59 protein-coding genes (1 of these 59 cut by a window edge) are annotated in these 55734 nt (G+C 72.0%); 29 read left to right on the forward strand and 30 right to left on the reverse strand.

The window, feature by feature from the left end; translation table 11 throughout:
- On the forward strand, positions 1 to 540 hold the 3' end of the coding sequence (locus F4559_RS14350; protein ID WP_184669110.1) for a M14 family zinc carboxypeptidase. Its footprint begins 1902 nt before the window's first position; only the last 540 of its 2442 coding nucleotides appear in the window; the start codon falls outside the window, past its left edge; its stop codon occupies positions 538 to 540.
- A 286-nt stretch (positions 541 to 826) separates the two neighbouring features.
- On the opposite strand, the gene F4559_RS14355 is transcribed toward F4559_RS14350, so the two are convergent.
- From F4559_RS14355 to F4559_RS14370, 4 genes are all read right to left on the reverse strand, one after another.
- Complete coding sequence (locus F4559_RS14355) at positions 827 to 2164, reverse strand: cysteine desulfurase (RefSeq protein WP_246445201.1); 1338 nt, start codon at positions 2162 to 2164, stop codon at positions 827 to 829.
- Between the two features lie 4 nt (positions 2165 to 2168).
- On the reverse strand, positions 2169 to 3080 hold the full coding sequence (locus tag F4559_RS14360) for a family 2A encapsulin nanocompartment shell protein (RefSeq protein ID WP_221447232.1): 912 nt from the start codon (positions 3078 to 3080) through the stop codon (positions 2169 to 2171).
- A gap of 36 nt (positions 3081 to 3116) precedes the next feature.
- Positions 3117 to 4244 (reverse strand): hypothetical protein, encoded by a 1128-nt coding sequence (locus F4559_RS14365; RefSeq protein WP_184669116.1) that lies wholly within the window; start codon positions 4242 to 4244, stop codon positions 3117 to 3119.
- A 284-nt stretch (positions 4245 to 4528) separates the two neighbouring features.
- On the reverse strand, positions 4529 to 4948 hold the full coding sequence (locus tag F4559_RS14370; RefSeq protein WP_184669118.1) for a hypothetical protein: 420 nt from the start codon (positions 4946 to 4948) through the stop codon (positions 4529 to 4531).
- A 279-nt stretch (positions 4949 to 5227) separates the two neighbouring features.
- On the opposite strand from F4559_RS14370, the gene F4559_RS14375 reads away from it, so the two are divergent.
- The gene (locus F4559_RS14375) at positions 5228 to 5368 is read left to right on the forward strand and encodes a hypothetical protein (protein ID WP_184669120.1); all 141 of its coding nucleotides are present in this window, start codon (positions 5228 to 5230) and stop codon (positions 5366 to 5368) included.
- 8 nt (positions 5369 to 5376) lie between these two features.
- Here the strand turns inward: F4559_RS14375 and F4559_RS14380 are convergent, their stop codons facing one another.
- Entirely contained in the window at positions 5377 to 6345 is a 969-nt protein-coding gene (locus F4559_RS14380) for a hypothetical protein (protein WP_184669122.1), read from the reverse strand.
- Between the two features lie 55 nt (positions 6346 to 6400).
- Positions 6401 to 8374 carry an NIDO-like domain-containing protein gene (locus tag F4559_RS14385; protein WP_184669124.1) on the reverse strand — a complete coding sequence of 658 codons (1974 nt, stop codon included), beginning with the start codon at positions 8372 to 8374 and terminating at the stop codon, positions 6401 to 6403.
- A gap of 810 nt (positions 8375 to 9184) precedes the next feature.
- Here F4559_RS14385 and F4559_RS14390 point away from each other — a divergent pair.
- From F4559_RS14390 to F4559_RS14400, 3 genes are all read left to right on the forward strand, one after another.
- Positions 9185 to 11602, forward strand: coding sequence for a hypothetical protein (locus tag F4559_RS14390; protein WP_184669126.1), 2418 nt, complete (start codon positions 9185 to 9187; stop codon positions 11600 to 11602).
- A gap of 104 nt (positions 11603 to 11706) precedes the next feature.
- Positions 11707 to 12558 (forward strand): hypothetical protein, encoded by an 852-nt coding sequence (locus F4559_RS14395; protein ID WP_184669128.1) that lies wholly within the window; start codon positions 11707 to 11709, stop codon positions 12556 to 12558.
- Between the two features lie 412 nt (positions 12559 to 12970).
- Complete coding sequence (locus F4559_RS14400) at positions 12971 to 13951, forward strand: glycosyltransferase family 4 protein (RefSeq protein ID WP_184669130.1); 981 nt, start codon at positions 12971 to 12973, stop codon at positions 13949 to 13951.
- 152 nt (positions 13952 to 14103) lie between these two features.
- Here F4559_RS14400 and F4559_RS35905 read toward each other — a convergent pair whose 3' ends face one another.
- The 5 genes from F4559_RS35905 to F4559_RS14425 form a co-directional block, all read right to left on the reverse strand.
- Entirely contained in the window at positions 14104 to 15585 is a 1482-nt protein-coding gene (locus F4559_RS35905) for a glycoside hydrolase family 130 protein (protein WP_221447233.1), read from the reverse strand.
- Positions 15582 to 16592, reverse strand: a complete 1011-nt coding sequence (locus tag F4559_RS14410) for a glycosyltransferase (RefSeq protein ID WP_184669132.1) — start codon at positions 16590 to 16592, stop codon at positions 15582 to 15584. The genes F4559_RS35905 and F4559_RS14410 overlap by 4 nt, the downstream gene beginning before the upstream one ends.
- The gene (locus tag F4559_RS14415; RefSeq protein ID WP_184669134.1) at positions 16589 to 17722 is read right to left on the reverse strand and encodes a glycosyltransferase; all 1134 of its coding nucleotides are present in this window, start codon (positions 17720 to 17722) and stop codon (positions 16589 to 16591) included. The genes F4559_RS14410 and F4559_RS14415 overlap by 4 nt, the downstream gene beginning before the upstream one ends.
- 156 nt (positions 17723 to 17878) lie before the next feature.
- Positions 17879 to 18034 carry a DUF6307 family protein gene (locus F4559_RS14420; protein ID WP_184669136.1) on the reverse strand — a complete coding sequence of 52 codons (156 nt, stop codon included), beginning with the start codon at positions 18032 to 18034 and terminating at the stop codon, positions 17879 to 17881.
- The gene (locus tag F4559_RS14425; RefSeq protein WP_184669138.1) at positions 18031 to 18594 is read right to left on the reverse strand and encodes a DUF5994 family protein; all 564 of its coding nucleotides are present in this window, start codon (positions 18592 to 18594) and stop codon (positions 18031 to 18033) included. Before F4559_RS14425 ends, F4559_RS14420 begins: the two co-directional genes overlap by 4 nt.
- Before the next feature lie 560 nt (positions 18595 to 19154).
- On the opposite strand from F4559_RS14425, the gene F4559_RS14430 reads away from it, so the two are divergent.
- The 8 genes from F4559_RS14430 to F4559_RS14465 all read left to right on the forward strand — a co-directional run bounded on the left by F4559_RS14430 (position 19155) and on the right by F4559_RS14465 (position 24726).
- Entirely contained in the window at positions 19155 to 20027 is an 873-nt protein-coding gene (locus F4559_RS14430) for an acyl-CoA desaturase (RefSeq protein WP_184675780.1), read from the forward strand.
- Between the two features lie 928 nt (positions 20028 to 20955).
- Positions 20956 to 21429: an Asp23/Gls24 family envelope stress response protein gene (locus F4559_RS14435; RefSeq protein WP_246445203.1), complete on the forward strand. Its 474-nt coding sequence runs from the start codon at positions 20956 to 20958 to the stop codon at positions 21427 to 21429.
- On the forward strand, positions 21426 to 21809 hold the full coding sequence (locus tag F4559_RS14440) for a hypothetical protein (protein WP_184669140.1): 384 nt from the start codon (positions 21426 to 21428) through the stop codon (positions 21807 to 21809). The genes F4559_RS14435 and F4559_RS14440 overlap by 4 nt, the downstream gene beginning before the upstream one ends.
- Positions 21806 to 21982 (forward strand): hypothetical protein, encoded by a 177-nt coding sequence (locus tag F4559_RS14445; protein ID WP_184669142.1) that lies wholly within the window; start codon positions 21806 to 21808, stop codon positions 21980 to 21982. The genes F4559_RS14440 and F4559_RS14445 overlap by 4 nt, the downstream gene beginning before the upstream one ends.
- A gap of 5 nt (positions 21983 to 21987) precedes the next feature.
- Positions 21988 to 22383: an Asp23/Gls24 family envelope stress response protein gene (locus F4559_RS14450; protein ID WP_376774640.1), complete on the forward strand. Its 396-nt coding sequence runs from the start codon at positions 21988 to 21990 to the stop codon at positions 22381 to 22383.
- The gene (locus F4559_RS14455; protein ID WP_184669144.1) at positions 22380 to 22925 is read left to right on the forward strand and encodes a DUF6286 domain-containing protein; all 546 of its coding nucleotides are present in this window, start codon (positions 22380 to 22382) and stop codon (positions 22923 to 22925) included. Before F4559_RS14450 ends, F4559_RS14455 begins: the two co-directional genes overlap by 4 nt.
- Positions 22922 to 23515, forward strand: coding sequence for an alkaline shock response membrane anchor protein AmaP (locus F4559_RS14460; RefSeq protein WP_184669146.1), 594 nt, complete (start codon positions 22922 to 22924; stop codon positions 23513 to 23515). Before F4559_RS14455 ends, F4559_RS14460 begins: the two co-directional genes overlap by 4 nt.
- Positions 23516 to 24249: 734 nt before the next feature.
- Positions 24250 to 24726 (forward strand): STAS domain-containing protein, encoded by a 477-nt coding sequence (locus F4559_RS14465; protein WP_221448066.1) that lies wholly within the window; start codon positions 24250 to 24252, stop codon positions 24724 to 24726.
- A 505-nt stretch (positions 24727 to 25231) separates the two neighbouring features.
- Here F4559_RS14465 and F4559_RS14470 read toward each other — a convergent pair.
- Both F4559_RS14470 and F4559_RS35910 read right to left on the reverse strand, forming a co-directional pair.
- Positions 25232 to 25900: a dihydrodipicolinate synthase family protein gene (locus F4559_RS14470; protein WP_312865993.1), complete on the reverse strand. Its 669-nt coding sequence runs from the start codon at positions 25898 to 25900 to the stop codon at positions 25232 to 25234.
- Complete coding sequence (locus F4559_RS35910; protein WP_312865642.1) at positions 25876 to 26142, reverse strand: dihydrodipicolinate synthase family protein; 267 nt, start codon at positions 26140 to 26142, stop codon at positions 25876 to 25878. Before F4559_RS35910 ends, F4559_RS14470 begins: the two co-directional genes overlap by 25 nt.
- Positions 26143 to 26171: 29 nt before the next feature.
- Between F4559_RS35910 and F4559_RS14475 the strand changes: the two genes are divergently transcribed.
- Positions 26172 to 27056 carry a LysR family transcriptional regulator gene (locus F4559_RS14475; protein ID WP_184669150.1) on the forward strand — a complete coding sequence of 295 codons (885 nt, stop codon included), beginning with the start codon at positions 26172 to 26174 and terminating at the stop codon, positions 27054 to 27056.
- Positions 27057 to 27095: 39 nt separating this feature from the next.
- Here the strand turns inward: F4559_RS14475 and F4559_RS14480 are convergent, their stop codons facing one another.
- The 4 genes from F4559_RS14480 to F4559_RS14495 all read right to left on the reverse strand — a co-directional run bounded on the left by F4559_RS14480 (position 27096) and on the right by F4559_RS14495 (position 31526).
- Positions 27096 to 28130, reverse strand: a complete 1035-nt coding sequence (locus F4559_RS14480) for a 3-deoxy-7-phosphoheptulonate synthase (protein ID WP_184669152.1) — start codon at positions 28128 to 28130, stop codon at positions 27096 to 27098.
- Entirely contained in the window at positions 28127 to 29005 is an 879-nt protein-coding gene (locus tag F4559_RS14485) for a DMT family transporter (RefSeq protein WP_345019105.1), read from the reverse strand. The genes F4559_RS14480 and F4559_RS14485 overlap by 4 nt, the downstream gene beginning before the upstream one ends.
- An 80-nt stretch (positions 29006 to 29085) precedes the next feature.
- Entirely contained in the window at positions 29086 to 30546 is a 1461-nt protein-coding gene (locus tag F4559_RS14490) for an AMP-binding protein (RefSeq protein WP_184669154.1), read from the reverse strand.
- Positions 30543 to 31526, reverse strand: coding sequence for an FkbO/Hyg5 family chorismatase (locus tag F4559_RS14495; protein ID WP_184669156.1), 984 nt, complete (start codon positions 31524 to 31526; stop codon positions 30543 to 30545). The genes F4559_RS14490 and F4559_RS14495 overlap by 4 nt, the downstream gene beginning before the upstream one ends.
- A gap of 738 nt (positions 31527 to 32264) precedes the next feature.
- Here F4559_RS14495 and F4559_RS14500 point away from each other — a divergent pair.
- The 3 genes from F4559_RS14500 to F4559_RS14510 all read left to right on the forward strand — a co-directional run bounded on the left by F4559_RS14500 (position 32265) and on the right by F4559_RS14510 (position 34159).
- A complete protein-coding gene (locus F4559_RS14500) occupies positions 32265 to 32789 on the forward strand; it encodes an RICIN domain-containing protein (protein ID WP_184669157.1) in 525 nt (174 codons plus the stop codon).
- A gap of 95 nt (positions 32790 to 32884) precedes the next feature.
- On the forward strand, positions 32885 to 33451 hold the full coding sequence (locus F4559_RS14505; protein ID WP_221447234.1) for a hypothetical protein: 567 nt from the start codon (positions 32885 to 32887) through the stop codon (positions 33449 to 33451).
- Positions 33452 to 33475: 24 nt separating this feature from the next.
- Entirely contained in the window at positions 33476 to 34159 is a 684-nt protein-coding gene (locus F4559_RS14510; protein ID WP_184669158.1) for a GNAT family N-acetyltransferase, read from the forward strand.
- Positions 34160 to 34190: 31 nt separating this feature from the next.
- On the opposite strand, the gene F4559_RS14515 is transcribed toward F4559_RS14510, so the two are convergent.
- Positions 34191 to 34538 (reverse strand): hypothetical protein, encoded by a 348-nt coding sequence (locus F4559_RS14515; RefSeq protein WP_184669159.1) that lies wholly within the window; start codon positions 34536 to 34538, stop codon positions 34191 to 34193.
- 259 nt (positions 34539 to 34797) lie between these two features.
- Here F4559_RS14515 and F4559_RS36340 point away from each other — a divergent pair, with 259 nt between their 5' ends.
- Both F4559_RS36340 and F4559_RS14525 read left to right on the forward strand, forming a co-directional pair.
- The gene (locus F4559_RS36340) at positions 34798 to 35865 is read left to right on the forward strand and encodes a sensor histidine kinase (protein WP_184669160.1); all 1068 of its coding nucleotides are present in this window, start codon (positions 34798 to 34800) and stop codon (positions 35863 to 35865) included.
- Complete coding sequence (locus F4559_RS14525) at positions 35862 to 36503, forward strand: response regulator transcription factor (RefSeq protein WP_184669161.1); 642 nt, start codon at positions 35862 to 35864, stop codon at positions 36501 to 36503. The genes F4559_RS36340 and F4559_RS14525 overlap by 4 nt, the downstream gene beginning before the upstream one ends.
- Before the next feature lie 4 nt (positions 36504 to 36507).
- Here the strand turns inward: F4559_RS14525 and F4559_RS14530 are convergent, their stop codons facing one another.
- Positions 36508 to 37107 (reverse strand): restriction endonuclease, encoded by a 600-nt coding sequence (locus F4559_RS14530; RefSeq protein ID WP_184669162.1) that lies wholly within the window; start codon positions 37105 to 37107, stop codon positions 36508 to 36510.
- 71 nt (positions 37108 to 37178) lie between these two features.
- Entirely contained in the window at positions 37179 to 37601 is a 423-nt protein-coding gene (locus F4559_RS14535) for a MarR family winged helix-turn-helix transcriptional regulator (protein ID WP_184669163.1), read from the reverse strand.
- Positions 37602 to 37656: 55 nt separating this feature from the next.
- Between F4559_RS14535 and F4559_RS14540 the strand changes: the two genes are divergently transcribed.
- From F4559_RS14540 to F4559_RS14560, 5 genes are all read left to right on the forward strand, one after another.
- Positions 37657 to 38577 carry a quinone oxidoreductase family protein gene (locus F4559_RS14540; protein WP_184669165.1) on the forward strand — a complete coding sequence of 307 codons (921 nt, stop codon included), beginning with the start codon at positions 37657 to 37659 and terminating at the stop codon, positions 38575 to 38577.
- Positions 38578 to 38946: 369 nt separating this feature from the next.
- A complete protein-coding gene (locus tag F4559_RS14545) occupies positions 38947 to 40386 on the forward strand; it encodes an APC family permease (protein WP_184669166.1) in 1440 nt (479 codons plus the stop codon).
- A gap of 336 nt (positions 40387 to 40722) precedes the next feature.
- On the forward strand, positions 40723 to 41943 hold the full coding sequence (locus tag F4559_RS14550) for a hypothetical protein (RefSeq protein WP_184669167.1): 1221 nt from the start codon (positions 40723 to 40725) through the stop codon (positions 41941 to 41943).
- Positions 41944 to 41960: 17 nt separating this feature from the next.
- On the forward strand, positions 41961 to 42281 hold the full coding sequence (locus F4559_RS14555) for a hypothetical protein (protein ID WP_184669168.1): 321 nt from the start codon (positions 41961 to 41963) through the stop codon (positions 42279 to 42281).
- Complete coding sequence (locus F4559_RS14560) at positions 42278 to 43036, forward strand: ESX secretion-associated protein EspG (RefSeq protein WP_184669169.1); 759 nt, start codon at positions 42278 to 42280, stop codon at positions 43034 to 43036. The genes F4559_RS14555 and F4559_RS14560 overlap by 4 nt, the downstream gene beginning before the upstream one ends.
- Before the next feature lie 31 nt (positions 43037 to 43067).
- Here the strand turns inward: F4559_RS14560 and F4559_RS14565 are convergent, their stop codons facing one another.
- Positions 43068 to 43496 (reverse strand): hypothetical protein, encoded by a 429-nt coding sequence (locus tag F4559_RS14565; RefSeq protein ID WP_184669170.1) that lies wholly within the window; start codon positions 43494 to 43496, stop codon positions 43068 to 43070.
- 512 nt (positions 43497 to 44008) lie between these two features.
- On the opposite strand from F4559_RS14565, the gene F4559_RS14570 reads away from it, so the two are divergent.
- The 3 genes from F4559_RS14570 to F4559_RS14580 all read left to right on the forward strand — a co-directional run bounded on the left by F4559_RS14570 (position 44009) and on the right by F4559_RS14580 (position 45617).
- Entirely contained in the window at positions 44009 to 44293 is a 285-nt protein-coding gene (locus F4559_RS14570; protein ID WP_184669171.1) for a hypothetical protein, read from the forward strand.
- A gap of 117 nt (positions 44294 to 44410) precedes the next feature.
- On the forward strand, positions 44411 to 44623 hold the full coding sequence (locus F4559_RS14575) for a cold-shock protein (RefSeq protein ID WP_184669173.1): 213 nt from the start codon (positions 44411 to 44413) through the stop codon (positions 44621 to 44623).
- A 145-nt stretch (positions 44624 to 44768) separates the two neighbouring features.
- A complete protein-coding gene (locus F4559_RS14580) occupies positions 44769 to 45617 on the forward strand; it encodes a hypothetical protein (RefSeq protein ID WP_184669175.1) in 849 nt (282 codons plus the stop codon).
- Positions 45618 to 45622: 5 nt separating this feature from the next.
- On the opposite strand, the gene F4559_RS14585 is transcribed toward F4559_RS14580, so the two are convergent.
- Complete coding sequence (locus F4559_RS14585) at positions 45623 to 46987, reverse strand: oxygenase MpaB family protein (protein WP_184669177.1); 1365 nt, start codon at positions 46985 to 46987, stop codon at positions 45623 to 45625.
- Between the two features lie 198 nt (positions 46988 to 47185).
- Between F4559_RS14585 and F4559_RS14590 the strand changes: the two genes are divergently transcribed.
- Positions 47186 to 47677, forward strand: coding sequence for a hypothetical protein (locus F4559_RS14590; RefSeq protein WP_184669178.1), 492 nt, complete (start codon positions 47186 to 47188; stop codon positions 47675 to 47677).
- Positions 47678 to 47680: 3 nt separating this feature from the next.
- Here the strand turns inward: F4559_RS14590 and F4559_RS14595 are convergent, their stop codons facing one another.
- The 8 genes from F4559_RS14595 to F4559_RS14630 all read right to left on the reverse strand — a co-directional run bounded on the left by F4559_RS14595 (position 47681) and on the right by F4559_RS14630 (position 55060).
- The gene (locus F4559_RS14595) at positions 47681 to 47989 is read right to left on the reverse strand and encodes a hypothetical protein (RefSeq protein ID WP_184669180.1); all 309 of its coding nucleotides are present in this window, start codon (positions 47987 to 47989) and stop codon (positions 47681 to 47683) included.
- 2 nt (positions 47990 to 47991) lie between these two features.
- On the reverse strand, positions 47992 to 48615 hold the full coding sequence (locus F4559_RS14600) for a LysE family translocator (RefSeq protein ID WP_221447235.1): 624 nt from the start codon (positions 48613 to 48615) through the stop codon (positions 47992 to 47994).
- An 81-nt stretch (positions 48616 to 48696) separates the two neighbouring features.
- A complete protein-coding gene (locus F4559_RS14605; RefSeq protein ID WP_184669182.1) occupies positions 48697 to 49701 on the reverse strand; it encodes a pyridoxal-phosphate dependent enzyme in 1005 nt (334 codons plus the stop codon).
- Positions 49702 to 49794: 93 nt separating this feature from the next.
- Complete coding sequence (locus tag F4559_RS14610; RefSeq protein ID WP_184669184.1) at positions 49795 to 50034, reverse strand: CDGSH iron-sulfur domain-containing protein; 240 nt, start codon at positions 50032 to 50034, stop codon at positions 49795 to 49797.
- The gene (locus tag F4559_RS36345; protein ID WP_184669185.1) at positions 50034 to 51047 is read right to left on the reverse strand and encodes an iron-containing redox enzyme family protein; all 1014 of its coding nucleotides are present in this window, start codon (positions 51045 to 51047) and stop codon (positions 50034 to 50036) included. The genes F4559_RS14610 and F4559_RS36345 overlap by 1 nt, the downstream gene beginning before the upstream one ends.
- A 215-nt stretch (positions 51048 to 51262) precedes the next feature.
- Positions 51263 to 52834, reverse strand: coding sequence for a tyrosine 2,3-aminomutase (cmdF, locus tag F4559_RS14620; protein WP_184669186.1), 1572 nt, complete (start codon positions 52832 to 52834; stop codon positions 51263 to 51265).
- On the reverse strand, positions 52831 to 54315 hold the full coding sequence (locus F4559_RS14625; protein ID WP_246445205.1) for an MFS transporter: 1485 nt from the start codon (positions 54313 to 54315) through the stop codon (positions 52831 to 52833). The genes cmdF and F4559_RS14625 overlap by 4 nt, the downstream gene beginning before the upstream one ends.
- Positions 54316 to 54334: 19 nt before the next feature.
- Complete coding sequence (locus F4559_RS14630; RefSeq protein ID WP_184669187.1) at positions 54335 to 55060, reverse strand: SDR family NAD(P)-dependent oxidoreductase; 726 nt, start codon at positions 55058 to 55060, stop codon at positions 54335 to 54337.
- Positions 55061 to 55142: 82 nt separating this feature from the next.
- Between F4559_RS14630 and F4559_RS14635 the strand changes: the two genes are divergently transcribed.
- Positions 55143 to 55733 carry a MarR family winged helix-turn-helix transcriptional regulator gene (locus tag F4559_RS14635; RefSeq protein WP_184669188.1) on the forward strand — a complete coding sequence of 197 codons (591 nt, stop codon included), beginning with the start codon at positions 55143 to 55145 and terminating at the stop codon, positions 55731 to 55733.
- Position 55734 lies beyond the last annotated feature (1 nt).

Consider the following 55734-nt stretch of genomic DNA (forward strand, 5'->3'; position numbering starts at 1 on the left):
CGCAAGCCGCAGGGACCGCCGCAGGCGGCGATCGCGCTCGCCAACCCGCCCGGCGTCCCGGCCGAGAACAAGCAGTACCCGACCAACGCGGTGGCCGAGCGCATCCCGTTCACGGTCGGGGGCCAGGGCGTGGACAACGGCCGGTTCGACGTGTCGGTGTCGTGGACGTCCACCGCGACCGACTGGGACCTCTACGTGCTTGACGCGGCCGGAGCGGTCGTCACGCAGTCGGCGAGCGGCGGCTCGAACTCCGAGCGCGCCACGCTGCTCGACCCGCCGCCCGGCGAGTACACGGCGGTCCTGGTGAACTACGACCAGGTCGACCCGGCGTCGCCGGACGACTGGGCCGCCGGCAAGGTCGAGTTCTTCTCCCCGCTGCCCCCGACCTACGGCGTGTCCGAGGCTTACGTCCTCACCTGTACCGACCGGCACGGTCGGCTGGTGGGGCTGACGGACGTGTTCGTCGACCGTGGTCAGACCGTGGACGTGGGTGCGGTCTGCTCGGACTCGGCCCGCAACGGCAAGCAGCGCCGACGCTGACGCATCGGGCTCGGCGGCCCTCCGGAGCCGCCGAGCCCGTTCGTGGTGTCTACGTCTCCGACGGTGTCCTTGGATCGCGCGAAGCGGAGTCCTTCCCTTGCGTGACAAGGCCGTTTCGGACAAGGGGCCGACTGTCCGGATCGAGGTCATGACACCCTTGGTGCCCTCGACGTGCCTTCCGCGTGCGGTGATTCTGTCCATAAAGGACAGCGATCATCCTTTGCGGACAGAAGGATGGCGGTGACGCCGGGTGGCCGCGCCTGCCCGGCAGGTGCGGCCACCCGGGTCAGTGGAAGCCCGCCAGCTTGTGGAGTTCGGCGGTCAGTGCGTCGACTTCCTCGTAGGTGTTGTACAGGGACAGGGACGCGCGCACGCTGGCTTCCAGCCCGAACCGGCGCAGTGCGGGTTGGGCGCAGTGGTGGCCCGCCCGGACGGCGATCCCGCCCTGGTCGAGACTCCGGGCGAGGTCGACGGGGTCGTGGCCGTCGACGGTGAAGGACAGGACGGCCGCCTTCTCCGGGGCCGTGCCGATCAGGCGCAGGCCCGGCACGGTGCCCAACTGTCGCGTGGCGTGGTCGAGCAGGCCGTGTTCGTAGCGCTCGACGCTGCCCAGGTCGAGGCCGCGCAGGTAGTCCAAGGCGGTGCCCAGGGCGATGGCGTCGGCGATCGTGCCCGTTCCGGCTTCGAAGCGGTTGGGCGGGGGACGGTAGGTCGTGCGTTCGAACGTGACGTCGTCGATCATGTTGCCGCCGCCCTGCCACGGCGGCATCGCCGCGAGCAGTTCCGGTTTCCCGTACAGCACGCCCACCCCGGTCGGCGCGAACACCTTGTGCCCGGAGAACGCGTAGAAGTCCGCGTCGAGCGCCCGCAGGTCCACCGGGAGGTGGGCCACGGCCTGGGCGCCGTCGACCAGGACCACGGCGCCGACGCGGTGGGCCGCGGCGATCACCTCGGCGACCGGGACGACGGTGCCCAGCGCGTTGGACACGTGGGCGATCGCGACCAGGCGCGTGCGGTGGTTGAGCAGGTCCTCGTACGCGTCGAGCCGCAACTGCCCGTCGTCGTCGATCGGGGCGACCTTGAGCACCGCGCCGGTGCTCTCGGCGAGCCGTTGCCAGGGCACGATGTTCGAGTGGTGTTCCAGGTGCGACACGACGATCTCGTCGCCCGCGCGCACGTTGTGCCGGCCCCAGGTCTCGGCGACGAGGTTGATCGCCTCGGTGGCGCCCCGGGTGAACACGATCGTGCGGCTGTCCCCGGCGCCGAGCACCTCGGCGACCGTCTCCCGGGCGTGTTCGTACGCCTCGGTCGACCGGGCGGCCAGGGTGTGCGCCGCACGGTGGATGTTGGAGTTCTCGTGGGTGTAGTAGTGGGCCAGCCGGTCGATGACGACCTGGGGCTTCTGCGTCGTCGCGGCGTTGTCCAGCCAGATCAGCGGACGGCCGTTGACCTTGTCGCGCAGGATGGGGAAATCCCGGCGGATCGCGGCCACGTCGAACGCGTCGGCGACGCCGGGCGGGGACTCGTCCACGAAGTAGAACCGCCGGTCGGCGGTCGTGGGTTCCTGGGTCAGCCGGCCGAAGAACTCGTTGACCCACCGGGCCAGTCGCGCTTCGTCGGGCAACCCGCTACCGGTAGGTGTCGGCGTAGTCATGGAACCTGCCGGTCTCGACGTTGTCCAGCACCGCGAGCGCGTCGGTGGTGAGCACCGCGAGCGAGCAGTAGAGGGAGATCAGGTACGACGCGATCGCGTTGCGGTTGATGCCCATGAAGCGCACGGACAGGCCGAGGTCGCGCTCACCGGTGAGACCGGGCTGGTACAGGCCGACGACACCCTGACGTCGTTGGCCGACGCGCAGCAGCAGCACGCTGGTCTTGCCGTCGACCAGCGGCACCTTGTCCGACGGCACGATCGGCAGACCCCGCCACGTGATGAACTGCGAACCGAACAGGCTGACCGTGGCCGGCGGCACCCCGCGCCGGGTGCACTCGCGGCCGAACGCGGCCACGCCCGCCGGGTGGGTGACGAAGAACGCGGGTTCCTTCCACACCTTCGTGATCAGCTGGTCGAGGTCGTCGGGCGTCGGCGGGCCGGTGAACGTCGACAGGCGTTGCCCGGCCGCGACGTTGGTCAGCAACCCGTACTCCGGGTTGTTGATCAGCTCGCTCTCCTGGCGCTCCTTGATGATCTCGACCGTCAGCCGGATCTGCTCCTCGATCTGGCTGTACGGGCTGCTGTAGAGGTCCGACACCCTGGTGTGCACGTCGACGACCGTCGAGACCGGGTTGAGGAAGTACTCCCGCGGCGTCGGCTCGTAGTCGACGAAGGTCTGCGGCAGTTCGGACTCGTCGCGCGGCGGGCACGCGACCTCCACCGCCTCGGGCTGCCGGACCCGGTTGTGCCGGTAGATGCCGGCCTCGACCGGCAACCACGTCAGCAGCCGGACCAGCCACCGCGGGGTGATCGTGTCGAGGTGTGCGGCGGTCTTGGTGGCGTTGGCCAGTTGTCGGGCCGCGCCGTCCGCGAGTGCGGCGTTCACGAGTTCTTCTGTTGACACCGAGTTCCCTTCTTGGGTTCAGAACTGCCACTTGACCGCGCGCCAGGCACCTCCCCGGAGTGGGGAGCTGCCGACCGCGGTGCCCCGGTCGTCCACGTCGGACGCGATTCCCTTGCCGCCGCCGAGAGTCGGAAGATCGACGGAGGGGTTCTCGTCGAGCGTCCAGAGCATCGGGCGGGACCCGCGTGGACCGCTCTTGGTCCCGCCGACCGCGATGCCCGACCGGTTCACGGCGGCGATCCTGTAGGTGTGGCTGAGGAACTCCGCTTCGGTCGAGCCCGCCCGCCACCGCGCGCCGTACAGCCGGCCGAGGTCCGAACGGGAGCCGAGGACCGTGCCGTCCTCGCCGATCGCGCTCGCCTCCACGTCGGTACCCAGGTGGCTGCCCCGGCCGTCGGGGGCGAAGCGCACGACGTTGAGGTGGTTGTCCCGGTCGACGATCGTGGCGGCGACGGTGCCCGCGTTGTTGACGCCCACGGCGATGCCGTGGTCGGCGCCTTCGTGGGACAGGCGCGTCACCCGGCCGTCGGGCGCCCAGACGAGCGGGTGCTGGTCGTTGATCGCGGTGTAGGGGCCGGAGTGGCCGACGATCACCCCGGCGTCGTTGACGGAGATCGCTGCCGAGGCCGGGTCGCCGGGCAGCGCGGGCAGGGCGATCGTGCGACCGGACCGGTCCCACGCGACGGCGTGCTGGTCGGTGTAGTCCGTGCCGACGGACACGCCGACCACGGTGCCCCGGGCGTTGATCGCGTTGGCGACGGTCTTGACGTGGCCGGGCAGGGGACGGAGTTCCTCGATGACACCGCCGACCCAGCGCACGGCGTGGGTGGGCCCGTCGTCGGTGTAGGAGTGGCCGAACACGATCCCGGTGTCGCTGATGCCGTCCGCGGTGCTCGACGTGTCGCCGGGCAACGTGCCCAGGTCGGCGATGCGGCCGTCGGCGGCCCACGACGCGGCGTGGACGGCGCCCCCGGTCGTGGTCGAGTGGCCGACGACGGTGCCGGCGGGGTCGATGGCGTTGGCGCGGCTGGCGTCGCCGCCGGGCAGGACACCCAGGTCGACGACGGTGGCGGAAGCGGACGCGGGGACGGGGAAGGCCGTCAGGACGAGTACGACGGCGGCGGCGAGAGTCGGCGGTCGGCGCATGTCCTCACACGCTAACGCCGCCCATTCGTGACCGGAAGTGACCACATGTCGGTACCGCGTCAGGGCCGATCGGCGCAGGAACGCTTGCCGCACAAGAGATTCCGCGTCGCGTGGGCGATTCGCCACCGGATCACCCGATCGACGCCTGCCGGTGTGGACCGGTCGGCGGTGACGCGACCACCTGGTTCCCGAATGGACGGTCGAGGGGGCGGGTGCGAGTCGACCCCGCTCGGGTTCGCGAGATGATCACGTGGAATCATTGGGGGACAACGACAATTGCGTCCTTACGCGGTGCGGCGGTGCGGCAGGTGGCGGAACACCGCCTCGTACCGTGCGAGGTCGAACGTGATCGTCGGCGCCGCGAAGCGCTCCGGGTCACCGTCGGCTTCCCAGGCGAAGTCGGTCCAGGTCACGGTGGCCTGGACCGCGTTCTCGTCACGGGTCACGCGGACCGCGAGTACGCCGCAGTCGGGATCCCCGCACCGCGCACAGCGGTACAACGGCACCCGGCCCGACGGCGCGGGTCGTCCCAGCAGGGCGCGGAGGTCGTCGGGGTGGCGCGTGGCGAAGACCCCGTGCGCCCGGGGCGCCGGGACCTCGTGGCCGAACCTCGACAGCCACCGGGCCAGGGGCGAGTTGTCGACGTACCAGTCAGCCAGACCCGGATCGGCCGGCGACCATCCCACGGACAACACGTTCACCATGATTCCGAACGTAGCGGAAGGGTGTCCGCGACGCGGTGGTGGCGACCTTCCGCCGACGGGATGACCGGACGCCGGCCATCCGGCCCGGCTTCGGAACGCGCACTCGACCTGACCACCCAAGGGCCGCTGATCCTGCCGACCGGTTTCCGGACCGCCGCCGCGCCTGGGGGGACCGGCACCGAGACCCTGACCACCTGGCCGCGCGACCGCGAGGTCCGCGGTGCCGCGTCCTGGCCGTCCTTGCGGTGGCCTGGCTCGCCAAGGGCGTGATCACCCTCGATGAGCGGCTCCAAGGACGTCGACCGGCTCATCGAGGACCGGTTTCGCCGCCATCCCCAGGCCGAGGTGATCATCAAATGGGCGCTGCCGCGTAATGGACGACCCTGCCGACCCGCGCGTCCTCTCGCCGCCGTCGCGTGACGAACCGATCAAGAGTCGACGGTGATGTCCACGGCGACCGGCGCCCCGGTCGCGTCCAGATCGAGGTCGACGGGGAAGTGGCCGTCGCCGATGGAGGTCATCGCCATCATGATATCGGCGCCGCCGATCGTGATCGTGGCGGCTTCGTGGTCCGCGGCGCGGACGGCGGCCATCACCTGCCAGTGGTGCGAGTGCGGGCGGAAGTCGAACGCGAACCCGCGTTCGGGCTCCGCGCTCCGGAGCTCCTGCAACGCCACCGCCCGCCGGTACGCCTCGCGGATCGGGATGTCGAGCCACGCGTACACGTCGTCGCCCGGCGTGCCGGTGCGTCGTGCGCCGAACTCGGCGGCGATCTCCTCCTCGTCCCGGCCCCAGAACATCACGTCGGCGAGGCCGTCGAGGGAAGCTTCGTGGACCCAGGAACCGAGCGCGTCGGCGTCGGCGAAGGCGAACCGGGCGTGGTCGACCCCGAGCCGCGTGAGCGGGCGCCGTTCCACCGCGGTTCCGTCGCCGACCTCGATCCGGATGCGGGCCCATCCCCAGTGGCCGCGGGTGGCCACGACGCGCAGCGGCCGGTCGGTGGGCACGCCGCCGATCGGGACGACCCGTACTCCGCTGATCAGGAAGTGCGTGTCGCCGGTTTCGACCGCGTGTCGCACCCGCTCGCGGTGCGGGACCCGGCGGGGGAAGCGGTGCGACGACGCGTCGAGTCCGTGCGCACGACAGTGCTCGTCGAACTTGGCGGCGAACCCGCCCGCCGTACGCTCGGGGATGTCGTAGAGCCTGCGGCCGGTCTGGCGGTCGAAGGACCGCGCGGCGGCATCGGCGTCGGGTCCGACGACCTCGAAGTCGACCGCGGCGGGCTCGCCGGTCTCGTCGGGGGAGCGTTCCCCGGACCAGAGTCCGAGGTAGCCGCCGTCGACCAGCACGAGGTGCCCGGACGGACAGGTCACCGAACCGAGCACCACGTCGTCCACGGCGGCCAGTCTACGAACCGTGGGCGGCACCGGAGTCCGGGTGCCGCCCACGCGGTCACGTCACGGTGACGCGGATCGGCACACCGACGATCGGCGTGCCGGGACCGGTGGTGGTCAGGGCCAGGGCGACGTTGTGCACGCCCGGCCGCAGGTTCGTGGCGTCGACGGCGACGAGCACCTGTCCGGTCGACCCCGGCGGGATGGAGGCGGGTGACGCGAGGGTCGTGAGCCACGGCAGGTCGGAGTACGCCGGGTACCGCGTCTGGAACAGGCCGATGTTCGCCGGTCCCTTCGACGGGAACGGGCCGGCGTAGGGCGGGTAGGTGAACACCCAGACGTTGCCCGCCGCGTCCGCCTCGATGCCGGCCGCGTTGTAGGCACCCTCGATCGGGGACCAGGTGAGGATCGTCCCGGCCTGGCAGTCGGTCGGGTCGATCAGTTCGATCCGGCCACTGCGCTGGTAGTGACCGGTCTCCTCGTAGATCCAGACGTCGCCGTCGGGTCCGAGCGCGGCGCCCTGCGGGTAGTAGGACGGGTCCCACCGGCTGAACTTGATGGTGCACGACGAGACCAGCGCGCCCGCGTCGGCGTGCGACGGACCCTTGACCGTGTCGAGTCTCGTGCCGTCGACCAGGTGGAAGACGTCGGTGCGCGGGTTGTGCGCCAGGCCGCTTTGCCCGCCGACGATCCCCGGTGCGGTGGTGAGGTACGGGGTGACCTCGGCGGTCGCGGGGCGTACGCAGTGGAGCACCGCGCCGCCGGCGAACGACGAGTCGTTGACGTAGCAGAGCTTGTCGCCGACGACCGCGAGGTCTCGGGGGCTCTCGGTGTCGGGCAGCGTCGTGCGGCCGAGCACGACGCCTTCCGGGGTGAGCCGGACGAGTTGGTGTGCCGACGGCACGGAGACCCATACGTCGCCGTCGAGGTCGGCGACGCCGTAGCCGTTCTCGACGCCGACGGCCCGCGGGTCCCAGGAGCGGATGGCGCCGGACGCGCCGGGGCGGGGTGGGACCGCACCGCCTTCGACCTCCCGGATCGCCGACCAGGACCCGGGGGCGGTGCCGGTGTTGCGTACCGGCACCGACGCCGTGGTCCTCCCGCCGGCGGGCACGGTGATCTCCGGCGTGCCCGGCGCTTCCAGGATCGGCGACTTGATCGCGACGTCCGCCGTGACGGCACCGTGCTCCGCGGTGGAACCCGGCGTCAGGACTTCGGCCGGGTACCCGGGCGCGCTCGCCGTGATGCGGGGGTCGGTCGCGGGCACTTCCAGTTGGTAGCGGCCGTAGTAGTCGGACGTCGTCGTCACGGTCCGCCCGCCGGTGGTCGCGCTCAGGGCGATGCCGCTCCGCGGTTTGCCGGTGTTGGCGTCGGTGACCAGGCCGCGGGCGATCGCGGTGCCGGGGACGTGCAGCCGCACGGCGGTGCCGTCCGACAGCCTGGACTGGTTGTCCGACCACACGACGGCACTGGTGCCCCGGGCGTCCTCGATCCCGACGACGGCGGTCGCGCCCCGTTCGGCCGGCTGGTCGAGTCCCCGGTACTGGAGCAGGATCACGCCGTTCTCGCCGAACACCAGCTCCGCGCTCAGTCGGCTGCCGGGCACCGACTTGAGCCGCACGTCGCGCCACTCGACGATGTAGCGGCGGTTGGGCGCGACGCCGTCGGTCGCGGTCCACACGCCGGCCTGACCGTCGACGACGAGGTCGTCCCAGAACGCGTACACGGCGGCGTTGGGCCGGTTGGGCGACGGGACCTGCCTGCCCGGATTCGAGTCGCCCCAGATGGTGAAATCGATGTAGCCGTCGACGTGGTGGTAAGCGGAATCGTAGGTGGTGCCGTAGAACGTCACCGGGAAGGGAAGTCCGAGCCACCGGTAGTCGTTGTCGCCGGAGATGTCGACCCGCTTCGTGCCCTCCACATAGGACGGTTCGGCGGCGGTCGCGGTGTAGCCGTAGGTCTCGGCCGCGGCGATCGCGGGTGTGGCGAAGGCGAGCAGTGTCAGGGCGAGGACGGCGGGCAAGAAGCGCATCACGCACTCCTGTCGAGGGGTGGGTGGCCGACCCCACCTACCATGCCGAGTACGCGTCCCGGCCCACAAGGCACCTGACGGTGGCCGCGTCGCCGCCGAAAGCGCGGCGGGGGTGTGCCGACCGCGATCCGAGACGGGAGTACCGCTTCGCGCGAAGTCCGAGCGTACTTCGACGTGGTTGTCGCGCAGCAGTTCCACGATGGTGGTCGACTCTTCGCCGAGGCGTTCGCGGGGCACGGCGAAGTCGTGCCATTCCGCGAGGCGCGGCGGGGCGGCAGGTTTCCCGATGCGTACCACCGACGCGGGGCGGCCGGGTGACGACCCGTTCCGGCGAACTCCTCGAAACCGGGGCGCCCGATCTGCCGCACTGCGCTGTGTGAATTCTTCCTAATCGCTTTCGAGGGCGGGCCGGCGGTCGGCCTTGCCGTACGGGAGTCTCGCGAGCACCGGAATTCTGTTGACGGGCGATACGCAGGTGTGCCGCGGTGCACGGGTGACGGCCTGCTCGGCTGCCGGTGTTCCCGTTTGCCGGTGGGGCCCGCGGGGTCGGTAGTGGACTGGAGGGGGCGCGGTGCGGCCTGTTCGGACATGCCGAATGGTCGTCGCCGACGAGTCGGGAAATGTTTGTTTCGTGGTGGGTTGTCATATCCGGCTTTTGACGTCGAATATTCGTCCGAGGGTTGACACCCCTGTCGTGATCGGCACTAGACTGCCGAAATACCGCCATGTTCGTAATGAAGTTTCGTCTCGTACATTTCACGAGGGAATGCATTGACGATGATGGGCGACTTGCGCAGCAGAAAAACCATCATGCGACAGGGGTTGGTCCTCGCCGCCGCGGTCGTGCTGGGGTTGTCCGGCACCACTGTCACCGAGGCCGCCGCGACGCCGGGTCCGCGACACCGGGAACCGGCGACCCACCAGGCGCCCCGGTGCGGCCTGACACCGTCCACGGACTCGCGTGGTCCGGACCGGGTGGCGAGTTGTCTTCAGGCCGGTGTCACCGTCGCCGGCGCGGTGGCGGTGGGGCAGACGACGGACGTCGCCTTCACCGTCAAGGCGCAAGGGGACCAGCAGGACGTCGCGATCACCGCGGAACTGCCCGCCGGCTTGGCGTGGGCGCGTGTGCCCGCCGGGTTCACCGTCACCGGCAGTGCCGACGCGGCACCGGCGAGTGGCGGCACGTGGAACCGCATCACCGCACGGCGTGACATCGCGGACGGCCGGACACTGGACTTCTCGGCCCAGGTCAAAGGCGTGCGGGCCGGTCCCGCTTCGATCAACGTACGCGCCCGGGGCACCGGCTCCGGCACTCCGGGCGGTGACGCGGACACGTGGCTGACCGTGGGCGGCGAGGGATTCGACGCGTCGCTCACGGTCGCCGCCGCCCGGGAGTCGGGCACGGCCGCGCTGCCCGAGGGGGTCACGCCCCAGCCGCTGTACCCGCACCTGCGGCATCAGTCCGTCGGCACCAGGGGTCTGCCGCAACCGCACAGTGACGACCCCGACGGCACGCCGGGCGTGCGGGCCACGTCCTGTGTGCGCGGCACGTGGAACTACGCGGACCACAACGGCAACTTCCGGCAGTCGGCCAACTTCCAGGTACAGGTCTGGGACAGCGATCCGATCGGCGACGACCTGCTCGGCACCGTGATGACCGGCGCGAGCGGCGACTACAACGTCTGCTTCGACAACGACGACGGCATCGGAGGTGGCGGCAACGACGTGTTCGTGCGGTTCGTCGCCGAGAGTCCGCTGTGGAACGTCCAGCGGGATGACGAGGAACCGTACCTCTTCCGCACCGAGACCCGTGACGACGTCGCGGACGGCAGCACCACGGACTTCGGCGCCCAGCGGCCGGTGACGCAGAACCTGATGCCGGTGGTCGAACTCTACGACCAGGTGAACGCCGCGTCCGACTGGACTCCCGGCGACTGCTGGGACCGGCTCGACCGCGAGTGCCGGCGGATTCCGGTCAACTGGACGCCGACCTCGAACCTGGGCGACCACTACTGCTCCGAGGAAGGCGGCCCGGACTGCCCGCGGGAGAACGAGATCTACCTGCGCGGGAACGCCAACACCTCCACCACGACCGCGATCCACGAGGTGGGTCACGGGGTCATGGACGACGTCTACGACGACCAGTACCCGCGGACCAACTGCCCCAACCCACACGCCATCCAGGGGCAGTCCGAGCCGGGCTGCGCATGGAGCGAGGGCTTCGCGGAGTGGTACCCCGCGCAGGTCACCGGCGCCCCGACGTACGTGTTCCCGGGCGGTGGCGCCGACGCCGGTCGGACGCTGAACCTGGAAGACCCGACCTGGGGCACGACGGGGTGGGACACCGGCGACGACACCGAAGGCCGGGTCGCGGGCGCGATGATCGACCTGGTGGACGGCGGCGCGCGCGACGAGCGGTACTGGGACCGCCACGGCGAGCCCGCCACCGCCATCTGGAACACGTTCCTCCGGCACCGCTCCGCGAACTTCCGGGACTTCTTCGTGGTGCACCGCGCGGCCGACGGCGGGGACGTGTCCGACGCGCGTGGCAAAGCATCGCTCTTCCAGAACACCATCGACTTCGACTTCCGGGATCCGCTGGGCGACTACGCCGAGTTGGAGCGTCCACGGGCGATCGTGCCGCACAACTTCGGCTTCACCACCACCGTGGCCTTCTGGCAGGTCGTGGCGGTACGGCCGGATGGCGGCGAGCAGAACCTGGAGCTGTTCGACGACCGGAACCAGACGCGGAGTCTGGGCACCGGCAACCAGCCCGGAGCGGACACCGAGTTCATCGCCGTCGACTCCAACCGTCGCGCGTTGGGCGACTACTACCCGCGCGTCACCCAGGCCGGCGGCGCGGGCGGGTACCGGATCGAACTCGCCCAGGGCACGACACAGCTCATCGACCGCGAGACGTTCCGCATGGCGGCGGGCGATGTCGTGGTGGTTCGCGACGTGCTGCTGCACCAGGGCCGGGAGGTCACCATCGCGGTGGACCCGGCGACCACCGGGCAGAACCCGGAGTTGTACCTCGTGGGCTCCGTGCCCGGCCAGCCGGACACCTACGTCCGCAACCGCGCCCAGGCGGTGGCGCAGTCGACGGGTGGCGGTGCCGGAGCCACCGAGACGATCACGTTCACCGCGCCGAGCACGGGGTTCTACGGCGTCGTCGTGATCAACCGATCCGGTGGCGGTTCCTACGAGTTGAGCCGCCAAGGCGGGTGAGAAACCCTTGTCACGCCCCGGCATCGCCGGTCCCGTCGCCCAGGCGGCGGGACCGGCGATGCCAGGCGTGCAACCACCCGACCGTCGCCGTCCGTCCCAGCGGCATGCGTATTCCGCAGTTGATCGCCGTACTGGTCGTCGGCCTGGTGGCCGCGGCCTGCGGACCCGACCGGGACGACGCTGTCACGAACGGCGAAACCGCGGCGGACACCGAAGCCCTGCCGACCGGCGCGCACGAACTCGTGCTGCGCATGGACTACAGCCCCGGCTTCGCGCGGGTACCCGAGACCGCGCCGTTCCCGGCGTTCTCGCTCTACGGTGACGGCCGCATCGTCACCGCCGACATCGACGTCAACGCTCCGGCCGCGCCGGGAGGCTGGCAACGCGCCCGGGAACTGCGGACCGACTCGGCCGGAATCCGGCGACTGGTGCGGGCCGCGCACGCCACCGGCCTCCAGGACACCACCGAGCCCTCCGGAACCGCATCGACCGGGACGCCCGCCGACGCGACGTCCGCGCGGTTTGTCCTGCTGGACGGGAAGAACGGGCGGCACTCCCGCACGGTCGCCGCACCCGAGGCGCACGGCGACGCACGCGGCGAACTGTTCCGAGCGCTGAGCGACCCTGCGGCCTGGCTCGGCGGCACCGTCCAGACCGCCCCGTACCGTGCGGACGCACTCGCGGTCCTCCGTCGGGACGAACCCGCGTCCGATCCCGCCGCACGACCCTGGCCGGTCGGCGCGCTGGACTTCCCCGGCACCCGACTGGGCAGTGGCCAACGCGTCATGACGTGTGTGGTGCTGCACGGCGAGTCCGCCGCCGCCGTCACCGCCCGAGCCGCCGACGTCCCGCAGTACAGCCCGTGGACGGACGGATCGCACACCGCCACCCTGGAACTGCGCCCACTCCTCCCGGACGAGAACGACTGCCCCGACCTTCCCGGCCCGCCGCGATGACAGCGGCGCCTGCCTTCCCGGTCCACTTCTCGGGCCGAAGGAAGCCGGGTGACGTCACGTGTTCGCGCTTCCGACGTCGTCCTGCGGCGGAAAGCGATGTCACCACGCGGTGTCGGCTGTCCGAGCCGGACGTCGGGTGTGCGGACGGATTTCCGGCGGCGCCGGAACCGGCGCGGTGCGAAGCCCTCACGCCTCGGCAGGGCTCGGTGTGGACGATCCTTTCCGCGCCGGCGCCGACCATCGGGCCCTCGGCGTCGGCGGTGAGTGGCGATCTCGGTGCGCGCAGTGCGGAACCGGCATGGTGTCACTACGCTTGCAAGAGCGTCGGCGGAACCACATGCCGAGCGGTTTTGTCCCAACGAGATCGTCCGCCCGGCCCCCGCGGAGGTCGTGGAGCCCTTTGGGGGTTCGGATGATCGACGGTTTCGAGGGTCTGGACGTCGCGGTGGTCGCCCTCGGCGACGTGGACTCGGGCTACGCGGAGAGGGTCGCCGGGGAGTTGCGGCGGTTCGGGCACCGGGTGGTGCTGAGCACCACCGGAAGCGGGACACCCGGTTCGGCGGGCCGTCGCGGGACGGCCGGTGGCGTGGATGTCGTGCACACGTTGTCGGAGAAGTCCTTGCGCGCGGTGGCGGCTCTGCGGTCGGCGGGCACGCCCGTCGTCCACAGCCGTCGTCCCGGTGACCCGGTCGAGTCGTGCGCCGTGGTCGACCACGTCGTGGTGGGCAGCCGGGCCGACCTCGACGTGCTGATCCGCTCCGGGGTGCCGAGGTCCGCGACCAGCGTCGTGGTCGAGGCGGTCGACAACGCGCGGTGGAGCGTCGAGGGTCCGGTGCGCTCGCGCACGAAAGGGTTCCGGGTGGTGTGCCGGGACAGCCTGTGGCGGGGTGGCGGGGCGGACACCGCGATCGCGGCGCTGCCGTGGGTTCCGAACACCGAACTGGTGCTCGCCGGCAGGGGAGGCCCGCGCGGGTCGTCGACCCCCGCGGAGGTCGAGCGGCTGTCGCAGGGTGCCCGCGCCCTCCGGGTCGCCGACCGGGTGCGGATCGTCGGACGGGCCGATCCGGCGCTGGTCCGCTCGGCGGACGTGGTGGTGCAGGTCCCGTGGACCGCCGGGTCGACGCGGCCGGTGATCGAGGCGATGGCGTGCGGGGTCCCGGTGGTCGTCAGCACGGTGGGTGGGCTGCCCGAGACCGTGCTGACCGAGGTGACCGGCCTGGTGGTGCCCCCGCGCGATCCCAAGCTGCTCGGTTTGGTGCTGCGGAGGCTGCTGACCGACAAGGTCCGGCTCGCCGCGTTCTCCATCGCCGCCGCCGATCGGGTCGAGCAACGGCACACCTGGGCGCGGTTCGCGTCCGGGATCACCCGCGCGTACCGCGAAGTGGTGCGCTGAAGCAGGGTCTCCCGCCGCCCGCGCGGGTCGGGCCTGTCCCCGGTCGGCAACGGCGCGGTCGCGGGTGGGGAAACGCCGCCTGTTCCCGCGCGTGCGTCGGGCGGCGGGATCTCGCGTACGACGTCCTGCCGGTGCGGTGCGCCGACCCGCCGTCAGGCGGACCTGGTCCGGCGGTCGGTCAGGGCGGCCACCAGACCACGCAGCGACGTGGTCGCGAGCCCGATGGTCGAGTCGCTCGCGCCGTAGGGGATCACCAGCGTGTCGCCGTGCCGTAGACCGCCGCAGGAGTAGATGACGTTGGGCACGTAACCGTCGCGTTCGTCCGGGTCGGGCAGCAGCAGCGGTTCGGGCAGGGTCGCCAGCACCCGTTCGGGGTGGTCCAGGTCCAGCAGCATCGCGCCCATCGAGTAGACCCGCATCGGGCCGACTCCATGGGTCAGCACGAGCCAGCCCTCCGGGGTCTCGATCGGCGAGCCGCAGTTGCCGACCTGCACGAGGTCCCAGTCCCCGCCGGGCGCCGCCACGGGGCGGGAATCGCTCCAGTTCCCGATGTCGTCGGAGGTCGTCACGGCCGTGCTCTCCCCGTCGCCGCGCGACAGCGCCGCGAACCGGCCCCCGATCCTGCGGGGGAACAACGCCATGCCCTTGTTGCGCGCGGCCGGGCCGGTGGTCTGGGTGACCTGGAAGGTGCGGAAGTCGTCGGTCCGCAGCAGTTGCGGTGCGACGTCGACACCGTCGAACGCCGTGTAGGTGGCGTAGTACGTCCGATCGCCGTCGTCATCGGTGAAACGCACGAACCTGGCGTCCTCCATTCCCTGGCGCTCCGACGGGCCGGTCGGCCAGAGCACCCGACCGCTGACGTCGGTGTCGACCGGGAACTCCGAGGTGTAGTTGCACTCCGCGATCCACCGGATCAGCTCCACGGTCCGGTGCGCCTCCCGGCGGGCGGCCAGCCCCGGGTGCAGGTCCGCCAGCACCAGGTCCAGTTCGGCGCCGGTGAACCGCGCGGGCAGCCACCGGTTCAGCACGGCCGAGACCTCGTCGTCCTGCCCGAGTTCGGCCAGCTTGCCCAGGAACAGGGGCTTGTCGTACACCGGGTCCCCGCGCAGTCCCGTGGTGACGACGTCCGAGGGCGGCTCGACGGTGAGCGTGCCCCGGGGCCCGATCACGCCGGTCCGGAAGCCGATCGACGACAGGTGGCCCTCGCCGATCCCGCGGACGCTCAGCACGAACCTCAAGTGCCCCGGGGTCAGTCCGCTCTGATCCGGGTGCGCGACCATGGACGGGTTGCACAGCGCGGCACCCTCGACGGCGTACTCGTGCGTGAAGTACGCGCCGAGCAGCAGTCGGCGGGCCTCGGACAGCACCACGCCCGCGGGCAGGCGGTGGCTGACGCTCGCGAAGTGGTCGGCGAAGGTCGCCCGGACGTCGCGGTGCCGATCCGCGAACAGCCGGACCGTGCGGGCCAGCGCCGCGCACACGGTCTCCTCGTCCAGCGCCATCACCCTGCGGATCACGGCCGCGGACCGCGACTCGTGCTCGGGTCGCTCCTCTCCCGGCACGAACAGCTTGGTGATGACCCGGCGCGGGTCCGGTCGCAGCAGCGGGGAAATCCGGGTGACGACGGCGCTCACCCCGCGCTCCCCGCCAGGGCACGGCCGTGTTGCAGCGTGGAGATCAGCGCCAGGGTCGACTCGGCACCCTGGTTGAGGTTGGGGCCGTCGCGGGTGAGTCCGTCGTAGCCGCCCCCGGTCTCCGCGTCGCGCATCGGCACGCCGAGGTCGTTGTCGCCGCCGAACCACGCGACCGCGCGGTGGACACCGGTCAGCCACCTCGGCTCATCGGTCACCTCGTGGGCGCGGGCGCAGGCGTCGGCCAGCGCCGCCACCTCGATGGGTTGCTGGTCGAACGCCGGACGGGGCGCACCCGGGTGCCGACCGCCGGTCGGGGTCGGCGAGAGGTGGTCCCCGGCGGACTCGACGGTGAGCAGCCAACCCAGCAGCCGGAGCCCGTCGTCGCGGATCCCGGGGTCCCCGAGGAGGTGGCCCGCGGCGATCAGCGCCTCGGGCAGCACCGCGTTGGCGTAGAAGAGCCGCCGCTCCGGCCACGGCCAGCCCGGCACGTCGCCGGGTCCGCCGACGTACGAGGAGACGTCGCCGAGCAGTTCGGCCGCGAGGCGGTGGCCGGGGTCGCCGGCGAGCACCTCGGCGGCACCGAGGGCGGCGAACGCCATCGAGCGCACCGAGGGCGGCCGGTGGTGGGCACCGCGTTCGAAGCGGGCCAGGGCGGCGGTGCGAATCCAGGGCACCGGGCACCGGGCGGCCGCGGTGCCCAGCCCCCACAGGGCACGCCCCCACCAGTCACCCGACCCCGGTTCGTCCCGCCACGCGCGGTCGGTGCCGAGCCGGTTGTGGAAGCGACCGTCGTCGGCCTGCGCGTGAGCGGTGAACGCGAGGTAGCGCTCCACCAGGACGACCAGGTCGGCGGACGGTTCCGGCTCGCGGCACAGCACGACCAGGCCACGCGCGACGTCGTCCAGGCAGTAGCCGTGCTCCCTGCGGGGCAGCGGTCCGTCGGCGTGCTCGTACAGGCCCGTGTCGTCGCCGAGCCGCAGCAGGTGGGCGAAACCCGGGCCGGTCACGTGGTCACGGCGACGCGGGCGGTGAGCAGGTCCTCCGCCAGGTCCCGGTACCGGCGCGCGACCGCGGACCAGCCCAGTGCCGAGGCGAGACGCGCCGAACGGTCGCTCATCCCGGCCGCGAGACCCGGTTCGGTCAGCACGCGTCGCAGCGCCGCGGTCATGGCGGCCTGGTCGCGGTGGGGCACCAGCAACCCCGCGCCGTCCGCCAGCAGTTCGACGGCGTGCGGGAATTCGGTCGCGACGACCGGTTTGCGGGCGGCCAGCGCTTCGACGAGGACGCCGGAGGTGACCTGCTCGGACGAGTCGTAGGGGAGCAGGACGACATCGGCGCGGTCGACCAGTTCCGCGAGCGCGTCGACCTCGTGGTAGCCCGGGTCGAACTCGACCAGGTCCGCGACCCCGAGCGCGGTGGCGTGGTCGCGCAGCTTCTCCCGGTAGACCTCGCCCTCGTGCGCCAGCACCTTGGGGTGTGTCCGGCCGGCCACCAGGTACCGCGGCTCCAGGTCGCGCAGCGCGCCCAGCGCCGAGATGGCCCACTCGATGCCCTTGCCGGGCCCCAGCAGACCCCAGGTGAGGATCGTCGGCCGGTCGGTGGGAGATCGGCGGGCGGGTCGCGCCGCGGGGAGCGCGCCGTGCGGGATCACGACTATCCCGTCGGGCCGCGCGACGGCGTAGCCGGCCACGAGCCGCTGCCGCGCGGCCTCGGACATGGTCACCACCGCGTCGGCGTTGCCGACGACCTCGTCGAGCACCTGCCGCTGGCCGGGCGTGGGCGCGGTGAGCACCGTGTGCAGCACGACGATCACCGGCACCCTCAGCCGGGCGAGCACGCCGAGCACGTCATCGCCGTCGCGGCCCGCGTAGATCCCGTACTCGTGCTGGACCACGACCACGTCGCAGTCGTTGAGCGACGAGGCCGCGTCCTCGATCGCGCCGGGAGCCATCCGGCACACCACCGGTGTTCCGCCCGCGACGTCGGGATCGGGGTCCGGTTCCGCGAGTACGCGGACCACCCGGCCCTCGCTCCCGGGTGCCGCCGCGATCAGGTGCCGCAGCAGGGCGGCGGTGAACGTGGCCAATCCGCATTGCGTGGGCGGGTACGTGCTCAGGAAACCGTACGTTCGGAACATGGAGGCCCTTCGGGGTATCGCGCGGGTTCCACACCGCCGGTGCGGATCGCGCGGCGTGATTCGGGTGGGTACTCCGGCGTTGCCCGCCGGACAGGCCGCGCCGAACGCCGGGCGCGGCCTGTCGGCGGGGACCGTCCAAGCGGCACCCGTCTGTGGTCAGCGCACCTTTTCCGGGATGCGGTCCAACGCGTCCAGCACCCGCACGGCCAAAACCCGCGCGTTCTTCCTGGTGAGTTCGGAATTCGCCGACAGCGTTTCCTGGACCAACGCGACCCTGCGCTCGTACGCGGACAGGTGGATCGGTGTCTTCATGAGGTGCACCTGTTCGTCTGCTCGGGAATTCGGCCGCCGTCCGCTTCCCAGCGCGCGATGGCGGTGTAGGTCAGGTCCGACACGTGTCGGTTCGACACGGTCTGGACGATGCCCGCGGCGAGCAGGTCGTCGACGGTCTGGACGTTGTCGCGGTCGGCCGCGAGCGCCATCGTCCGGTGCGCGGAAGTGGGATCGGTGTTCGAAGGCACGACGAGCAGGGTGAGGCGGTGCCCGTCCGCGGCGACCAGGTCCAGGGTGTGTGCGGGCCGCGAATGGAACCCTTCGAGTCGGACCGGGCGGGTGTCGGTGGCGAGTCGGCGGGGCGCGGCGTTCCACTCCGAGAGCGCGTAGCTCACCCGCAGGACGTCGCCCAGCCGCACGGCCACCACCGCGAGCAACGCGGGAAGCTCGGTGACGAGGTCGCGGGAGCACGGCCACCAGGCGCCGTCGACGTGCCCTGTGGCGGGCGCCTTCGGCCGCAACCGCAGTCGTCGGAGGTGCCGCCGCTCGATGGCCGCCGCGGCAGGGGGGAGGATGGGGGTCTGGGGTGCCGACGTCATGTCGGAACTCCCGTCTCCGGCCGGAGAATACGGCCGGTTCCAGGTTTCACCGAGTACGACACGGGCTCTACCACCCGTGTGCGGGAAATTCCCGGCAACCCCGACCGTACACCGCCGCGGTCCTGATCGACGGAACAGCGCGGAAATCGACCGCGGGTGCGAGCGGTGCGTGTAGCGTCGGAGTGGAGGCGACGTCCCCACCGTGAAATCGCCGATCCGGAAAGGGCCGTGAGTTCCCCGCCGGACGATCGGCGAGACCACCGGGTGCTTCGCCGGCGAACCACGGGTGTCCGGTCTCCGCGTGGCCGACTTCGACCCGGCCGCACCGCCCGCCACACGCGGCACGCGTGTTTGGCCACGACCGGTCGCGGGTACTCCAGCGCCGAGGCGCCTGGCCCATCGTGCGGCGCCACCGACTCCCGCACTGATCGCCCCGGACCCCGGCGACGCGAAGCGAATGCCATTCCGGAGGTACGAACGTGCGCACCGAGGTCCCACCGACCGTCCGAGCCGATACCGCACCGCAGCCCCTGCTGGCGGGGGAGAAGTCGGCCACCGAGATGTTCCTGGTCAAGCTGTTCGCCGTGATCCCGGCGCTGGCGCTGGCCGCGGCCGTTCCACTGGCGTGGGGCTGGGGACTCGGGTGGGTCGACATCGGACTCGCCGTCTTCTTCTACACCCTCACCTGTCTCGGGGTGACGGTCGGGTTCCACCGGCATTTCACCCACGGCGCCTTCAAGGCCACCCGCGCGCTGAGGATCGCGCTCGCGGTGACCGGCAGCATGGCCATGCAGGGCCCGGTCATCGGCTGGGTCGCCGACCACCGCCGCCACCACGCCTACGCGGACCGCGAAGGCGACCCGCACTCGCCGTGGCTGTTCGGCACCTCGGCCCGCTCGCTGGCCAAGGGTTTCTGGCACGCCCACATGGGCTGGATGTTCCAGCGGGACATGACGAACCCCGCGCGCTTCGCTCCCGACCTGGTCGCCGACACCGACATCCGACGCGTCGACCGCTGGTTCCCCGCGCTGACCGCGGTCACGCTGCTCGCACCCGCACTCGCCGGGGGTCTGCTCACGTGGAGCTGGTGGGGTGCGCTGACCGGGTTCTTCTGGGCCGGTCTGGTACGCGTCGCCGTGCTGCACCACGTCACCTGGTCGGTGAACTCGATCTGCCACATGATCGGCGACCGGCCTTTCACGGCACGTGACAGGTCGGCGAACTTCTGGCCCTTGGCGATCCTGTCGATGGGCGAGTCCTGGCACAACTCCCACCACGCCGACCCCACCTGTGCCCGCCACGGCGTGCGACGCGGTCAGATCGACGTTTCCGCGCGGCTGATCTGGTTGTTCGGCAAGCTCGGCTGGGCCACCGGGATCCACTGGCCGCAGCCGGAGCGACTGGCGCGCAGGCTCAAGGCCACCACCCGCTGAAGGGCGTGTGCCGGGTCTCCGATCCGCCCGACCACGACCGGTGGTCCCCACGGATCTTCGGGAAAAGCGGGACGATCCACAAAGGACGGCAAGCGATGCGCGCGGCGCCGGTCACCCGGCGACTCTGCCTCGCGACCGGATTCCCGGTGGCGGAACACGATCTGCCCGGGGCGTTGGGCGAGGTCCGCGACGAGGCGGCCCGGCAGGTCGAGGAGGTCGGACCCGCGGTGTCAGGGACCGCGAGCAATCGTCGGACGGGGATCCTGCGGAACCTGCCCGCCGGTCGTGGGACGCAGCGCGACATCACCGCCGCCCCGTTACCCGATGGGTGCCGAACGATCCGCTGAAGCCCGGGACGCCTTCCCGTCACCTGACGCGCGAAGTCTCGAAGAGACCGGCGGCTCGGCCCAGCCGGCACCGAGCCCGCAGCCGCTTGACAGCCGGATGGGGACACCCCCGCGGACCCACCCGGATCGCCGCCGCGCTCGTCCGCACCCACCGCGAACCCCTGGCCGCGGATCCGAACCCGTCGAGATCACGCCACGTGCGCGACGTCGACGGTTCGTCCGCCGTTCTCGCGGTGCGCCCACCGCGGTCGACGACCGCTCTCCTGGTGGTCCGGGCTTCCTCGGCGGGGGTCCGCCGTCCCCGTCCGGTCGCCGCCTGCCCACCGCATCGTGTTTGGGCGCCGCCAGAGCGGGCATACCTGTTTGTACAGCAGCCGCCCCGGACCTCGGCGACACCGGATGCCGGGAGGCTTGCCGGCCTTCACCCTTTGGGATCTTCTTCCGAGGGTCGGGGCGAAGGCCGATCTCACACCGGTCGAGCGAGTCCTCCCGGCGTGACAGTTCCACGGCGTCGAGCCGTCTCCGGCCGACGTGCCCGTCGTCGCCGACACCCCACCGGACGCGAGTTCGAGGAGACCACCATGACCAGTCCCACCATGTCGAAACCACCCACCCGGAACGAGAACACGGAGATCCCACCCCGGGAGGCGGGCACTACGTCGCCGCCGCAGGGGACGACCACCGTCGCCGACACGGTGGTCCAGAAGATCGCCGGGCTCGCGACGCGCGAGATCTCCGGCGTGTACGCGCTGGGCGGCGGTGCGGCGCGGGCCTTCAACTCGCTGCGCGAACGCATCCCGGGTGCGACGGCCTCGGCCGGCCAGGGCGTCTCGGTGGAGGTCGGTGAACGGCAGGCCGCGGTGGACGTGCACATCCTCGTTGAGTACGGCGTGTCCATCACGGACCTGGCCCATTCGGTCCGCCGCAACGTCATCGGCGCGGTGGAGCAGATGACCGGCTTGGAGGTCGTCGAGGTCAACATCGTGGTGACCGACGTCCACATCCCCGGCGACGACGAGGGCGACAAGGCGCCGGACACCGGTCGCGTGCGGTGATTCCCGAGATCGAGGCGACGGTGATCGCCACCGTCGTGCGTGCCCTGCCGCAGGTGGCAGGGCCGCACAGCGGGCGGTACGGCGAGATCGCCACCCACCTGCCGGGGCGCCGGGTGGCCGGCGTCCGCGTCGGACCGGCCGGGATCACGGTCGGGGTCGTCGTGCGGTACCCGGCCACCACCGCCGAGGTCGCCGCCGCCGTCCGTGCCGCCGTCGGCCGGCCGGCGTCGCCGCTGCACGTGTGGATCGGCGACATCGCGTTCCCCGACACCCACCTGCCGGTCGTACCCCCATCGGACGCCGCCGCCCGGCACGCCCCGGCACGACCCGGGGCCCTTCCACGACGTGCACCGGCCACCACGACAAGGACGACACCATGAACTCGACCACCACCTGCCTGCTCGCCGGCCTCGCGCTCGGTTTCGCGGCGGCATTCGGCGGTTTCGCCGCCTTCGTCGTCGTGCTGTTCCTCGGCGCGACCGGGTTCGTCGTCGGCAGGGTCCTCGACGGCGAGCCGGTCCTCTCCGTGCCGGCCCGACGCGGCCGGAGGTGACCGTCGTGACGGTGAGCGGCGCGGACACGAAGACCCGGTCCACCCCGGAGGGGCCGGACCCGGGGGACCGGGGCCGCCTCACCATCGGCGACACAGCGGTGGCGCGGATCGCGGCGCACGCGGCCGTCGAGGTCGGCGGTGTCGGCGGCTCGGCGCACCGCCTGCTCGGCGTCACCCTGGGCGCGCAGCGGGCGGACGGTGGCGTGCGGGTCATCGCGCGCGTCACCGGCGCGGTCGTCGCACTCGACGTGCGGTTGTCGGTCGGCTACCCGATGCCGGTGCGCCGCACCGCCGAGGAGGTGCGCGCGCACCTGGTCCGCCGGGTCCGGCAGCTGACCGGTCTGACCGCGTCCCGGGTCGACATCACCGTCACCGCGCTGCGCCGGGGGAGGGGCCGGTGAAGCGGTTCTCCCGCCGGAGCGTCCCGGCCGTGCTCGTGGCCCTGGTCGTCCTCGCCGCCTGCGTGGTCGTCACCGTCGTGGCGGTGCGGCAGATCCTCGGGCTCACCCCGTGGATCGACACGCACGCCGTGTTCCGCGCGCTGCACGGCACGCGCTGGACCGACCCCGTCGTCGTGTTCGCCGCCGCGGCCTGCGTGGTGCTCGGCGTCGTCCTGCTGCTGTGCGCGCTGCTCCCGGGGGAACCCACCGTCCTGCCACTGCGCGACGACGACCCGGACACGGACCGGGCGGTGGACTCCGGTGTGACGCGCCGCAGCCTGCGCCGCGTCCTGCGCACCGCGGCGTCCTCGGTCGACGGTGTGACCGCCGCCCGGCTCGTGCTCACCCGCCGGGCGATCATCGCGACCGTCACCACCGACCGCACGAGCACCACCGGGCTCGCCGACGCCGTGCGCGTGGCCGTCGGAAAGCGGCTCGACGGCCTCGGCCCGATGACCCGGCCGCCGTTGGACGTCCGGGTCAGGGACAGGAGGGTGCGATGAGCGGGTCGGGGCTCAACCGCGCCGTCCTGGCGGTGACCGGCGTCCTGCTGCTCGCCGCCGGCGGGTTCGGGCTCGCCGTCCGGTTCGCCGTGCTGGACGTCCTCGTTCCCGACGCGCCCCTCGTCCCCGGTGTCGCCCCGCCGCCGTCGTGGGTCTGGTGGGCGATCGCCGTCGGCGGAACCGGCTTCGGCCTGCTCGCCGGGTGCCTGCTCACCGCGCAGGTGTGCGGCGGACCGAAGAGCCGCACCTGGCGCTTCGACGCCGACGCGGGCCGGACCGAACTCGCCGCGAGCACCGCCCTCGCCCCGCTGCTCGCCGAGACCGGGGCCTACCCCGGGGTGCACGCGGTGCGCGGCACCCTCGCGGGGACCCGGGACACCCCGAGGGTGACATTGGTGATCAGCACCGGACGGGACGGGGAGCCGGGGGTGATCCGGCACGCGCTCGTCACCGGGGGGCTGCCCCGACTGCGCCGGGCCCTCGACGTCGACGAGCTGCCCGCGGCCGTCGAGTTCCGCTTGACCGACGAACCCGGCGCCCGGACCGGGCAGGTGACCGCCGCACATGTCGTCACTGATCCTCCTGGGTGAAAAGTGGCGCCGGACGGCCGATTCACCGACCTGGCGGCGGCCCTCGGGGAAACTGCCGGGAACACGGTTTCCGGCGTAGTTCCGGACATATCCCGGTGAATGTGGCGCCGACATTCCGGTCGGCGCCGAACAGGCCGAACAGGACGCATCACGAAAATCCGGCCGAGCGGCCGGGGACGGGAACGTCGAGATGGATTCGCACCAGTCCGCACCCGCCACCGATCCGGCCTCGCCGGCGGAACGCCGTCGCGCGGTGCCACCGCGCACAGCAGCGCGTGGCTCCGTGGACGACACGCGGCCCACGGCGGGCCGCGCCGACGTCGTGACCCCTCCCGACCGGCCGGACCCGCCCGTCGAACCCCGACCTCCGGGCGTGTCCGGTGCGCCGGCCGACGTGCCCCCGGTTCACAGCCCCCTGTGGCGCAGGCGCGTCCGGACCAACGTGGGCCGCCGCCGGCCGCGTGCCACCGGACGCTGACCCGCACCTCGTTCCCGGCGGGAGCCGCGTCGGTGCTCGGCATGTCGGTGTCGCACCGCGAGGCCCGGGGAAACCCCGCCGACGAATTCGCGACCGCGGATCTTTCCCGCGGGCGGTTCTCCGGAAAATTCGAGGCTGTTTTCGGGGCGTCTTGCGCGGAGAGTCCGGCCAAACGTAGAATCGGGCTGTGAACAATTCTTTGTCCGCTCGTTCCGCTCGGCCGCCGCCCAGACGAGGAGAAACTTTCGTGAGTGTCATGGCCCGAAATCCCCTTCGACCGCGGTCGCCCGGACTCGTCCGTCCGCCGCCCCCTCGTCCTCCCGATCCGCTGCTCAGCGTCGCGACACGGCCGCTGTCGTCCCGCGCTGTGGTGTGCGAGGTGGCCGGTGAGGTGGATGCGCACACCGCCTCCCGCCTGCGTGACCACCTCGTGGAGCGCATCCGCCCCGGCGGCCCTGATCTGGTCGTCGACCTCGGCGGTGTGCGGTTCCTCGCCGCGGCAGGTCTCGGCGTCCTCGCGGAAGTCGCGGCTTCGGCCGACGCGGCCGGGGTGCGGATCCACGTCGTCGCCCGCACCCGTCCGGTCCTGCTTCCGCTGAGTCTCACCGGACTCGACGTCGTGCTCGATGTGCACCGGTACCTCGGTGACGTCCCGCTGCGGGGCGGGATGTCCGATCGGATGCCCCGACGGTCACCGGTCATGTCGGTGAGGTCAGGGTCTTCAGCCACATGATCGCTCCTCGTGGATGCGGTCCGGCCTCGTGGCTTCGTGGTGTCTTGTCGTAGCGGGTGACCAGGCCACACCATGTCCTGATCCGCTGGAAGCACCGTTCGGCGGTGTTGCGCCGCTCGTCGCGCACGGATCGAACGAGGCCGCCCGCCCCCCCGCGGAGCCCTTCCTCCTCCGGTCGGCCCGCTGGTCGGCCTTCTCCGGCTTGGACCGCGCCTTCCGGCGACGTCGGAGGGCGGCCCGGTCCCGATCGGCAGACGTGGCCGCATCGACCTTGGCCGGTGGTACGGACCGCGCTCGATCACCCGCAGCGCCCGCCGCCGTATGGGCACATCACAACGCGCCACACCCGTGTCCGGTCAGCCCCGACACCACACCGCCGGGCCCAACCTGGATCCGAACCCACACGGCTCCTGGTCGACCGGTCGGGACCCTCCCGTCGGCGCGGGGGTGCGACAGTCCCGTCGGTGCGCTCACTCGGATGAGCCGTCCCGACAGCGGGAGGACGTCAGGAGAGGGTGGCGAGCGCGGCCTTGGTCGCGGACTCGGTCGCGGGCATCAGCGGGAGGCGGACGCGGGCACTCGGGATGCGGCCCCGGGCGTGCAGGACGCCCTTGATCACGGCCGGATTGGGCTCGGCGAACAGCGCGCGGGACACCGGGGCCAGGCGGCGGCCGAGCTGTCGGCCCCGGGTGACCTGTCCGTCGCGCCAGGCGTCGATCAGCTCGCCGAACGCGGCGGTCTCGACGTGGGCCGAGGCCAGGATCCCGCCGACCGCGCCGAGCGCCATCATCGGTCCGAGGAACAGGTCGTCGCCCACGAGCACCGAGAAGTCCTCGGGCAGACCGTCGAACATGCCGATCGTGGTCTCGTCGATCCCGCCCACCGCGTGCTTGAACCCGACGACGCCGGGCAGCGCGGCCACCCGCAGCAGGGCTTGGGCGGACAGTTCGCGTCCGGTCCGGTAAGGCACGTTGTAGACGATCAACGGAACGGGCGCGGCTTCCGCCAGGGCACGGAAGTGCGCGACGACGCCGTCCTCGGACGGGCGGGTGTAGTACGGCACGACGGTCATCGCATACGCGGCGTCGGGGACCAGCCTCGTGACGGCGTCGAGCGAATCGGCGGTGGAGTTGGTGCCCGTCCCGACGATCAGGGGTGCGCCGCGTTCCGGCAGACCGCGCCCGTCACCGCCAGGACGCGGGCCCGCTCGTCGGCGGTGAGGGTGGCGGGTTCACCGGTGGTGCCGAGCGCGACGATCCCGGCCGCGCCGGCGTCGAGCACCGAGTGGGCGAGCCCTTCGAGCGCGTCGGCGGCCAGTGCGCCGGCGGCGGTGAACGGGGTGACCAGGGGGACGTGGAGGCCGTCGAGTCGCATGAGGCCGGCCTGCCGACGAGCGATCGTCCAGGTCCAGTTCACGTTCCTACCGACGAGCGTAAGGTCGACTTATGCTCGATGTCCGCAGGCTGCGGCTGCTCCGTGAGCTGTCCCGGCTCGGCACGATCGCGGCGGTCGCCGAACTCCTCGCCTACACGCCTTCGGCGGTCTCCCAACAACTCGCGGCGTTGGAACGGGAGGCCGGCGTCGCACTGCTGGAACGCACCGGCCGCCGGGTCACGCTGACCCCCGCCGCCCACGGCCTGGTGGTTCGCACCGAGGCGATCCTCGCGGAACTCGAACGGGCCGCCGCCGACCTCGCCGTCGCCCGCACGACCCTGACCGGCACCCTGCGGATCGGCGCCTTCCCGACGGCGGTCCGCACCATCCTGCCGCCCGCGCTGGTCGCACTCAGCCGCGATCACCCGGGACTGGAGTTGCGGATCGGCGAACTGGACCCGGCCGACGTCCCCGACGCCCTGCGCAGCGGGGTCCTGGACATCGGGCTGCTCCAGGACTACGGCCACGCACCCGTGGCGCCCCCGGATCTGGACAGCGAGCCGCTGCTCACGGAGACCGTCCTCCTCGCCTCGACGGACGGTGGCGACCTGGCCGACCACCGCGACTCGCCGTGGATCGTCGCGCTGCCCGGCACGCTCTGCCACGACATGACGATGCGGGCGTGCGAAGCGGCGGGATTCCACCCCCGCGTCCGGCACTACACCGACGACTTCGGCGCCCTGCTCGCGCTGGTCGCCGCCGACCAGGGCGTGGCGTTCGTCCCGGACCTCGGCACGGTCGGCGCGCCGGCGTCGGTGCTGCTGCGCCCGCTGCCGATCATCCGCTGCACCGCGACGGCCTACCGCCGCGGTTCGGCCGGCCGGCCCGGGATCGCCGCCGCCCGTGCCGCGCTGCTCGCCGCCGCGAGGAGCCACGCCGCGCGCCCACCGGCCTGACCGGGTGTGCCGCCCGGACGGGTCCGGGCGGCACCGCGGTCATCCGCGTCGGGCCCGGACCGCCGCCGCCAGCGTGTCCAGCACGTCGACGGTCTCGGGCAGGGCCAGGCAGGCGTCGGTGATGCTGACGCCGTAGCGCTGGGCGGTGTCCTGCCTGCCCTCGTACAGGAACGACTCCACCATCACGCCCACGAGTCCCCGTTGACCCTGGGCGATCTGCGCTGCCAGGTCGGCTACCACGCCCGGCTGGCGGCGGTGGTCCTTGCCGCTGTTGCCGTGCGACGCGTCGACCACGACCCGTTCCGGCAGGCCCACCGCACGCAGGCGGGCCAACGCCTGTCCCACGGATTCGGCGTCGTAGTTGGTTCCGGCCGTGCCGCCGCGCAGGATGAGGTGCGCCTGTGCGTTGCCGGCTCCCTGTTGGACGGCCGGTGCGCCGTCATGACCGACGCCGGGGAACACGTGTCGTGCGATGGCGCTGCGGATGGCGTCGACGGCCACGCCGACGTCGCCGTCCACCGCGTTCTTCAACCCCACGGGCATCGGCAGCCAGGACGCGAGCTGCCGGTGCGGCTGGCTGGCGACCGTGCGGGCGCCGATCGCGCCATAACTGACCAGGTCCGCCAGGTACGGGGCCACCAGGGGTTCGACGAACTCGCCCGCCAGCGGCAGGCCGGTGTCCGCCGCGTCGAGCAGGAACTCCCGGCCCAGGCGCAGCCCTTCGGCCACGTCCCCGCTGCCGTCCAGCGCCGGGTCGTGCACCAGGCCCTTCCACCCGACGACCGAGCGCGGCTTCTCCAGGTACGCGCGGAGGACCACCAGCAGGTCGCCCGTCCACCGTGCGGACGCGGCGGCCAGGCCGCGCGCGTACTCCAGGCCCGCCTCCGGGTCGTGGATGGAGCACGGGCCGACGACGGCCAGCACCCGGTCGTCCTCGCCGTCGAGCACCCGGCGCACGGCTTCGCGGTGTGCGTGGATGCCGTGCCCGGGCCGGACCGGAAGGTCGCTGAGCAGCTCGCCCGACGTGGGCAGCAGCCCCAGGGTTTCCGGCGCGGCCAGCAGAGGCGCGGTCATGCGCGTTCCTGCCGGGTCCGTGCGGGCTTCGTCCGCGACACCGCGACGCCGACCAGGCACAGCGCGCCGCCCAGCACGGCGATCAGGCCGGGCACCTCGTCGAGCAGCAGCCACGACAGCAGCACGACGATGGCGGGCACGGCGTAGGTCGTCGCGCCGAGCTTGCCGGTCGTGGTGCGGGACAGGGCGTACGCCCAGGTGTAGAACGCGAGCGCCGTGGGCAGCAGACCCAGGTACACCACGGAGATCGTGGCGGACGCCGGCGCGTCGGCCACGTCGTCCAGCAGTTGCCCGGCGAACGGCAGGCAGGCCACCGCACCGATGACGCACCCGAACGTGGTGGCCTGCAACGCCGACGCGTGCGCGAGGGCCGGCTTCTGGAGCACCACGCCCACCGCGTACCCGGCCGCGGCGACCAGGCACAGCAGCACTCCGGACGTGGTGGACGACCCGGTCCCGCCGGACAGGCCGACCGCGGCGGCGCCCCCGAACGCGATGGCCAGGCCGAGCACGAGCCGGGCCGCCAGGCGTTCCTTGAGCACCACGCCCGCGATGATCGCGGCCAGGATCGGGCCGATGCCGATGATCAGCGCCGCCGTGCCCGCGTCCGTGTGCCGCTCGCCCCAGTTCAACGCCACCATGTAGAGCGCGAACCAGAACACGCCCGACCCGACGATGCCGGGCCACGCCGCGCGCGGCGGCACCTTCACGCCCTTGGCGAAGGCGATCGCGGCCAGCGCGATCGCGCCGACGAGCAACCGGCCCAGCGCCAGGGAACCGGGCTCGTAGTGCGCCCCGGCGTAGCGGATGCCGACGAACGCCGACGCCCACAGCACCATGGTGACGACCACCGCGCCGACCGCCTTGACGTCCACTGTGGACTCCTCTGTGGCGGACTTCGCCGGGGTGGGCTCCACTGGAGCGGACCTCTCCGGTGCGGACTTCTGCGGGGTGCTCACCGCGCCGCCGCCATCGTGCGAACCTCCCGCCGACGGAGCTTCCCCGTCGGGGTGCGAGGCAGTGCGGTGACGAACACCACGTCCTCCGGAACCTTGTACCACGTGAGCTTTTCCTTTGCTGTGGCGAGGAGTTCGGCGCGTACCCGGTCCGGCGACGGACCGTCGGCCTTGAGCGCGACGAACGCGCGCAAGGTCGTCACGCCGGTCTCCCGTCGAGTCGAGCACACCCCGGCCTCCTGCACGTCGGGGTGTTGCATGAGCAGATCTTCGATCTCCGTGGGGTGCACGTTCTGGCCGCCGACGATCTCGATGTCGTCCAGCCTCCCGTGCAGCCGCACGAAACCTTCCGCGTCCACGGTCGCGGCGTCTCCCGTGGCGTACCAGCCCTCCGCGCGCAGCGGCCCGTCGCCGCCGCGTCGCGAACCGAGTGCGATCGTCGGCCCGGCCACCTCCAGCCTGCCCTCCACGCCCGGCGCCGCCTCGTCGCCGTTGTCGTCCACGATCCGCAGCCGGTAGGGCGGCAGGATGCGACCGATCGAGCCGTCCCGGCGCGCGTCGGGCGTGTTGGCGACCAGGGCGTGCCCGATCTCCGTGGTGCCGAAGATGTTGAGCAGTCGCCCGCCCAGCACCTCCCGCAGCCGCGACTCCAACGACTCCGGCAGCACCTCGCCCGCGACGAGCGCGAGCCGCAGGCCGGACAGCGCCGCGTGGTCGGGGTGGCGCAGCAGCCGGGCGAAGAAGCTGGGCTGGCCATAGAGGACCGTCACGCCGTGCCGCCGCACCAAACGCAGTGCTTCGTCCTCGGTGGCGCGTTCGCGGGACAGCACGGTGGCGCCGCCCCGGTGCAGCGGGAACAGGATCGAGTTGCCCAGTCCATAGGAGAAGTACAGGCGGGACACGGAGAACGTGACGTCGCGCGGTGTGATGCCGACGACCTCGCCGATCGCCTGTTCGTACACGCCGGGGTCGCCGTGGGTGTGGAAGCACAGCTTCGGGTCCCCGGTCGTGCCCGAGGTGAACGCCGCGTACGCCGGGTCGTCGGCCGTGACGTCCGCGACCGGTGCCTCGTCGGTCACCGCGCGCAGTTCCGCCGGGTCGACGACCGCGTCGAACAGCCCCGCCAGGTCGGCCTCGGCGACCACCAGGTCCGGCTGCGCGACGCGCGTGGCCAGGGCGATCTCGTCCGGGTGCAGGGTGGAGTTGACCGGCACGGCCACCGCGCCCAACCGTGCCGCGCCGAGGAACGCCCACACGGCGTCGATGCCGTCGGGCAACGCCAGCAGCACGCGACCGCCGCGCGCCAGGCCGCGGGCGGCGAACCCGGCGGCGAACCGCGCCGCGCCCCGGTGCACGTCCTCGAATGTGTGGACGTCGTCGCCGTCGTAGTAGGCGGGACGGGCGCTCCAGCCGTTCTCGGCCGCGCGGGACGCCAGGTACCCGGCCAGGTTCGCGGTCATCGGACGATCCCTTCGATCTCGACCAGCAGGTCGGGGCGGCACACGTCGACGTTGAGGTAGACCACGTCCGCGTCCGGGCTGAACGCCTCTTCGCACCGGGCCTTCACCAGCGGGATGTCGGCCGCGTCGCGGACGTAGACCTTGACCTGGTCCAGGTCGGCGAGGGTGAAACCGCCGGACACGCCGTGGCGGTCCAGGTTCTCGGCCCCGATCAGGTCGGCGATGTTGGCGAGCGTCACCTCGGTCTGCCCGAGCACGTCGCCGTGGCGCACGGTCTCGTCGCCGATGATGCTGGCCGTGCCGGACACGTAGAGGGTGCCGTCGACGTAGGTCGCGCGGGCGAAACTGGGCGACTTGGGCCCGTACTCGTCCGGGTACTCGTAGGCGGGCGTCTGGTGCGGGTTCTCCAGGTGCACGGGCTCCGCGTCCGGCGTTCCGGCGAGGAAGTAGAGGTAGACGTCCTGCCCCCGGGTGCCGATGCCCGTGGCGGCCGGGATGCGCCCGACCCGTCCCGCCCACGTGTCGAACGCCTCGGCCCGGCCGATGCAGAAGTCCCGGTAGATCTCCAGGCCGTCGGCGTTGTCGTCGATGATGCCGCCGACGAGGTTCCACATGCGCAGCACCTGCGGGTACCCCAGGCGCGTGATCAACTCGAACGCCGAGTCGTAGGCGATGCGCACCGTGTCCCGGTACACCCCCCGGCGGTCGATCCGCGCCGCGCAGAACAGCCGTTCGCCGTCCTCCGCGTAGACCAGCCTGCCGTCCACGCCGGTGCGCACCGGTCGCTCGGACGTGAACACCTCCTGGAAGCCGCCGCCCATCGGCACGATGACCGTGGGCACGCCGTCGGCAATAGCCGGTTGGACACCCAGATCGCTGAACACGACTCGTCCCAGCACATTCCTGTCGCCCACGTCGGTACCGACCGGCTCGAACGCCGAACCGATCCCGCGAACGGGCACCGCACTGTCGACCGTCATCCCCACTCCTCCTTTTCCGCCCATGGCCGAGCCGTCCCGCGACAATGTCGCGCGACCGTACGACCGGGTGGGACCCGACCGGAAAATGACCTTTTCGGCACACTCGGCGCAGGGCGCGACAAACGCTGCGGACCGTGTGCGCACAACCCCAGATCTGTGCGAGTCGACACTGGTCGACCCCATCCGAGACTGGTGGAGGCCCTGATGACTGTCAAGCTTTCCCAGGAAATGGTCGATGTCCGTATGTGATCGGTGTAATAACCGAATAGCTCGGAGGGCGACTTTTCGATTGAGCGACGAAACCTTATCTTCCCTGGCTGCCGGGTCGGGCGTCCAGCGTCCGGAATGGGTTGACACGGCCTCCGTGCGGATTTCCGAAGGGTGCGGTCGAACGGTTTCCTCAACAGTTGACGAGGCGTGGTCGAGATCAATTCCGCCGATCGGCCGGAGATCTCGGAAGTCCGATCGGACGCGGCCCGACCCCCGGTGTCGCGGGACCGTCGCCGGTCGACCGCGGGGTTTCGGTCCGACCGGGGGTGCGCCGAGCCCGCGCCGGACGGGCGGGGTTTTCGGTACCAGGCCGGGTCGGAATGTCGCCGACTCCGGTCCGTCCATTGTGGACTTCCCGTCGGGAGGGGGCTCGCGTTGTTCACGATTCCTTCACCGAAGTCCCTTGTCGACGACGGCGAAATCGGTTCCAATGTATTCCGTTCCACAGGGAATACAGGGGAGGGAACCTTGAAGAAGTCGCTTCGTAGACTGCTGATGGTCTTCTTGTCCGTCGCAGCGCTCCTGGGCGCGCTGCCTGCGGCCTCGGCGCTGGCCGCCGAGCCGCCGCTCTACACGGACTTGCTCTTCGAGAACAAGGCCAGTGGCAAGTGTATGAACATCCCGAACGGCGCCACCTTCGACGGCGCGCCGGTCACCCAGTTCAGTTGCGGTGTCTGGGCTGACCACAAGTGGATGCTCCACGACCGCGGCAACGGGTGGTACCAGATCACCAACGGCGCGAGCGGCAAGTGCCTCGCCGTGCCGCACGGCACCACCACGCGCGGCGTGCAGTTGATCATCTGGCCGTGCGGCGGCTACGAAGACCACCACTGGCGTTTCGTGGAGTATCCGGACGGGAAGCGCCAAGTCGTCAACATGAAGAGCGGCCAGTGCCTGGCCGTGCGCGACGGCAACCGGGACGACCACGCGGCGGTGATCCAGTGGCCGTGCGGCTCGTGGCCCGACCACTTCTGGAAACTGGTTGCGGTGTAGTTCTCGGGGCCGCGTCCGGGTTACCGGGTGCGGCCCTTTCGTCCGGATGCGCGAACGGTGTCCGGGTCGTGGCGGGAGCCGGCAGGCTGCGGGCCATGAACCCGATCGTCGCGCAGGTGTTGACCATCGTCGGTGTCCTGCTCGGTTCGGCGGCCACGTTCATCGTCACCTCGACCACTGAGAGAACGCGGTGGAGACGGGCACAGGCCGCGCGGTGGGACGACAAACGCCTGGTGGCGTACTCGGAGTACGCCAACGCGGTCAAGCACATGCTCCGGTTGTGCCGGCGCATCGCCGAGACCAGGGGGCTGCTGTCGACGGGGCAGCCCGTCGACCTCGGCTCGTCGTTCGCCGACCTCGCCGAGGCCGAGACCGATCGTGCCGCCCGGTGGGAGACCGTCCTGCTCCTCGGCGAGCCGGACACGATCTCCGCCGCGCGGGCGTGGAGCGAAGAGGTCTGGCGGGTGGAGCACATCCTGCGCCAGGACCGGCCCGAGTCGTCTTCCTTCGCCGAGGCTTATCGCGCCGCCATGCGACTGCGCAACGAGTTCTACGCCCACGCCCGCGCGGACCTCGGCATCACCAGTGGCGCGCTGCCCGAGCTGGTGTGGAAGTCGCTCCAGCCGTCGTCGGCGGATGAGAGCCGGGACGCCGACGGCTGACCGGGTGCGTGGCAGGATCGTGGGATGACTCGGCCAGGGCAGTCGCGAACCGACCGGGTGCTCGCCGAGTGGGTGTGGGCCTGGGCGTTGTCCCGGGGAACCCCCGATCCCGTCGTGGAGCCGGACGGCTACCGCATCGACGTCGGGTTGCCCGGCCATCGGGTGCGCTACCTCCTGCCGGACCCGGATGCGGTCGGTCCGCGCGCCGCGGGGCTCACCGAGCCCGGTACCTGGCTGAAGGTCTGCGGTCCGGTGGAGCGGGTGCGGCCGGCGTTGGACTCCCGGTGGACGATCCGCGCGCCGGAGTACCTGATGAGTGTCGAGCCGGCGACGACCCCACCCGCCGCCCCGCCGGATTCCTACACGGTGGAGTCCCACCGCACCGGTGACGTGTACGACGTCGTCGTCCGCGCGGCCGACGGCGGGCACGCGGCGAAGGGGCGGTTGGCGGTGCGCGGTCGTGCCGCCGCCGTCGACATGGTGGAGACCGATCCCGCACATCGCCGACGCGGTCTCGGCAGCGTCGTCATGGCCGAACTGTCGCGCATCGCCTCGACCGGGGGCGCGGCACGGGCCGTGCTGGTCGCCACCGAAGAAGGGCTTGCCCTGTACCGGAAACTCGGGTGGACGGTCGAGTCCCCGATCACCGCGGCACATCTGGCGGCCGGGGCACGGCACGAAGCCGTCATCGCACCCCCGGGACGATGACGGCTTCGGCGGCTCGCGGACGTGTACCGGGTCAGGGCCTCGCCTCGCTGGAGCAGATGTCGAGACCGACGACGTCCTCGCACACCCTGAACTTCTGCACCGAGCCGTAGGTGGCGTTTCCGCAACCACCGGACGATCCGCTGCCGTCCCACAACTCGGTCGGCTTGCTGCCGCCGTTCACCCAGAACAGGCCGTAGACGCCGTTGCCGTCCCGTTCCATGTCACAGACCTCCACCCACGTGCCGTTGGAACCCGCGTAGTTCGCCTGCACGTAGACACGGCCCAGGGCCGTGGCGTCCGCACCGGCGGCCGGTGTGACCAGGGCGGTGGTCGCCAGAGCCGCGCAGCCGGCGAGGACGACAAGTCTCGAACGCGTCATCGTGAACTCCGATTCGTGTGTTTCGTGCTCCGCCACGACGCCGGACATGGCGCCGCCCGGTGTTTTCCCGGGCCGGGATTGGGTGTTTCCGGGACGAGTCCACCTTGTCGGGTGGGCCTCGGCGTGTCCTCGCCGTCGGGGTTGGTTGTGTTCTCCACCCGTGGGTGGAGGCCGGCGGTGGCGTCCGGTGGTGCCGTCGGGCGTGGGAGCGGCGTTAGCGTGCGGTATGGGCGGGCGCCGTCGGTGGTGGTGGTATCCGGTGGGTGCGGTCGTCGCGGCCGATCTGGGCTGGGCGATCGTGGTCGCGGCGGGGTCGGCCGGGCGGCTGTGGGGACCGGTCGGCGGGGTGGTCGCCACGGTGCTGTACTGCGGGGCTTCGGTCGGGTGCCTGATGACGCGTGGTCATGCGGCGTGGCGGCTCGGCGGTGCCCTGGTGGTGGGGTTGTGGGTGTGCGTGTTCGCCGTCTACGCGAGCCTGCCGTTGCTGTACCTGGTCGTGGTCGTGGCTCCGCTGCGGATGCGGTTGGGGCAGGCGATGACCTCGACGGCCCTGGCGGTGTGCGGGTTCGCTTTCGTTGGCTCGACCTACTGGCTGCCCAGGGGCAGCGTCGCCGGAATCGGGATCGGGCTGGTGGCGGCGTTCCTCATCTCGGCGTTGGCGAACCAGATCGGGGTGACGCGGCGGCAGTTGACGGAAGTGGCGCGTGCCAGGGCGGACGAGGCGATGCTCGCCGAACGGCAGCGCTTGGCACGGGAGGTCCACGACGTGCTGGCCCACTCGTTGTCCGCGCAGATCGTGCACCTGGAAGGCACGCGCCTGCTGCTCCAGCTGAACAAAGCCGACGCGGCGCAGGTGCTGTCCAGGGTTACCCGGGCCGGGGAGTTGGCCCGCGACGGCCTGCGCGAGGCACGCCGTGCCGTGGTGGCATTGCGCGGTGACACGGCCCCGATGGTCGGGCAGTTGGTCGGCTTGGTGGACGAATTCCGCGCGGTGACAGGACATCGCTGCACGCTCGCCTTCACCGGTGACGACAACTTCCGCCCCGAGCACGCCGCCGCGTCGACCGTGGTGCGGGTCGCGCAGGAGGCGTTGAGCAACGTCCGTCGACACGCACCCGGTGCGGACGTCGCCATCGTCCTACACCGGGACCGCGAGTGCCTCGAACTCGACATCAGGGACAGCGGCCCGTCGCGGCCCCGTCCGCCGATCGCGTCGGGAGGCTACGGACTGGCGGGCATGCGTGAACGGGCCGAGCTGCTCGGCGGACGGCTGCACGCCGGTCCCGACGGCGCCGGCTTCCGCGTGCGCCTGCGGATACCGACGTGAACCCCGACCCGATCCGCGTCCTGGTCGCCGACGACCAGGCGATCGTGCGCGAAGGACTCGTCCTCGTCCTGGGTCTGCTGCCCGGCATCCAGGTCGTCGCCACGGCCGCCGACGGGCGCGAAGCCGTACGCCGAGTCGCGGAGTCGACCCCCGACGTCGTCCTGATGGACCTGCGGATGCCGGTTCTGGACGGGGTCGAGGCCACCCGGCTGGTCCTCGACGCCCACCCCGCCGCCAAAGTCCTCGTGCTGACGACCTACGCCGACGAGGAGTCGGTGGTCGCCGCCCTGCGCGCGGGTGCGCACGGCTACCTCACCAAGGACGCCCACGCCGACACGATCGCCGATGCCATCGCCGCCGTGCTGCGCGGCGACACCCCGTTCGACCCCGCGGTCACCCGGCACCTCGTGACCATGGCGACCTCGGGACGGCAGGCGCGGCTCACCGACCGGGAGACCGAGGTCTTGCGCCTGATCGCCCTGGGGTTGTCGAACGCCGAGATCGCCCGACAGTTGTACGTCACCGAAGCGACGGTGAAGACCCACGTCAACAACCTGTTCGCCAAGACCGGTGTCCGCGATCGCGCCCAGGCCGTCATCTACGCCTACCGGCACCACCTGGTGGTCCCGCCCGCCTAGCGGGTCAGCGGCTCAGGGGGAGTGGCGGCACGTTCGTGCGTGCCCACTCGGCGAGGGCGGTGCGGTCGACGAGCAGGATGCCGACGCCGGCGGCGATCCGCTGGGCCGGTTCGGTGAAGGTGGTCGTGGCGATCAGGAGTGCGACGTCCGCCCGGTGGTAGTGGAACACGCCGCCGAACCGTTGGACGTCCGGGCTGGTGATCTTGCGGACGTGCCGCTTGCACTGCACCACGACCCGCTTGCCACCCGGTGTCCACGCGACGACGTCGGCGCCCGCGTCGCCCGTGCCGCCGACCACCTCGACGTCGCGGCATCCCGACCGGCGGAGCAGGCGTGCGGTCCACTGCTCGAACTCGGGGCCGGTCATCCCGTCGGTGACCTCGATGGCACGGTCGCGTCCGGCCTGCCGTTCCGCCTCGATCCGACCGGCGCGCAAGCGCAATGCGAACCACGTCGTCGCGCCGAGGACCACGAGCGTCGTGACCGTCACGGACAACACCGGGTGGGAGCGGAAGAACGGTGGGAGCACGATGACCGCCGCCACGGCGACCGCGAGGCCGGGTTTCCAGTCGGGTTTCCGGCTTTTGCGTGGCCGTGTGGTCATGGCGCCCCTCCCCGCTCCAGGGTGCACAGGGCGTGACCAGGGCGGAAAGGTCCTTCGGGGTGAACGGCCGGTCAGTCGGCGGACAGCACCTCGACGAGTCGTAGCAGGCCGTTCCGCGTGGCGTCGCGGGCTTCGACGGGCAGCCGCGCGTACAGGTCGTCCTCGATCGCGGCCAACGCCCGTCGGGTGTGTCGCCACGCGCGGCGCCCGCCGGGCGTGATCGTCACGGCCCGGCGTCGGCGGTCGCCCGACACCTGCTCGCGGGTCACGTGGCCAGCCGCCTCCAGTTCGTCGACGATCCGCATGACCTTGGTCTTGTCCAGTTCCAGGGCGTCGACGAGTTCGAGTTGCCCGCGCACGGGCGCGTCCACGAGCAGGGTCAGCACCTCGTAGCCCCACAGCGAGAGGCCCTGCTCGCGCACCGTCGGCAGTTCCCGCGTGCCGAGTCGCCGGTAGAGCTGCAGGGCCAGCCAGTGCAGGTCGGTCCGTTCCATGGGGCGTATGGTAGCAGTTCGAGATGTTCTCAGTCTGAGACTAAATGGAGGCGTGATGAGGGCTTTCCTGTTGCGGGAGTACGGGGGCACGCCGGAACTCGACGTGATCGACGAACCGCTACCCGGCCCCGGGCAGGTCCTGGCCGAGGTGCTCGCGGCCGGGGTGAACCCGGTCGACCTGGCGATCGCCGACGGGCAACTCGGCACCGCCCACCCGCTGCCGAGAGTGCTGGGAAACGAGGCCGTGGTGCTCCTCGGCGACCGGGTCGGCTACAGCCAACGGACGTCGGGCTCGTTCGCGGACCGGACCCTCGTGGACCCGGCCGGTGTGCTGGACGTGCCGTCGGCGCTCGACCCGACCGCCGTGTTCGCGGCGGGCATCTCCGGTCAGCCCGCGTGGATCCCGCTGGAGACCACGGCCGCCCTGCGCCCCGGGGAGACCGTGCTGGTGCTCGGCGCGACCGGCGCGGCGGGCCAGGTCGCGGTCCAGGCCGCCCGACTGCTCGGCGCGGGCCGGGTGGTCGCCGCCGCCGGACACCGGCCGACGTTGACCGCGCTGCTGGACCGGGGCGCGGACGAGGTCGTGGTGCTCGGCGGCCCGGACGACGCGGCGGCCCTGCTCGAAGCCACGCGCGGTGGCGCCGACGTGGTGTACGACCCGTTGTGGGGAGCGCCGTTCTCGGCGGCGCTGCGGGCCACGAGACCCGGTGGCCGCACGGTCACGGTCGGCCGCAGCGCGGGTGAGCACGTGGCCGCGATTCCGGTGTTCGACTTCCTGGGGCGGACGATGCTGAGCTACCGCAACGGCGGGGCGTCGCCCGACGTCGTCGCGCGGGCGTTCGGGCGGATGCTGCGGCACGTCGCGGCGGGGGAGTTGGTCGTGGACACCTCGGTGTTCCCGTTGTCCGCCGCGGCCGACGCCTGGGCGCACCAGAAGTCCGTTCCGCACGGCAAAGTGGTGCTGGGGACGGCCTGAGCCGGCGTGGTGACGAGCCGCACCGGAACGTCGCCACCACATCGCCGAGCAGCACGACCGCGTGAAGCCGCGCCATGGTCGACGCAGTGGCCGGGCAGGCGACCGGGATCGATCCGAACAGGACGGTACGGGCCGGGCCGGCGGCGGACCCGGCCGACCCACGCCCGGGCCGGTCGGCGCGCACCGCGCCGGTCGATTCGTGCTGTGCGCCCGGACCGAGGGCGCGGAGGTGCTGCCGGCCGCGTCGGGCGGCGGGACCTGATCGGGCAGAACGCATATTTCGGAAAAGTGTCGTGGGTCACGTACGTCCAAGACGTGTGCGCGCTACGCCAAAGCGGCCACCGCCGGGCGACCGGATACTCGCCAGCCATGGATCACAGCGAGTCCCGGGACGACACGGCGCTGGCCCGCGACGTGCTCGGAGTGCCCGGCGTCGTCTTTCTCGTACTGGCCGCCGTCGCACCGTTGACCGGGATCGTGGTGATCGCCGCCATCGGCATCGCGCTCGGCAACGGCGGCGGCATGGTCGTGGCATTCGTCGCGGCGACGGTCGTGCTCTTGCTGTTCGCGGTGGGCTACGCGCAGATGTCGAAGAGCCTCACCAACGCGGGTGGGTTCTACGCGTTCGTCGTGCGTGGCCTCGGGCGGACCTTCGGTCTCGTCGCCGGGTTCGTCGCGATGCTGGGCTACAACTGCTTCGTCGCCGGTGCGATCGGCACCAGCGGCTTCTTCACGTCGACGGGGATCGCCGAGGTGTTCGGGCCGGACCTGGACTGGGCGGTGTGGAGCGCGCTGTCGGTGGTGCTGGTGTTCCTGCTCGGCCGGCGGGGACTCGACGTCAGCGCCAAGGTGCTCGCGGTGTGTCTGGTGCTCGAGGTGTCGATCCTGCTCGTGCTGGACTTCAGCGTGCTGTTCCGGCACGGGTTCTCGTGGTCGGTGTTCGCCCCCACGATCGTCATGCAGGGCGCGGGCGGGTTGGCGCTGCTGTTCGCCGCCAACGCGTTCATCGGGTTCGAGGCCACCGCGCTGTTCGGCGAGGAGGCCAAGGACCCGCACCGCACGATCCCGCGGGCCACCTACCTCGCGATCGGGTTCATCGGGATCTTCGCCGCGTTCACCACGTGGGCCGTCGTGAGCGCGATCGGCGTCGCCCAGGCCCAGGACGTCGCCCTCGCGCACCTGCCGACCGGCGACCTGGTCTTCACGGTGGCACGGGAGTACCTGGGCGACACGTTGACCAAGGTGATGACGATGCTGCTGATCGTCAGCCTGTTCGCGGCCCTGCTGGCGTTGCACAACTCGGCCACCCGCTACCTCTACGCGCTGGGTCGCGTGGGCGTGCTCCCGCGCGCGTTGGGCCGCACCCACGCGGGTACCGGCGTGCCGCGTCGTGCCGCGATCGTGCAGTTGCTGTTCGCCTCGCTGGTGGCGCTGGCCTTCCGCCTGGCCGGTCTGGACCCGGTGACCGCGCTGACCGCGAGCATGACCGGCCTGGGCACGCTGGGCATCCTGGTGCTCCAGTTCCTCGCGGCCGTGGCGATCGTGGTCCACTTCCGCCGGGTCGGCGACGGCCGGGTGGTGCGGACGGTGGTGGCGCCGGGACTGGGTGCGCTCGGCCTGGCGGTGATCGTGGGGCTGGCGGTCACGAACTTCTCGACGCTGGCGGGCTCGGACAACCCGGTCATCGCCCGGTTGCCGTGGCTGCTGCCGCTCGTCGCGGCGGCGGGCCTGGTGATGGCGTTCTGGCTGCGCCGGCACCGGCCGTCGGTCTTCGAGTCGCTGAGCACCGATCTCGAACGCGTCGACTGAGGCCGGCACGGCGTTGTTTTCCGGAACAGGGTTCGCGGCGATCCATGCGCTTCGGCCTGGACCGGGTTCTTCGGAAATGCCTGTGGACGCGGCCCGGCACGACTTCGCCGGCCGGCGGGCCGCGTCCACGTCGTCGACCAGCGGATCTCCTCGAAGGCAGGTGCTTTTCCGTCCGCCGGAATGCGGTGACGGAGATCCGCCGGCAAGCCGCCGTCGACGATTTGTGAGAGGTGCTCGCCCGATTCGTCCTGCTGTTCGCGAATGCTCGTGACCTCGGACCCGGAATCGTTCGCTACCCTCGCCCGGGTCGCGGGAATCCGTCGGTGTGGAGGGTTGATGTCGCAGGCTGAGCGTGCGCGCGAACTCAGGGAACGGAGACAGGCGCTGCGCGACTCGTGGCGCCCTCGGGACCGGTACGTCATCGGCGGGGTCAACTGGCCGGGACACAGTCACGAGGCGATGCACCGGATGGTGCACGAGGACGCCGATCCGGCCCAGGTCGACGGCGTGGCCGCCGAGTGGCGGCGGCACGGGGACGCGATCGTGGAGTTGGCCGACCGGTTCCGGGAGTTGCTCGGGGACCTCGAGTCGGCGTGGCGTGGACCCGCCACCGAACGGGCGTTCGAGGTGTTGCGCGACAACGCGCGATGGGTCGCCGAGCTGGGGGAGACCGTATCGGCGATCTCGGTGCCGGTGACGGAGTCCGCGCAGGCGTTGGCGAGCGCCCGGGCGGCCATGCCGGAACCGCAGGCCGGACCGGACGGGTGGGCGGCCGTGGGTGCCGCTTCGGCCACCTCCACCCTGTTCGCCGCGGCCGCCGGGCCCGCGGGTGCGGTGGTCGGTGCGGTGGTCGGCGCCGGTGCGAGCGTCGTCGGGCAGGCCGCCGGTCGCTGGGAGCTCAAGGCCCGGGCGGTCGAGGTCATGCGCGGGTACGAGCTGACCGCCCAGGCGATCGACGCCTCGGCGCCGGGCTTCGGGTCCGACCGGCCCGCCGGACCGTGGCTGGGCGATCGGGTGCCGAGCGGCCCGGGTGGCGGTGGTCCAGGCGGCGGTGACCCGGGCGGCGGTGACCCGGGTGGTGGTGACCCGGGCACTCCGGTGGACGAGGACGACCCGCCCACCGGTGGCGGGTCCGACGACCCCGGTCGCGGCGTCACCGCGGTGGTGCCCGACGACGTGACCGTGCCGACGTGGGCCGCCGGGCCGGAAGCCCGCTGGCAGGCGTTGACGTCGGCCACCCCGGCACCGACGACACCGGCCCCGGTCGCGCCGACGCACGCCGGTGTGCCCGCGGCTGCGTACCCGTGGCAGGCCGGGGGGAACCGCGGGCTCGGTGCGGGCACCACGACCGGCCTGCCGGGCGAACGGGGCGGTCCGCGCCCGTCCGGTGACGTGCGGGCGGGTGCCCGCGGCGTGACCGGGCCGGGGATGTCCGGTGGCATGGTGCCCGCCGCGCAGCGTGAGGAAGAGGACCGCGAGCACCACAACCGCTACCCGGACGAGCACGACGTGTTCGCCGACGACCAGGTCGTGGCACCGCCCGTGATCGGCGGATGACCGGAGAGGGACACCGCATGCGCATCGACACTCCCGGCGGCGGACTCGACGTCGACGTGGACGCCCTCATCGCGTCCTCGCGCGACTTCTCGGGGCTGTCCGACATGCTCGGCCAGTTGCGTCGGCACGCCGACGCCCTGCGTGAAGTCCTGCGCCTGGGCACCAGCCCGCAGGCCCACGACCTCAACCGCAAGTTCGCCGACCGGCACGCGGCGCTCGTGGAGCGCCTGGAGATCATGGACACCCAACTCGTCGGCATCCAGGACGCGGTCCGCGACAGCGCGGAGTCCTACCTGCGGCACGAGGACGACAACCGCGCGAGGTTCGGGCAGTCGTGAAGTCCTGGTCGCTGGGCCCCCGCGAGCTCTACCTGTTGTGCGAGTACGCCGAACGCCCGTGGCCCGCGCCGCTGGTGGAGCCGGAACTGTCGGTCGACCTGGCCGGCCACCGTGACGACGGCCGGCTCGCCGCCGCCGGGCTCTCCCGGCGGGGCCTGGCCGACGCGCGGGGACCACGCGGGGCCGCGGCCGTGCTCACGGCCCGGCTGCGGGCGGCGACGGGCACCGTGCACCTCGTCGTGGACGGCGCGGCCCGGACGATCGCCGTGGCCCTGCTCGAACCGACCGGCGCGTCCGTGGTGACGCAGCGGCAGGGCGTCGACGACCTCGCGGTGGTGGACGTGGCCGTCGACCGGGTGCCCGTCGTCCTGGCGGGGCTGGTGCCGCACGTGCCGCGGGCGGACACGACGCCGCTGTCCCTGCCCGTCGGTGCGCTGCGGGCGGCCGAGGAACTCGTCGTCGGCGCGGCGGCGTCGGCCGACGCGTTGGAACGCCTCCTCGTCGAGCACGGTGTCGACCGCGCGACGCAACGCCGGTGGGTCGCGTGCCTGCGGCCGGTGCTCGGCGGGGGACAGGCGGGTGCCGGCCGCGAGACGGCGTCGCGGTGGCTGGACACCCCGCGTGGTCGTTACCGACTGGCCGAGCGGGACGGGTGGATCAGCGCGAACCCGTTGCGCCCCGAGGACCTGACCCGCGACCTGGCCGACGCGGTGCGCCGGGCGACTGGATCCACTGTGGACAGTCCGGTGGCGTGACCGCCCGGAGATCGGGCGGTCACGCCGCGGATCACCACCAGGCGGTGGAGTTGTCCGCCGTGCAGGTGCCGTTGGACGCGACCACGAAGCAGGCCCGGAACGCGCGGGCCGGGTTCGAACTCGTCGGGTACGCCTGGGTGTAGTTGCGGGTTCCGGCCGTGTAGGTGGAGAAGTCGTCGGCGACGCGGTCGCCGTTCAGGTCGACTTCGAAGCGGATCAGGTCCGGTCCGGTGTAGTTCTGGATTCGCCCCCAGCCGTACTGGCCGCCGCCGCAGTTGCCGTAGCGGACCTGGACGGTGCGGCCGGAGACCGTCCGCTGCACCGCCGTGAGCGGGTTGGTACACGTGGCCGGGTCGCCCACCCAGGGCGGTGCGGACGCGGCGGTGGCCGTGCCGGAGATCAGGACCAGGGTCGCGGCCGTGGTCGTGAGGACGGCGGCGATCTTCATCGTCTTCAGCATGCTTCCCCTTGTCGCCTGTTCAGCGGGCGAGGTCCGGGCTTGTGCGGGGGATGGGCGGCCATGTCACGGCACAGCTCGGTGTCGCCACTCCCCGTCGACACGAGCACCTCGCCATTCGCGCACATCGTCCCACCGCGTCGGAGGGGGAGGCATCGGGCCGTCCGAGTGATAACGCCGGTACGAGTCGACGAGGGCGCGAATTCTTCCTTGTGCGCACAAGGAGTCCGGTCGTTCGGACCACTTAGGACCGCGGTTCCCGCTGGAGGTTCCCGACCGCGGTCAGGTGGTCGGTCCGGTCCGCGGTGCGCCCGGTGCGGGGCCGGCATCGGCGGTGCGGCCTGTCCGGGGTGGCCGCCCACCGCTCCGGAGTTCATTCGCCGCTCCGGGGAATTCTCGGGGCGGCGGCGGGAACGGCGGATCGCGGAGGCCGCCGAAAAGGGCCCTGGATCGCGCATTTCGTTGGCCGGAACGGTCGTTTCGGCCGGGGTGACCGGACTGCCAGGATCGCGGTCATGAGACCACTCCTGATTTCCGCCCTCGTCGCGGCGGCCGTACTCGTCCCGGTGTCGTCCGCCTCCGCCGCCGACTACACGGTGCACAGGTCGGCCATCGGCAGCGGCACCGCGCGGGGTTTCACCGCGGCGGTCGAACTCGCCGCCGAGAGCGCGCACCGAGCCGTTCTCGCCGAAGGCGGCGACTGCGTCGGCTGGCAGCACGAGCTGCTCAGGCTCGAAGAGCACCCGCACACCCTGCTCGTGTTCGCCACGATCAAAGCGAGCGCTGTCTGTGTGCGGTGATGCGCCGGGTTACCTCTTCGGGTGAACATCGGGTCGGCACGTCGGTGGTCCGGTCGCCCACGCACCAGAATCCCCCAGGGCCTTTCGGCCGCGGATCGAGACACCCCAGGGGACAACATGGCCGAGCGCCAGAACGGCACCGTGAAGTGGTTCAACGACGAGAAGGGGTACGGCTTCGTCACCCCGGAGTCGGGACCTGACCTGTTCGTGCACTTCCGCGCGATCGAGACGAGCGGCTTCAAGTCCCTCCAGGAAGGCCAGCGGGTCAGCTTCGAGGCCGTCCAGGGCCAGAAGGGGCTCCAGGCCGACAAGGTCCGGGTCGAGGGGTAGTCGGCGGCCACCGGGCACCGCGTGTCGCCGGTGCCCGGTGCGGTCCACCCCCGGGACCGCGCGTCCGATGCGGCTGGGGCACCCTTGTACGCGGGCCTGGCGTTTCCGCGGCGGGCCGCACAGCCACCACCCGAGGACGCGACACGTGACACTGCCCTACGGACCCGACGACGATTCGGCTGCCTACCACTACATCAACGCCGCGTTGCGCGGTCGCGAGGCCGAGGCGTGGCGGCTGCTCGCCTCCGATGCCCACGTGGAGCAGACCGACCGGGTGATGCGGGCGATGCTCGACCGGATCACGGTGGCGCGCAAGCACCGCACCGCCCAGCGCGCCAAGGCACGGGCCCAGGCGGCCTCCGGCGAGATCACGCAGGAGGAGTACCGGCGCGACGCGGCCGAGGACGCCGCCCGCGCCTCGAAGACCGCCCACTTCGAGACGCTGCTGCGCGAGCAGTACCGGTCGATCGGGCAGGCGGCACGTCGGCTGCGCGGCGACGACGTCCGGGCCGAGTTGACGGACCTGGTCGTCGCCCTCGGGGCCGCGGTCGACGCGCACCGGGCCGCCGTCCTCGCCGGCGGGTACGAGCCCACCGCCGCGGACCGGTCGTTGTGGGAGCGGTTGGCCACGCTCGACGCGCCCGACGGCACCGGGCGCACGTCGGTCGAGGAGTTGGTCCAGCGCCACACGGAGCGGCAGGACGACTTCGGGCGCGTTCTGGCCGGGATCGTCCTGGACGTCGCCGGCGACGCCACGTCCGTGCCGCGCGCCGCGGTGGCGACCGCGTGGAAGCGGACCGTGGCGCCGACGTTGGCACCGGAGCAGAAGGCCGAGTTCGCGGCCAAGGGCAAGGGGTCGCTGGCGACCGAAAAGCTGCGCAAGGCGTTGGGGCACCTGGAACGCAAGGGCCTGGTGAAGCGCTCCGAGGCGGCGGACGGACAGCGGCTCGACCTGCTCGACCGGCGTGGGCTCGAGGACCTGGCCGACGGGTAGTCGGGTCACCTGCGGCCGAACAGGGCGCGGGCCGCGTCGAGGTCGCGTCGGCCGGCCAGGAAGTCCTGGAGCGCCACCTCGAACTCGTCGACGTGCACCGTGCCGTCGCCGTCACGGTCGAGGTCGCGCAGGGCGGCGACGAGTTCGTGGCGGCGCGGACTGTCGTCGAGCAGCTTCGCGTACTCGTCGAGTCGGACCTCGCCGTCGCCGTCGCGGTCGATCAACCGGCGGATCGCGCCGGCCACCGCGCCGTAGCCCGTCCGGGGGTCCGGCGGGCCCGGGTAGCGGTCGTCGGCCAGAGCGGTGAGGTACGCGTCGAGCGTGACGGCGCCGTCGCGTGCCGTGCCGGTGGCCGTGCGGAGTTGGTCCCACCATGACTCGAACGCGGTGTGGACGGCGTCCTCGTCGTCCCCGTCCAGGTCGAGGTGGGTGCTGAGTTCGCGGGCCAGGGCGAGCAGATCGCTCCACCGCAGCACGCCGTCCCCGGTCTGGTCCAGCACGGTCGTGAAGAACGACTCCGGTGACGGCGTCCGGTCGGGCCGGCGTGGTGTGGCGGCGGCCCGGATCGACGTCGAGGCTCGCGGGAGGTAACGCCACGGCTCGGGCAGCAGTGCGGACGCCAGGCGCGCGGCCTGGTGCAGGCCCGCCACCAGCAGGTCCGCACCGGGCAGCACGGTCAGTCGCAGGCGTTCCCGGTACGCCTCGGGCAGCGTCGCGGCGGTGGCCTGGACGACGGCGGTCACCACGACGTGCCGTAGCGGGCTCCAGAGCGGCGCGGGGATCGGCAGGCCGGGCGGTGGCGGCACGCGGTGGATGCTGCCGGAGAGCAGGTCGCGCACGGTCGCGTTGTCCTCCAGCACTTCGGCGACCGTGCGGGTGAAGTGCGCGGCGAACTCGGCCGCCGTGGCGGGCACGTCGGCCTCGGTCAGCCCGAAGACCTGCCCGAGCCGCCGCCACTCCGCGTAGAAGCGCTCGGTCTCGTCGGCGGGCAACGGGTCGCCGCCCAGCCGCCGCATGGTCAGCACGGCCTCGAACATGGTCAGGTGGACCCAGGCCCGCGCCGCCAGGTCGGCGGCGTCGAACGCCCGGCCGTGCTCGTCGGTGCCGCGCATCCGGCGGTGCAGGCGTTCCAGGCGGGCCAGTTCGCGCCGCTGCTCGGAAGCGCTTCCGTAGACGTAGGTCTGGAGGCTTTCCAACGTGCGGAACAGCCGGCGCCACGGCCGGGCGTTGTAGACCGAGAACCGGCTCACCGCCGCGCCGACGGCCGGGTGGGCGGCCTGGAGCACCAACGTCCGGTGCGTCACCAGCAGTTGCCGCCACAGGCCGAGGTTCTCCCAGGTCGCGGAGCCGGGACCGGGTAGCGCCACCATGCGGCCACCTCCGTGCGGGTCGGGAAACCGACGCTAGTGGCCGGGGAACACGCCTGGTGGGATTTTCACCTGATGTGGCCATGCGGGACGAGTCGGCACGGCACCGGTATGTCCACAGTGGACAGCGATGGTCGGGTCCGAGGTCGGCGGGCCGGTGTGGTGTGATCGTCGGGCGGTCCACTGTGGTCCGCTCGGGAGATGCCGGGGGATCGGGTGGACGTCGCCGGACCTGTCCGACCGTGGTGCGCGGCCGTCCTGCCGGTCGTCCGGCGGGACGGCTACGCCTCCGCGCACCTCGACGAGCTGTTCGAGTCGTACGACGAGTCGTACTCCGTCGGTCTGGGGTTCCAGTGCCTCGACGAGTTGGTGCGGGCCTACCGGCCGTGGTGCGTCGAGGTGCGGGCGATGTACGTGGCCGTGACCGGGATGGGCGAGGTCCTCGACCTGGACGCGCCGGGTGCGGCGGGGATCGCGGCGGCGTGGGACGGGTTCACGCCGCCCGAGCCGTACCTCGTGCGCAGGGCACCCGACCTCGTGCCGTACGTGGTCGAGGAGTACCGCAGGCCTTACCCGGCGGGCACGTTCCCCGCACCCCACGGGGTCTACCACGGCTATTACCGCTGCCACCGGCAGGATGACACCGTCGAGTTCACCTCCGGTGTGTACGTCGAGCACTACCCCTCGGGCTGACGGTCAGCGTGGCCCGTAGCTGTCGCGGACGGCGAAGGTCACCTCGCCGACCAGGGCCCGCGCCGCGCCCAGGGCGTCCTGCAACGGGTCGATGTCGCTGTCCGGCCCGCGTTGTCGGAGCGCGATCAGGGAGACCGCGCAGGACAGGGCGCTGTCCACGGCGGCCAGGACGGGGTCGCCGGACGCGCGCAGCACGGCCCGGGCCCGGTCGACGGCGTCGACGGCCTGGTCGACCACGTGGTCCACCCCGGCGGGCGGTCCGTCCGACCCGGCGTCGGGCACGCCCACGGCCGACGGCGAGGAACTTGTCATCGTCACACCCCCACCAGTGAGGTCACGCCGAGTCCGACCAGGACCAGTCCCAGGACGGAGTCCAGGGACCGCCGCACCCGCGGTCGGTTCAGGGTCGGGTGCAGGCTGCCGGCGGCGAACGCGAACCCCAGCAGCCACAGGGCGCTCACCGCCACGTAGATCGAGAACAGCACCACCTGGTCGCGCAGGCCCGGTGCCGTCGCGCTCGGCAGGAATTCGGGCAGGATCGACAGGTAGAACAAACCGATTTTCGGGTTCAGGAGATTCGTCAGCAATCCCCGTCGGAAGAATCCCCGGTGTCGGTGGCCGCCGTGCGGCCCGCTCGTGGCGACCGCGGTCGACAAAGCCGAGCGCAACGCCTTGACCCCGAGCCAGATCAGGTAGGACGCCCCGGCGACGGTGATGACCCGATAGGCCGTGCTGCTGCCGGCCACCACCGCGGACAGACCCAGGACCGAGGCGATGCCCCACAGGACGATGCCGAGCAGGATTCCGCACGCGGTGCGCATCGCCGCAGGTCGGCCGGCGGCGGCACTGGTCTGCAACAGCAGCGCCTGGTCGGGGCCGGGCACGACGACGATGAGCGCGGCGGCGGCCGTGAACGCGAGAAGGGTGAGCGTGGTCAATCGAATTCCCCCATAGTGCTTCGCGCGCGACCCGGTCGGAAATGTTTTCCGGGAAGCGGCACCCCAGTGTAGACCCCGATATCAGACGGGTGAACCTTCCACCACCCGCGTCGTCCGCACCTCGGGGAACTCCAGGCTTGTTTTCCAGGCCAGGTTCTTCGCCCGGCGCCAGGCCGGGGAATAGATCGTGTCCTCGTACCGGTCGCCGCCGTCGGCGCACACGACGACCACGTGCTCGGCGCCGTGACCCTCGCGGATCCACCGCACGGCACCGGCGACGACCGCACCGGAACTGCCGCCGACCCGGACGCCCAGTTCGCTCGCGATCCAGTCGCACGCGGCCACCGCCTCCGCGGCGGTCACCCGGACGGTCGGCACGTCGTGGTCGGCGACGAACGTCGAGGTCCGGCTCGCGCCGATCCCGTTGAGGTCCCGCGCCGCCGGCCGGCCGCCGAGCGCCACCGACCCCACCTCGTCGACCGCGACGCAACGCCACGGCGCCCGGTTCTCCTCGACGTAGTCGGTGAACCCGCGGAACGTCCCGCCTGTGGACACGCCCAGGAAGACGTCGAGTCCGCCGTCCGGGACGGCGTGCGAGATCTCCGGCGCGGTGCCTTGCGCGTGCGCCCGGGGATTGGCCGGGTTCTCGTACTGGTTCGGCCAGATCAGCGAGTCCTCGACGGCGGCCCGGCCGCGGATGTAGTCGAGCCGGGACAACAGGTAGCCGCCGGTCTCGTCGGGCGTCGTGACCTCCACGACCTTCGCGCCCGCGCTGCGCATCTGCCGCACGAGTTTGTGCGACGTGCGCGGGTCCACGACCGCGGTGAACCCGATGTCGCAGATCTGGGCGTACCGCGCCAACGCGATCCCGAGGTTGCCGGACGTCGATTCGATGATCTCCGCGCGCGGACCGCCCGCGCGGAGGATGGACCCGATGAGGGAGAACGCCACCCGGTCCTTGATCGACCCGAACGGGTTCTCCTGCTCCAGTTTCAGCCAGAGGTTCGTCGTCCGGCCGCGATACCTGACCTCCGCGTTCAACATCGGCGTTCGACCCGGTACGGGGCCGCGCAGTCCGACGGTCATCGACTTCTCCTCCCCCTGGTCCGGCCCGCGATCGGCGGACCGGACGCGAGTCCGACTCGGCGGGTTTTCCGGGTCGCGGATGCCCCACCGCCGTCAGGCACTCGGCTGCTGTCCCTCGACGGTGTTCTTCGCCCAGACGTGGCTGCCGTCGCAGAACGGCTTGAGCAGCGAGCGCCCGCACCGGCACAGCGCGATGGTCCGGCGCTGCGGGTCGATCGGCTCGCCGGTCTGGGCGCACAGGTCGTAGTCGCCGCGGATGATGATCGGCCCGTCCTGGACCACGACGACCGTCGCCGGCGCCGGTCGCCGCCGGTCCGGGTCGCGGTCGGCCATCAGGACACCGCCGCGGGCGTCGTGGTGCGGAGTGAGGACTCGCCGCGTTCCCACGACGACAGGATGTTCTCGTTGGCCAGTCCGCCCAGCTCCGTCGTCGCGAGCGCGCCGAAGACGACGTCGGACAGCTCGCTCGGGTTCTCCCGCACGAACCTGCCGCACATGTCGTGGGCGGCGAGCTGTTCGTGGACGGCGTCCGCGACGATGTGCTCCTGGAAGAACAGCCAGGAGCTGTCCGAGCCGTTCAGGCGCTGGAGGCCGTTGCGGAAGTTCCGGTTCACGTGGTGCGAGCCGATCTCCGTGATCGCGAGGTTGCCGAGCAGTGCGCCCCGCCGCCGTCCGTAGGTCCCGAAATAGGAAATCAGGTTCACGGTCGCCAGCGAGTACGCGGGGACGTCCGCGAAGTACGCGCCGAATTCGGTGCGCAGGCCGAGTTCGTCCAGGGTCAACTCGAAGAGCTGGGAGTGCAGGCGTCCCGGAATGCCGCCGCCGTATTCGTCGGACTGGATTTCGACCAGTGCGGGTTTCCCGCCGCCGCGCACCCGGGGAATGGCCAGGCTGTGGTGGTCGGCCTCCATGAGGCTGTAGACCGAACGGTGCATGAGGAACTCTTCGAACTGCCGTATGGTGGCGTCCCGCTTGATGTAGCGGGAGAGCGACCGCCCGGCGCGCGGTTTGCCGAGTTCCATGAGGAAACCGGGGAGTTCCTCGACCTCCAGGTCGGGGAGCGGGCCGACGGCTTCGTCGAGTACGCGCTGGAAGCGCGCTTCGAGGCGTTGTCGCAGTCCGATGAGGGGAGCGTGCCACTCCCAGTGCTGCGCGGCCTCGTCGAAGAGGTAGTACTGGAGGCCGTAGCACACGAATAAGGAGTGCTGGAGATCCTCTTCGGCGATGGAATCCGCCTCGGTCGCCAGGACCTCTTTCAGGATCGATTCGTCACCGGGCTCGGGCGGGCGGCGCAGGAGGTCGACGAGGATCTCGCCCACCGGGCCGCGGTGGTCGGGTAACTGCACTGTGACTCCCCAATTCGAAGAACCGGTTCGCGGTTCGCGATCGTGGTCGGGTAAGAACGCTACCCATCGGGGTCGGATATTTCCTATAGCCCATCAGGGGGCGTCGGTCGAATGCTCTGCGTCACTTCTCCACATTCGGTAGGGGTGCGCCACGCACGGTCAGAACGGCGTGAATCGGTACGGTTGCCACGGGTGCGACAAGACTTTCGAGGGTTTCAGCGCAGGGGTCCGGTGAGGTAGGACACCCGGCTCAGGAATTCGCCCCGGTCGAGCGCCGCGGCGACCCGTTCGACGTCGTCGCCCAGCGACCGGTCGTGCTCGACGGCGGGCGACAGCGAGCGGATCAGGTCGTGGGTCGCCCGGCCCGCCGGACCCAGCCGCCCGTGCCGGCCGGCCAGGTCCACCGCCTGTGCCGCCGCGAGCGCCTCGACGGCCAGGATGCGGTTGTTGTTGCCCAGCACGCGGCGGGCGTTGCGCACGGAGATCAACCCCATGCTCACCACGTCCTGGTTGTCGCCGTTGGCGGGGATGCTCTGGGTGCTCGCCGGGCCGATGGTCCGGTTCTCGGCCACCAGCGCCGTGGCCGGGTACTGGGCACCGGCGAATCCACTGTGGAGTCCGGGCTGTCCGGCGACGAGGAACTCGGGCAGGCCGTCGCTGAGGTGCCGGTTGAGCAGCCGGTTCGTCCGGCGCTCGGACAGCACGCCGAGCTGGGTGAGCGCGATGGTCGTGTAGTCCAGGGCGAAGGCGACCGGCTGGCCGTGGAAGTTGGCGCCGTGGAAGACCTCCTCGTCCGCGAAGAACAGCGGGTTGTCGTTGGCCGAGTTCAACTCGGTGGCCAGGGTGCGCTCCGCGTACGCGAGGGTGTCCCGGACCGCGCCCAGCACCTGGGGGATCGCGCGCAGGGAGTACGCCTTCTGCAGGTAGACCGGGGTCCCGCCGCGCTGCCGGTGGGCGGCCGTCCGCAGGTCCGCGTGGGAGACCAACGCCGCGCTGCCCTCGGTGAGGGCACGGATGTTGACCGCCGAGTCGATCTGCCCGGCGTGCGGCTTGGCCAGTTCGTGGCCCTGCGCGACGAACGGACCGGCCGACGCCGCCAGGGCCTCCAGCACCAGCGCGGCGACGATCTCCGCCTGTCGCACCTGGTCCAGCGCGCGGCACACGACCAGGGAGCCGACGCCGGTCATCGCCGACGTGCCGTTGATCAGGGCCAGACCTTCCTTGTACCGCAGGCGTAACGGCTCGATGCCGTGCTCCCGCAGGACTTCCGCGGTGGCCACGCGCCGGCCGTCGCGCAGCACGTACCCCTCGCCGATCACCGTGCACGCGAGGTGCGACAACGGCGTGAGGTCGCCGCTGGCGCCCAGCGATCCGATCTCCGGGATCGCCGGGGTGATCCCCTCGTCGAGGTAGCGCGCCAGCCGCAGCACGAGTTCCGGGCGCACCGCCGAGTAGCCCCGGGCCAGCGCGTTGAGCCGGGCGCCCAGGATCGCCCGGGACTCGGCGCGGTCGAACAGCGGTCCGACCCCGGTGCTGTGGCTGCGGATCAGGTTGGTCTGCAGTTCCGTCTCGTGCGCGGCGTCCACCGCGTGGTAGACCATCTCGCCGTAGCCGGTGGTGACGCCGTAGACGGGCACGTCGTCCTGCGCGAGCTTCTCGAGCTGGACCCGGCTCGCGGCGACGCGCGTGAGCGCGTCCGGGTCGACCTCGCAGCGCGCGTCGTCCTCGGCGATCGCGCGCAGGTCGGCCGGCCGCAGGGTGCGGCCGTCGATGCGGACGGTGGTCACAGGACCTCCACGGCGGCGGGCTTCAGGGTGACGTCGCGCCGGCGCAACATCCGGCCGAGCAGCCCGCTCAGCACGGCCGTGGCCAGCGCCAGCAGGCAGAGCAGCACGCAGGTGATCGTGAACGCGGCGGCGAAGTCGGCTGCCGGGACCGAATCCCCGGTCCGCTGGGGGTTGGCGCCCAGCACCGCCCGGTACACCGTGCCGACGACGGCCACGCCGAGCGCCATCGCCGCCTGGGTCACGGTGTTGAGCACGCCGGACCCCGCGCCCGCCATCTCGTCGGGCACCTGCGCCATGACGATGGCGATCAGCGGCGACACCACCAGCCCCTGGCCGATCCCGGACAGGCCGATCGCCGCGCCCAGGGCCAGGGACTGGACGCCCGCGTCCGCGTGCACGATGAACGGGATCGGCACGAAGCTGATCGCCATCAGCAGCGCGCCCGCGATCAGCACCCGGGCGCCGTGCCGTTCGGCGAGCCGGCGACCGGCCACCGACGCGAGCGCGAAACCCGCGCCGAGCGGTACGAACACCAGGCCGGTGTCCAGTGGTCCCAGTGCGAGGCCCGACTGGAGGTGGTAGGTCAGCACCAGGAAGTAACCCGCGTTGCCGCTGAAGAACACGGTCACCGCGGCCATGCTGGTCGGGAAGCCGGGCCGGCGCAGGATCCCGGGCGGCAGCAACGGATCGCCGCCGCGCGCGGCCAGCCTCGTCTCGTAGCGGAACAGCCCGGCGGTCAGCAGCGCCGCGACCGGGAACCACGGCCAGATCCACGGCGGCCACCCGTGCTCGGGCCCCAGCGACAGCGGGATCAGCAGCACGGGCAACGCCGTCGCGGTCAGCACGGTGCCCACCACGTCCAGCGGTGCCGCGGCCGGACCGCGACTCTCCCGCACGGTCGGCGCGGCGACCAGGATGGCCACGCCGATCGGCACGTTGATCAGGAAGATCGTCCGCCACTCCAGGCCCGCGACGTCCAGTTGCAGCAGCAGGCCGCCACCGATGAGGCCGACGATGACGCCCAGGCCGATCACCGCCCCGTAGGCGCCGACCGCGCGCCGGCGGTCCCGCGCGTCCGGGAAGGTGGTCTGGATGATCGACAGCACCTGCGGCATCAGCACGGCCGCCGCCGCGCCCTGGAGGACGCGGGCCCCGATCAGCAGCGGCGCCGTCGGGCACAGCGCGCACAGCAGCGAGGTCACGGTGAACGCGGCGACGCCGTACAGGAAGACCTTCCGGCGGCCGATCCGGTCGCCGAGCTTGCCGCCGGCGACCATGCCCGCCGCGTAGGCGATCACGTAGCCCTCGATGACGAACTGCATCTGGCCGAAGGTCGCGTCCAGGTCCGCCTGGATCGGCGGGCTCGCCACGTTCACGATGAACATGTCGATCTGGCCCATGAACGCGGCGAGCAGGACGACGCCGATGCCGAACCAGGTGCGGCCGGTCGGCCGGGGTGGGGCATCCATCGGTGCGCTCATCGGTGTTCGGCTCCCCTCCCTATCGGCTGCGGTAGGCGCCGCCGTTGACGTTGACCACCTGCCCGGTGACGTGCCGCGCACCGGGTGACGCGAGGAAGAACACGGCCTCCGCGATGTCGTCCGGCGTGCCCGCCCGCCCGGTGAGCGTCGAGGCGACGAGGTGGTCCACGCGCTCGTCGGTGAGCTTGTCGCGGAAGAACTCGGTGTCCCTGATGTAGCCGGGGGAGACCACGTTCGTCGTGATCCCGCGTGGACCCAGGTGCTTGGCCAGGTCCACGTTCCACGCGGCGAGCGCGGCCTTGGCGGCACCGTAGGACCCGGCGCCCTGGTCGGCGGCGATCGATCCGATGTGGACGACCGCGCCGCCCGCGACCAGTCGGTGGTCGACCGCGTGCGTGGTCAGCACCGCGCTGATCAGGTTGGCCTCCAGGTTGGCCCGCCACCGCCGGGCGAGTGCCGCGAGCCCCTCGTCGGCGGGCAGGTCGAAGTCGGTGTTGCCGCCGGCGTTGTTGACCAGCACGTCGACCGTGTCCGGCAACTCGGCCACGGCCGCGGCCAGCCCCTCGGGGTCCGTGCCGTCGCAGGGCAGGGCGTGCGCGTTCCCGCCGAGCGCGCTCACCGCGTCCCGCAGGATTTCCTTGCGACGACCGGTGATGTAGACCCGGTCGCCCTCGGCGACGAAGCGCGCGGCCACCGCGCGACCGATGCCCGTACCGCCACCGGTGACCAGAACCGTTCGAGCCATCCTCGTTCCCTTCACGTATAGTTTAGGTCTAAATCGTAGAGACGGCCAGTGTGAACGTGGCAACCGGTGGCAAGGGTGTGAGATGAAGGTAACAGCTACGTCGGTCGGCGATCAGGGTCGCGGGAGCGACCGGGACGCGGCGGACGAGATCGCGGCGGCCTGGCAGCGGGAGCGGCCGGGCACGCCGACCGAGTCGATCGGCGTCGTCACCAGACTGTGGCGGCTGGCCAAGGTGTTCGGCGAGGACCGGCGCCGGGTGCTCGCCGCCTCGGGGGTCGACTCGGCCACCCTGGACCTGCTCAGCGTGCTCCGGCGCAGTTCCCCTCCCTACTCGCTGACGACCCGCGAACTGACCCGGCTCACCCTGGTCACCGCCGGGGCGATCTCCCAGCGGGTGGCGCGGGCCGAACGCGACGGGCTGGTGCGGCGCTGGTCGGACCCCGGCGACCGCAGCGTGTGGGTCCAGTTGACCCCGGACGGCCACGCCCTGGTCGAGAGCACCGTCGACCGGGTGCTCAACCGGGAACTCGAGCTGCTCGCCGGGCTCGACGCCGACCAGCGCGACCGGCTCGCCGACCTGCTCCGCCTGCTGCTGCGCGACGTGCAGGAGCGGCTCGGCGACCACGGCATCTCCCACGTGGGCGACGCCGACGGCATCGGGTCGGCGCTGTGAT

Source organism: Saccharothrix violaceirubra (assembly GCF_014203755.1).
Lineage (GTDB): Bacteria > Actinomycetota > Actinomycetes > Mycobacteriales > Pseudonocardiaceae > Actinosynnema > Actinosynnema violaceirubrum.

Bases quoted from the DNA above. Each gene is read 5' to 3' on its own strand.
- F4559_RS14420 (WP_184669136.1), bottom strand. From the start codon at position 18,034: ATGAAGACACCGATCCACCTGTCCGCGTACGAGCGCAGGGTCGCGTTG.
- F4559_RS14570 (WP_184669171.1), top strand. From the start codon at position 44,009: ATGAGACCACTCCTGATTTCCGCCCTCGTCGCGGCGGCCGTACTCGTC.
- F4559_RS14550 (WP_184669167.1), top strand. From the start codon at position 40,723: ATGTCGCAGGCTGAGCGTGCGCGCGAACTCAGGGAACGGAGACAGGCG.
- F4559_RS14365 (WP_184669116.1), bottom strand. From the start codon at position 4,244: ATGCGCCGACCGCCGACTCTCGCCGCCGCCGTCGTACTCGTCCTGACG.
- F4559_RS14395 (WP_184669128.1), top strand. From the start codon at position 11,707: ATGCGTATTCCGCAGTTGATCGCCGTACTGGTCGTCGGCCTGGTGGCC.
- F4559_RS14480 (WP_184669152.1), bottom strand. From the start codon at position 28,130: ATGACCGCGCCTCTGCTGGCCGCGCCGGAAACCCTGGGGCTGCTGCCC.
- F4559_RS14530 (WP_184669162.1), bottom strand. From the start codon at position 37,107: ATGACCACACGGCCACGCAAAAGCCGGAAACCCGACTGGAAACCCGGC.
- F4559_RS14495 (WP_184669156.1), bottom strand. From the start codon at position 31,526: ATGACGGTCGACAGTGCGGTGCCCGTTCGCGGGATCGGTTCGGCGTTC.
- F4559_RS14585 (WP_184669177.1), bottom strand. From the start codon at position 46,987: ATGGTGGCGCTACCCGGTCCCGGCTCCGCGACCTGGGAGAACCTCGGC.
- F4559_RS14415 (WP_184669134.1), bottom strand. From the start codon at position 17,722: ATGTTCCGAACGTACGGTTTCCTGAGCACGTACCCGCCCACGCAATGC.
- F4559_RS14490 (WP_184669154.1), bottom strand. From the start codon at position 30,546: ATGACCGCGAACCTGGCCGGGTACCTGGCGTCCCGCGCGGCCGAGAAC.
- F4559_RS14575 (WP_184669173.1), top strand. From the start codon at position 44,411: ATGGCCGAGCGCCAGAACGGCACCGTGAAGTGGTTCAACGACGAGAAG.
- F4559_RS14555 (WP_184669168.1), top strand. From the start codon at position 41,961: ATGCGCATCGACACTCCCGGCGGCGGACTCGACGTCGACGTGGACGCC.
- F4559_RS14635 (WP_184669188.1), top strand. From the start codon at position 55,143: ATGAAGGTAACAGCTACGTCGGTCGGCGATCAGGGTCGCGGGAGCGAC.
- F4559_RS14425 (WP_184669138.1), bottom strand. From the start codon at position 18,594: ATGACGTCGGCACCCCAGACCCCCATCCTCCCCCCTGCCGCGGCGGCC.
- F4559_RS14475 (WP_184669150.1), top strand. From the start codon at position 26,172: ATGCTCGATGTCCGCAGGCTGCGGCTGCTCCGTGAGCTGTCCCGGCTC.
- F4559_RS14545 (WP_184669166.1), top strand. From the start codon at position 38,947: ATGGATCACAGCGAGTCCCGGGACGACACGGCGCTGGCCCGCGACGTG.
- F4559_RS14505 (WP_221447234.1), top strand. From the start codon at position 32,885: ATGAACCCGATCGTCGCGCAGGTGTTGACCATCGTCGGTGTCCTGCTC.
- F4559_RS14375 (WP_184669120.1), top strand. From the start codon at position 5,228: ATGAGCGGCTCCAAGGACGTCGACCGGCTCATCGAGGACCGGTTTCGC.
- F4559_RS14565 (WP_184669170.1), bottom strand. From the start codon at position 43,496: ATGCTGAAGACGATGAAGATCGCCGCCGTCCTCACGACCACGGCCGCG.
- F4559_RS14590 (WP_184669178.1), top strand. From the start codon at position 47,186: ATGCCGGGGGATCGGGTGGACGTCGCCGGACCTGTCCGACCGTGGTGC.
- F4559_RS14445 (WP_184669142.1), top strand. From the start codon at position 21,806: ATGAACTCGACCACCACCTGCCTGCTCGCCGGCCTCGCGCTCGGTTTC.
- F4559_RS14595 (WP_184669180.1), bottom strand. From the start codon at position 47,989: ATGACAAGTTCCTCGCCGTCGGCCGTGGGCGTGCCCGACGCCGGGTCG.
- F4559_RS14465 (WP_221448066.1), top strand. From the start codon at position 24,250: ATGGCCCGAAATCCCCTTCGACCGCGGTCGCCCGGACTCGTCCGTCCG.
- F4559_RS14370 (WP_184669118.1), bottom strand. From the start codon at position 4,948: ATGGTGAACGTGTTGTCCGTGGGATGGTCGCCGGCCGATCCGGGTCTG.
- F4559_RS14390 (WP_184669126.1), top strand. From the start codon at position 9,185: ATGCGACAGGGGTTGGTCCTCGCCGCCGCGGTCGTGCTGGGGTTGTCC.
- F4559_RS14625 (WP_246445205.1), bottom strand. From the start codon at position 54,315: ATGAGCGCACCGATGGATGCCCCACCCCGGCCGACCGGCCGCACCTGG.
- F4559_RS14460 (WP_184669146.1), top strand. From the start codon at position 22,922: ATGAGCGGGTCGGGGCTCAACCGCGCCGTCCTGGCGGTGACCGGCGTC.
- F4559_RS14515 (WP_184669159.1), bottom strand. From the start codon at position 34,538: ATGACGCGTTCGAGACTTGTCGTCCTCGCCGGCTGCGCGGCTCTGGCG.
- F4559_RS14610 (WP_184669184.1), bottom strand. From the start codon at position 50,034: ATGGCCGACCGCGACCCGGACCGGCGGCGACCGGCGCCGGCGACGGTC.
- F4559_RS14385 (WP_184669124.1), bottom strand. From the start codon at position 8,374: ATGCGCTTCTTGCCCGCCGTCCTCGCCCTGACACTGCTCGCCTTCGCC.
- F4559_RS14510 (WP_184669158.1), top strand. From the start codon at position 33,476: ATGACTCGGCCAGGGCAGTCGCGAACCGACCGGGTGCTCGCCGAGTGG.
- F4559_RS14630 (WP_184669187.1), bottom strand. From the start codon at position 55,060: ATGGCTCGAACGGTTCTGGTCACCGGTGGCGGTACGGGCATCGGTCGC.
- F4559_RS14535 (WP_184669163.1), bottom strand. From the start codon at position 37,601: ATGGAACGGACCGACCTGCACTGGCTGGCCCTGCAGCTCTACCGGCGA.
- F4559_RS14540 (WP_184669165.1), top strand. From the start codon at position 37,657: ATGAGGGCTTTCCTGTTGCGGGAGTACGGGGGCACGCCGGAACTCGAC.
- F4559_RS14605 (WP_184669182.1), bottom strand. From the start codon at position 49,701: ATGACCGTCGGACTGCGCGGCCCCGTACCGGGTCGAACGCCGATGTTG.
- F4559_RS14400 (WP_184669130.1), top strand. From the start codon at position 12,971: ATGATCGACGGTTTCGAGGGTCTGGACGTCGCGGTGGTCGCCCTCGGC.
- F4559_RS14435 (WP_246445203.1), top strand. From the start codon at position 20,956: ATGACCAGTCCCACCATGTCGAAACCACCCACCCGGAACGAGAACACG.
- F4559_RS14430 (WP_184675780.1), top strand. From the start codon at position 19,155: ATGTTCCTGGTCAAGCTGTTCGCCGTGATCCCGGCGCTGGCGCTGGCC.